This is a genomic window from bacterium, from assembly GCA_028820935.1.
GTDB lineage: Bacteria > Actinomycetota > Acidimicrobiia > Spongiisociales > Spongiisociaceae > Spongiisocius.
Genome location: JAPPHZ010000009.1, coordinates 172,066 through 229,736 on the forward strand (window position 1 = coordinate 172,066; position 57,671 = coordinate 229,736).

The window sequence follows — 57,671 nt, forward strand, 5'->3', positions numbered from 1 at the left end:
GGACCAGGGTCTGAAGGTCGATCACCTCCGCCGACCATGGTGCTCCTTCGGCGGCCTGCAGAGCGGCGGGGACCATAGCTCCGAGAGCCACCAGGGTGACATCGGACCCTTCCCTGGCGGTGGCCGCCCGACCGAGCGGGATGATGCCATCCTCGCCGGTCTGTACCGGCTCCCGTTTGGCGTACAGAACCCGGGGCTCCAGGAAGACGACCGGGTTGTCGTCACGGATGGCCGCCCGGAGAAGCCCGTAAGCGTTGTGGGCGCCCGAGGCAACTGCCAGCTTGAGCCCCGGCGTGCCGTACATCCACGATTCCAGCGTCTGGGAATGCTGGCACCCGAAACCGAGCCCCGCCCCGATCGAACCCCGCACGGTGAGCGGCACCGAGACCGTCCCGCGTGACAGGTAGTGGAACTTGGCCGCCTCGGTGACCAGTTGGTCGAGCGCCACTCCGATGAACTCGATGAACATGATCTCCGCCACCGGACGGAGCCCGGTCGAAGCGGCGCCCACGGCGGCGCCCATAAAGCCCATCTCCGAGATCGGCGTGTCCCGCACCCGCGAGGGCCCGAACTCGTTGAGAAGGCCCGCCGACGTCTTGAAGGGCCCTTCGGCCACCGCGACGTCCTCGCCAAACACCACCACATCGGGGTTGATGCGCATCTCGTCGGCCAGCGCCGTGGCGATCGCTTGGTTCATCCGCATCCTGCGCATACCGCTCCCTCCGACGTGTTACGACCAGCAGGGTACTCAAAATGTCCAGTTGGCCCGACAGCCGGCATTGATACGCCGAGTCGAGGTGGTGGGCCAACCCATCGCCGTCCTTTCAAGAACCCTCCTGTACAGTGACCCGCCGCGCCCTCCGACACCGATGGATTTCTGGCGAAGGGGACCGGTCAGACCGAGGTGGCCCGCCACAGCCGGTGGGCCTCGACTGCGAACATGACGGGGAGGACGGTGTCGATCACGTGCCACACGATGGGCTTCGAATTCCAACCCCATGCGTACTCGAACCAGTTGGGGACGAAGGCCAGCGCGACCAGGACCGTTCCGTAGAACATCGCGTTGGATCGGAGCCACGGGCGAAGGTCCCCCGAACTGTCGCCTTCGTACCTGCGCTTCTCCCGCCAGGTGGTCACCATCATCAGTACCAGACCGGCGGCCATGAACACGTCGAGCACGTGCCACACGTTGAGCGCGGAGCCGATGGTCTCCCCATCGGAGTCGTAGGCGTACAGCGGGAACACCATGAAGTGCACCGCCACCGCGATGGCAACGATGAGTAGGTACGCGCTCATCAATCTGTGTAGAGCCATCATTAACTCCGCATCATCCGTCGGTTACTGCTTCGGTGCGGGTGATTCCTCAGTGATCGTGCGCCTCTCGGTCACCCATGACGCTTCCGGTGCTCTCTTCTTAGCCCGTAGGTTGAGAAAGCCCGAGCCACCTCGGTCATTCTGAATGGTCTTGTGTGTTGCTGCAACTACCACCACACTCTTAGTCTGGTCTGGCTAAGCTATGTCCATGGCTACCACGATAGTGAACACTCATGAAGCCAAGTCGCGACTTTCGGAGTTGATCCGCAGAGTCCAGGAAGGCGGCGAGGTCGTCGTCGCCCGGAATGGACAACCTGTCGCCAAGATCATCGCGTGGCCACCGCCACGCCCCGAACGCCGCCCGGGCACGTGGGCAGGCAGGGTGAAGTACCACGGCGACATCGTCGGACCCGATGAGGATGTCATTGCGATGTTCTCCGAATCGGCCGAAAGCGGAAAGGCTTGAGACTGCTGGTCGACAGTCACGTAGCGCTCTGGTGGCTGGAAGGGAGCCCATCGTTGGGACCGGCGTGCCGGAACTCCATCGAGCGCGCCGATCAGGTGTTCTTCTCAGCCGTTACCCCGTGGGAACTCGGGATCAAGAAGGCTCTCGGCAAGGTCTCCTTCCCGGACGGATTGACGGACAGGCTCGAGGCCGAGGGGTTCGAAGCTCTTTCGATTTCACCGCGGCATGCCGAACAGGCGGCCGCCCTTCCGCCGCACCACCGTGACCCCTTCGACCGGATGCTGGTTGCCCAGGCACAACTCGAAGCCCTGGCGCTGGTGACCGCCGACCGCGTCCTCCATCCCTATGACGTGTCGATGATCGAAGCCTTGGAGTGATCGCGCGCCGCCACCTCTCCACCGCGGCGAGAGTCCGAATTCATGACTCCATTACACCGATATCCTCCTGACGCCATGGGAGGGCGATCGGGAGCAACTCGGGTTCGTATGCCGGGCAGGTGTTGAATCCCTCGGCTGCGATAGGGCGGCTGCGCGCGCTGGGATCGCGCCGGCCCCTGCTCCTGCTCAGCGTTTCGGCGGTGGCCTTCAGCACCGCACCTATTTTCGTCCAGGCCTCATCGACCAGCGGCCCGGTGTTCGCGTTCTGGCGGTCATGGATCGGGATCGTGGCGATCTTCGCCTCGGTCACGCTGGCCGGCCGCATCCGCATAGCCTTCCCGCGGGGCCGCGATTGGAGGATTCCCTTCTGGGCCGGCTTCTTCAACGCCGTCTCGATGGTCTGTTTCATGACCGCTGTCAAGTTCACCTCGGTGGTGGACATCTCGTTGCTGACGATGCTCAACCCGGTCCTGATCGCGTTGTGGGCGATCCCGATGTTCGGGGAACGTCCCGGGCTGCGCTTCCGCCTCTGGACGTTCGTGGCGATCCTCGGGTCCGGGGTGGTCATCCTCGGAGGATCGACGGGTCCGGACGGCGACCCGCTGGGAATCGCCCTGGGCATCATGTCGGTCCTGTGCTGGTCTTTCCAGTTCGTGAGCATGAAGCGGGCCCGCGCAACCATGGACACCATCCCCTTGATGGTGGGCATGCTGGTGGTCAGCACGCTGTTCGTGTCGTTGTTCTGCTTCGCCACCCGCGCCGCCGTCTGGAACCTGTCCGGCGCGGACATGCTCAACGTGGTGGGAGTGGTGGTCGTGCCCGGAGGGATGGGCGCCATGCTGCTCTCGTGGAGCCTGCGTTGGGTACCGGCGAACGTCCCCCCGCTCATGTACCTGCCGGCGCCTTTCCTGGCAGGCGCCATGGCCTGGTTCTTCCTCGGGGAAGGCGTGACCCTGGTCCATGTGGGGGGCGGGGCGATGACGCTGGCGGGGGTGGCGGCCGCTCTGGTCAGCCGTTCGGGCAAGGCGCTGCTGGCGACCGCCTACACCCGCCCCACGGCCTCCCCGCCCCCGGTCTGAAGGCGACCATCAGCGTGCTTGCCAGAGTCTCCAGACCTGCTTGGCGGCCTCTTTGCGGGTCTTCCCGTCCATGGAGATGCTGATGTGGGCGGCCTCCTCGTACAAGTGCTTGCGGGCCTCCCAGATCTCGGTGTAGCGCGCGGCCAGGTCGTCATGGCCCAGCAGCAGGGGGCGGTTCTTGGTCTTGCCCTTGGCGATCAGGGAGGCGATCGAGGGTTTGAGCCACACCACCAGTCCGGTATCCCGCATCAGGGAGCGGTTCGCCTCGTCGAGGATGGCGCCGCCGCCGGTGGCCACCACCAGCCGCTCCGAACGCCCGGCGATCCACGCCACCTCCTCGCACTCCATCGTCCGGAAGGCGGGCTCGCCGTGTGTGGCGAAGATCTCGGGGATGGTCATCCCGGCCCGCTCCTTGATCCGATCGTCAGTATCCACCAGGGGAAACCCGCTACGTGCGGAGAGCCGCCGGCCCACCTTGGTCTTCCCGGAACTCATCATCCCGATCAGCCACAGCTTGGAAGTCATGCCTCCACCCTATCCGAACCGGGCAGCGCCACGCTTCCCGACTACCGGCCGCGCTCACAACCTCTCGGCGCCACCGGAGCCTGTCGGTTGCGACCCGGGCGACCCGCAAACGGGAAGCTCAACCGGGTTCGCCGACCCGGTATCCCGGGGGCGGCTTCTCTCCCAGCAGGTGCTCCACCAAGTAGTCCCAGCGCCGGCGGGTGAAGTACGGATCCTCGTTCCAGGTGCCCCATGTGGCGGCGTAGTCATGGTTCCGGTTGGGAAGCACCAGCAGGTCGAAATCCCGGTTCGCTTCGATCAGGGCATCGACCAGCTGCAAGGTTGACGCAGGGTTGACGTTGTCGTCCAGGTCCCCTGTGACCAGGAGGAGCTTGCCTCGAAGGTTCTCCGCCAGCGTCCGGTTGGCCTGTGCGTCCCAGCCTGGTCCCGGAGTCGGCCCGACCCAGCGTTCGCCCCATGTGACGTTGGTGAGCGCCTGGTCGTGGTTGCCGGACGACGCCACCCCCACCCGGTACAGGTCGGGGAACTCCAGCATCGCCCGGACCGCGGCATACCCGCCCGCCGAGTGGCCGTAGATTCCGACCCGGCCGAGATCGAGATACGGTCTGGTCTCGGCCAGCTGCGCCAGGACTGCGGCGTGATCGGCCAGGCCTCCCGCCTCTCCCTGCCCACCGTACGGCGCGTCGAGGAAGGCCCTGGACCTACCCGGTGTCCCCGACCCGTCGACGGTGAACACCACGAATCCGAGATCGGCCAGGCACCGGGTGCTCTCGCCCACCAGGTCGGTGAAACCGCGGGGAGTTCGCGTGGCCTGCGGGCCGGGATAGATGCTCTCGATGACCGGATATTTCGCAGCCGGGTCGAAGTCGTGGGGCAGGACGATCATCCCGTAGAGGTCGGTCTCGCCGTCGCTCGCCTTGGCGGAGAACCGTTCGGGGTACCGCCACCCCGATGCCAGGAGGGCCGAGACGTCGGCTTCGACTATCCGCGCCACCAGCTCGCCCGAGGACTTCCTCAGGACCGTCCTGGGCGGTTGGTCGATCCGCGAGAAACGGTCCACGAAGTAGCGTCCATCCGGTGAGAAGTCCACCCACGGGGGCCACTCCCCGTGGGTGGCGTCCTCCGGCGTCAGCAGGCGCGGCGCCCCACCGTCAAGGCTCACCGCATAGAGGTGGTGGTAGTAGGGATCCCTGGAGGCTTCCCGCCCCGTAGCCATGAAGTAGGCGGTCCGCGTCTCCTCGTCGACCCTCAACAGGTCGGTGACCAGCCATTCGCCGCTCGTCAGCTGCCTGACGGGATGACCGCCACCGTCGAGCAGGTACAGGTGGCCCCAGCCGCTCCTGGCCGAGTACCAGATGATCTCCTGGCGATCCCCGCTGACCCAGACATTGGGACGGCCGTAGTAGAGGGCGTTGAGGTCGATCGGAGTCTCGCTCTCCTCCTCCACGAGTACCGAACATCCCCCGGTCGCCGGATCGCCCGAGACCAGCCGGACCGAGCGCCGGTCGCGATCCCAATGCACGAAGTACACCGCGTCGCCTTCGGCGGACCACCAGGCGTGACCCAGCTCGATGGGGGTCAGGAACGGCGACTCCAGCGGGACCCACGACAGGTCGGCGCGCCGACCGGTCCCAGTCTCGAACACGACCAGATGTGCGAGCGGCAACTCGGGATCGCCCGGAAGGGCCTGGCGGTAGGAGTGGATGCGGGGTCGCAGCGACCCGCCCGGCGGGGCCGGCTGCCACAGGTGCATCGTCCCGACCCGCCGCTCGTCGAGTCTATGAGTCAAGATGTAGCGCTCGTCAGGAGACCACATGACCCTCGGGGTGACGGTCCGGTGCCTGAGACGGTCGGTGACCGCCGAGTTGCGACCCTCCGGAGAGGACCCGTAGCCGAAGGCGGCCTCCGCATCATCGGTGAGAGTTGCCGACCCACCTTCGACGTGATCGACCAGCACCAGGTCTCCCCCGGTCACCGTCACCTCGTGTCTCCCGGAGGGCGACACGTTCCCCCGCCGGGTCCCTCCCGGGACGGACCGTTCCCGCAACGAGGAGCCATCCAGCCGGCATTCCCACCGGCCGTCGTCGACGGTGAAACCTATCCGGGAGCCACCGGCCACGTACTCGAATGCCTCGAACGGGAGCCGCCGGGGCTCGACCTCCCTCCCGAGGGCCGCCGAGAGAGCACGGGCAACCCGCCGGTGGTCGAACGCTTCTCGCTGGTGGCCGTTCTCGACGTCAACCAGCATGAAGCGGTGACCCGAGGCCGATTCGGAGCGGTACCAGAAAGCGGTGGAATCCGGTAGCCATCGCACCTCTGTCTCGAGGTTGAACACCAGGGACTTGACATTCCGATAGAGCATCGCTTCCGCGCGCCGGTACCGCTCCCACATGGCCGGTTGCTGCTCAGAGCTCATCCGGCTCGATCCTGCGACCGGCCTGGATGGTCACGCCTCGCATGCCGAACCCGGTCCGGCGCCGCACCAACTACGGCTAGCCCGTCGAACGAGGGGACCCTTCCGCGGATCAAACGAGTCCCCGGAGGAGTTCCTGTCTGACACCTGCGACGTAGGTGACCGTCGGGTTCACCACCTGGGTGGCGCGCGCCTCGAGGACCTGGCTCAGTAGCAGGACGGCTTCTCGGGGTCCGAGCCCGTAGTCGGCATGGAGCCAGCGGATCAGCTCGGTCACCGCCACCCGGAGGGCGCTCTCCGCAGGCCGGTCGGCTGCGACCGTGAAGATACGGTCGGAGGTGACGATCCGGGGCCAGGTCATCTCGGCCGGACGTTGCATGAGTTGGACCCTCAGCCGCAGGAGAGCACTCGTCTCGATACCGGTACCCGAGACCTCGCCGTCGCCCTGCACGGCGTGAACATCGCCGATATGCAGCAGGGCCCCGGGGACATTGACCACCAGACGCACCCTGGCGCCCGGCCCGACCTCCTGCACGTCCATGTTCCCGCCCCAGTTGCCGACCCGCACCGTCGACTGCGCTTCGTGGGCGGGGGCAACGGCCACCATCCCCACCATCGGTCGGGTGGGGATGGCCAACCCTCGACTCCAGATCACGTGGTCGCCACGAATCCGGACGACACGCGCCGCGGCGAGGTCTCCGACCGGAACGGGTGATCTCGGAAAGAGCCGGTTGCTCCCCGCGAACGTGGTGTACCCGACCGGCGCCAGCTTCATGTCCTCGATCACGACCTCGACCGCCATTCCCGGCTCGGCTCCGTCCACCCAGATTGCGCCCGAGGACGGGTTGGCGCCCTCAACCTCGTAGGAGTGGTGTTCCGACCACTCCTCCCGAAGGTCGTCAGGCACGGCGGAGATGTCAGGACCCCGGTTCATCTGGGTGACCACCTCGAACACCTCGCCCGGCTCAACCCGAAGGGTGGGAGGGTTGTTCGGGCTCGCTTCGTAGTAGAGGGGAGAAGGCCCCTGGCGCCGGATCACCTGCCGATCATCCTCCCAGGATCTCCGCCAACCTGTCGGCGATGACCTTCTCCTGGCCGGCCTGCAAGGTGGAGACGCGAACGTCGAGATAGTCCCGCTCCGGGTCAACCCACTGGTAGTGAGGGCGAAGGATGATGCACGGCTCCCCGTCGTATAGCTCCCTGACCACGTCCGCCAGGGTCCTGGGTGAGCGGGAGCGGTCGAACGTGACCCGCAGGGAGTCCGGCGGTTTCGGATCGGCGGTAACGGAGCCGTCCTCGTAGGAGAAGCTCAGGAACGGGAACGCCTGGAGGCGAGACCGCATGTTCTCCATAAGCCGCCGGTAGTGCCGGAAGCGCCGGCCGTGGTCCATCTCCGTCCAGTTCTTGAGAGCTGCGTAGGCCGCCATTATCTCGGCGCGACCGACCTTCATGTGCCTTCCGAATGCCTGCGCGTCAGGCCCCTCGAAGGCCAGGTAGCTGTTCCTGCGAGCAGCCGCGATGCCGGCGGCTGATCCGGTGAGAATGCCCGCCATCGAACCGGCGCCGAAGAACTTCCCGCTGTAGGTGGCGAAGTCGGCGCCGGCGCGAACGTACTTGCTGAAGTTCTCGAGTGGGTAGACCTGCTCGGCCGCGTCGACTATCACCGCCAGGCGATGGCGCCCGGCTATCTCGAGAACCCGGTCGAACGGAACCACGTTGGGCGCGCCGGGAGCGTAGAAGAAGATCCCGGCCGTCCGCTCGCCGATGACCTTCTCGATGTCTTCCTCCGTGGTGGAACGCTCGTCGCCGGCCGGCACGATCCTGCCGCCGGCGCCCTCGAGACACCGATCGTAGAAAGTGCGCCTTCCGGCCTGGACCACGAACTCGTTGCGGAGCCCGGTTGTATCGGGGATCCGCGCCACCAGGTCCTTCCTTCCGTCGGTCATGCAGGCCGCCGTGGCCAGGACTGCCGCGGCCGCGGCTCCAGGGGTCACCATTGCTGCCTCGATCCCGAGCATCCCGGCGATCGCCTCGCCGGCCGCGTCGGAGAGGCTTTCCACTTCCAGGAAGGACTCGTTGGCGACCGACACGGCTTCAAGCACCGGTCCCCGGGGGAGGCTGCCGCCCAGCCCCGTCAGGTCGTTGTGCGCGTTGATAACAGGGCGAACACGCAACTCAGAAAGAAGCCTGTGCCCGGTCCACCCACCACTCATAGGGCGGACTTACCCCCGATCATCGACACGATCCGGCACCGATCATCCCTCGGCCGGGGTCGTGAGTATCTCCGCCAGGCGGTCGGCGCCGATGCTCCCGCCGCTCACGATGCAGGCGACGGGGCCATCCCTCAGCTCGCCGAGCGCGGCGGCCAGGGACATGGCGCCGGAACCCTCCGCCACCAGCTTGTTCCCCAACGCCAGGCGAGCGATGGCGGTACGAACGTCGTCCTCCGAGACCACGACCACCCTGTCCACCACCGAACTCACCAGCGGGTACATCTCGTCTACCACCACCGGCACGCTCGTGCCGTCGCAGATGGTCTCCCCTGCCTGAACCCATGTGGGCCTGCCGGCCTCCAGGGCCGCTCCCAGCGAGGGACAGGCCGAGCTCTGCACCCCCACCACCTCCACGGCCGGCCGGAGTTCCTTGATCACGCTGCCAATCGCCGCCACCAGACCGCCGCCACCGACAGGTATGTAGACGGCCGCCAGTTCGGGCAGCTCGTCGAGTATCTCCATTCCGATCGTTCCCGAACCCGCCAGCATCGAGGGGTCACCCCACGGGTTGAGGTAGCTGTACGGTTCCCGCTCCCACCCCCGGTCGAAGACGTAGTCCATCAGTGCCGAGAACGGCACCGGCACCGGCGTGACACCGTAGGAGCGGACACCGTCGACCTTCACTCTTGGGGCACTGTCCGGCAGGAGGCTCCTGGCCGGGACCCCTAGAAGGCGGGCCACGTATCCGAGGGCCTGGGCGGTATTGCCGGCGCTCTGAGTGCTCAGCCCCCTCTCCCGTTCGGCACCGGACAGCGATCGGGCCCAGTTCAGCACGCCCCGGAGCTTGAACGATCCGGCCGGCTGGAGGCACTCCGCCTTGAGCCAGACCGGTTCGCCGTCCTCCATGGTCTTGTACCGCAACAGCGGTGTCCGCAACGCAACTCCCTCGATGCGCTGAGCCGCCTCCTCCACGTCACCGATTGATGGCGGGGGAATCGGAGGGCCGCCCGATCCGGTTCTCATCTGGCTCATTCGTTCAACTCCCGTCATCGCTGCCGGCATGGACCGGAGCGTAGGGTATGCACATCGGAGACCCGGTCCTCGGGTCGGTAACCACGGCGGCCTCGACCCCGAAGCAATCCCGTAGCAGTCCCGGCGTCAGCACCTCGTCGGGAGCCCCGTCCGCGACCACTTCACCGCGGGACATGGCGATCATTCGATCTGAGAACCTGGCCGCATGGTTGAGGTCGTGGAGCACCATGACGACGGTCACCCCGCGGTCTCGATTCAGGCTTGACACCAGCTCCAGCAGATCCAGTTGATGACCGACATCCAGGAAGGTGGTGGGCTCGTCCAGGAGGAGGATCTCGGTCTGCTGGGCGAGGGCGAGCGCCATCCAGGCCCTCTGGCGCTCGCCCCCGGACAGCGTGTCGATGGGACGGTGGACGAAATCCTCGAGGCGGGTCAGCCGGAGGGCTTCTTCGATGGCATCATCGTCCTGGCGGCGCAGCATCCCGAGCGCTCCGACATGGGGGAACCGGCCTTGCTCGACCAACTCCAGCACGGTGAGTTCGGCCGGGACCTCGTGCACCTGCGGGAGGATCGCCATCTGGCGAGCCACATGCCGGGTCGGCAGGCCGTTTATGTCCTGGCCGTTGAGGTGCACGGCGCCCGCCAGCGGAGCGAGCAGGCGCGCCAGAGTCTTGAGGGTGGTGCTCTTCCCCGATCCGTTCGGACCCACCAGCGACGTCCGGCTCCCCCTCTCCACGCTAAGGCTGAGGCGCTGTGATACCACGAGCCTTCCGTATCCGGTGGAGATCCCCTCGGTCAGGATGGCGGGGCCTCTGATCATCGACTCCTTCCCGGTCATCGCGTGCGTTCCCGCATGAGGTAGAGGAAGAACGGTGCTCCCACCAGGGCGGTGAAGGCGCCAACCGGGACACGGCTACCGCTTTCGGTGCGGATGTCGACGAACGGAATCCAGTCGAGCGAGAAGACGCGAGCGAGAAGGTCGGCGGCCACGAGAATGACGGCGCCCACCAGCGCGGAGCAGGCCAGCAGCCTCCGCAGGTCCGAGCCCACCAGGGTGCGAGCCAGGTGAGGACCTATGAGGCCCAGGAACGCGATCCCGCCGACCACGGAGACCGATCCGGCCGCCAGCACGACCGCGGTCATGAGGATGAACGCACGGGCCAACTCGGAACGCAGTCCGAGGCTCACCGACGTGCTGTCTCCCAGTTGGAGCGCATTGGCCAGTGGTATGACCAGCACCACCAGAGGAGTGGCCAGTGCCGCAACGGGCACCAGGAAGACCAAGTGGTCCCACGTCCGCGTGCTGAGCGATCCCACCAGCCACCTGACGATCGAGTCGATGTGGCTACCCGAGATCAGGACCATGAACGACGTGACCGACGAGAGCGCGGCGGCAACGACCACCCCGGTGAGGATGAGCCGGATGGGATCGGTGCCGGCGCGGCGGTAGCTGAGCACGTAGACGATGGCTCCTGCTGCCAGACCACCCGCGATCGCCGCCAGGGGCACCAGGGCGTTCAAATCGTTCAGCGCCCCCTCCGACCCGAAGGTGATCACTAGGGCCAAGACCGCACCCAGGACGGCGCCCTGCGTCACCCCGACGGTCGCGGGAGCGGCCAGGGGATTCCGGAGAACCGATTGGAGCAGCGCCCCGGACGAGGACAGCATGGCCCCGGCCAGCGCGGCGATCAGGACACGGGGGACCCGCACTTCCCACACCGAGATACGGTGGTGAAGCTCCTCCGCTTGATCGATCAGGGCTTTGAGGACGAGATCGGGACCGAAGATGACCGGGCCCAGCATCACGTAGGCGAACATCACGGCCAGCAGCAATGCGCTGAGCGCCACTAGTACCTGCCGGGACCGGACCTCCGGAGTGACGCCGGTTTTCCGGCGCCGGTCGACGGTGGCGGTGACGGTCAAGGAATGGCCCTTCGCCGCACCAGCCCTCTTTGCATGAGCACCAGTAATGCTGGGGCGCCGAACACGACCGTCCACAGACCGACCGCGATCTCGTGCGGATGGAGGGCGAGCCGGGCAGCCATGTCGGCACTGACAACGAGGATCGCCCCCACTGCGGCGGAAACGGGGAGGACGATCCGGGCGTCCGAAGTCCGCAGCAACCTGCGGACGACGTGGGGCGAGACGAGCGCCACGAATCCGATCGGGCCCGCAATGGCGATCACCGGCGCCACCAGCAGGACCGCCGCGGCGAAGAGGAGCGCCCTGGTACGCCGGACGCCGACACCGAGGCCTTCGGCCATCTGGTCACCCAAGGCCAGGATGTTCAAGGGCCTTCCGGCGAGGAGGAAGACAACCGGGAGAGCAATGGTCCAGGGGGCCACCAAGCGCACCTCCTCCCATTGAACGTCGGAGAGGCTCCCGACCAGGAAACGGTAGATGATCGAGACACCTCCGAAGTTGGGAGCAAGCGTTATAACCGCTATCAGCAGCGCGTTCAGCAGGGCCGTGAACGCTGCTCCGACCAGCAGCATGCGCATGGGGTTGCTCTTGAGGCTCACCAACGACAGGATCAACGTGCCCGTCGCCAGCCCGGCCGCGAGAGCGGCCAGCGGCAGGGCGATACCCGGAAACGGGAGCCGGAAGGCGACGATGGTGGCGACTGCCAGCGAGGCTCCTGCGGACACGCCGATCAGCTCAGGACCGGCGAGGGGGTTCCGGAGCGTGTCCTGCATCACCGCGCCCGAAACGCCGAGCATCCCACCGGCCACCAGTCCGCCGATCACTCTCGGAAGCCGGAGGTTCTGGACGATGAACCGCTGGTTTCCCTCGGACGTGCCCGATCCGGACAGTGCGTTCAGTACCTGCCCGACCGACAGATCGGGGGTTCCCTGCATGAGTGACACCACGGCCACCGCTGTGCACAGGCAGGCGATGAGGAGCACCACGATGGCAGCCCGGGCCGACCTGCCGCGGAACAGGGAACGCCTCCTCAGTAAGCCCCGATCATTCATGGATGGGGGTTTGTGGGGGTGACGGGAATAGGTGCTCCTCGCTCCTGACCTGGGGTTATAGGCATTTTGGCAGCCCTATCTCCCGGCCGGTGTGAAGTCAGCCGCAGGGTGAGGGGTGGCTAATTCGCAGATTATGTGCTCGACGTGGCCTGATCCGCGTCGGTGTGCTGGGAACAGGAATGATCGGGGCTAGGGGAGGGTCGTGAGACCGGACGACCCTCCCCTAACAGGCTTACCCCCGCGGTGATCCCACCTAGGCAGCAGGCAACCACACCGATAGGTCTCCCGGATGGTCGTAGATGGCGGGCCAGCCGGCATTCAGGTAGCACTGGTAAGCCCACTGGAGCATCAGCAGCCCGTGACCGAAGGAGCCCGCCGAGTCCTCTTCGCACACCCTGCCCTCTCGGTGGGCGGTGGTGTTGAGCCACACTTCCTGGGTGACGGTGTCGTAGCGGGCGCTTCCCGGCCAGGTGATCATGACCCAAACCTCGGGATCCGTCTCCACGATGAACTCCCAGGAGAACTCGCTGTCCGGGGATCCGTACTCGGATTCGCCCTGGTCCGGGAAGGCGCAGGTCCCGGCCCCCTCGGAACGGAGGAACTTGCAGAAGGAGGAGGAGTCCCAGATCATCCAATTGGTATCCCCGAATCCGACGGCCACCCTGGTGTCCACGGCGCCAGCGGGAAGATCTGCCGCAAGAGATGCCACATTGGATTCGAACCTGGCGATGGCCGCGGCCGCCTCTTCTTCCCTGCCCGTCAGGATGCCCACACCGATCCATCCCTCCTTGAGAGTCTCGACGCCGCCGATATCGACCAGATACACCGGGGCGACGACTTCGAGCGCATCCCGGACCTCTTCCTCACCGACCCGTCCGATGATCAGGTCGGGTTCGAACTGGGCGACTTCCTCCACGGACATACGATCACCGAGCACCGGAATGTCAGCAGCTCCGTCGCCGTAGTAGGCGGCGGCACTACCCCAACCATCGCCTCGATGCTGGGCGACAGGCACGATCCCCAGGTCGGAGGTCAGGTCGGTGCAGTTGTCCTGCACGCACAGGACCCGCTCGGCAGGACTGTCGAGTGTGATCTCGCGCCCGCTCCCGTCCGTGACTGTCAGGGTCATGGGCTCGTCTTCGTGCTCGTGGTCGTCGTCGTGTTCGTCCTCGTGGTCGTCGTGGTCCTCTTCGTGGTCGTCTTCGTGCTCGTCGTGCTCGTGGTCGTGGTCGTCGTGGTCCTCTTCGTCGTCCTCTTCGTGCTCGTGCTCGTCGTGCTCGTCGTGGACCTCTTCGTCGTCCTCTTCGTGCTCGTGGTCGTCGTGCTCGTGGTCGTCAGTTGCAGGGGGCGCGGAGGTGGTGGTTGTGGCCGAGGTGGTGGTTGTGGTCTCGGCCATCACCGTGGTGGCCGGCGTGGTGTCGCTCGCGTCCTCGCCACCGCATGCGGTCGCTACCAGAAACAATGCGGCAACCACGACGCAGACCCGGATGCTCCGTGGGGACAGGGACTCGAAGACTCTCAGATTGACCATGGTGAAGTTGTTCCCTTTCAGAAGTCAGGATGTAATGATAATGATTCTCATTCTCATGTCAATGGCAGGTGGCCCCCTTCGGACCCGCGCACGCGTGAACTCGCCGGAGCGATCGGATGGGCATACTGAGACCCCCGGTGACATCGACAGGTATGGGGCGGACCATGACGCACCTCGGAGATCCTGCTCTCGAAGCCCAAGGCCGCTATCGCAATGCCAAACCCGGCAACACCGGGGAGCCTGCGGCGGGAGGCTGCAGGCCGGGTTGTGGCCCGCTACGTCGATCCTGCAGACGGCTCGACTATCCGAGTTGCCGCTATCGGCTGGGCCGGATGGCCTCGCGTAGCCAGGCGATGCTCTCGGTGACCATGCGGTCCTCGTCGCTTCCGGGCGGAAGCGTGGCCAGTTCGACACACATCAGGCCGTCGAACTGCACCGACCGGAGTTCGGCCAGCACGCCTTGAAGGTCTAGATCGCCCGCCCCGAGCGACGTGCACGGCCACCATCCTCCCGGGTCGCCGAACCCGGCCTCAGAGAGATCCAGGTCCTTCATATGAACCATGTCGGTCAGGGGCGCCAGCAAGCGGGTGGCCTCCAGCAGATCGCTGCCTACCCGGACCACGTTGGCCGTGTCGAGCACCACGCCGAGGTTGGGGGCTTCGACCCGGCACACGAGATCGGACAGGGCATCGACCGGAAGGGCGGTGTGGGTCTCGATCGACAACCGGACTCCGACCTCTGCGGCGTGCCGACACGCTGCCTGCACCCTGGGTACGAGTCTTTCGACCGAGACATGGGGTGGCTCTCTTCCCCAGTGGGTGAAGGTACCGACCACCAGCCGCACCAGGGTCACCCCCATGGCAGCCGCGTGGTCGATGACCTGGATAAGGTCGTCAAGCCTCTTGGCGGACATTCCCATCTCCAAGCCTCCGGGATGTCCCCAGGCCAGGACGGCTTCGAGACCGGCCTCGTGGAGGGTCAGTGCCAGACGATCCCGGAAGGCCGGATCGTCGAGGTCCAGGAAACAGGTCTCCAGGCTTACCCCGTCGACCCCGAGTTCGACCGCGCGGTCAAGGAAGTCCCAGGTCGTCCAGCGGGTTCCCGGGTCCTCCTCACCTTCCCTTATCTCGCCGAAGAAGCGATGGTACGAGTAGGTGTCGATCCCGACCCTCATGGCAGGGTCTGTGGAAGACCGCTACTCGACGCCGGAGACCCTGGCCAGTCCTCCCGTGCGGATGCTGTCGTAGGCTGCCGCCACCACCTCGACGGACCTGGCGCCGACCTCTCCCGGGGACCGGTTGGGCACGTCCTTACCCTGGGTGAGGTCGATCAGCGTGTTAGGCGGGCCGTCGCACTGGTACAGCCCGGCGTGGGGCGGTAGGTCGGGCTTGTTGTCCACCCCGTCCTCGCGGAAGTGCCAGAGGAAGTCCCGCTCCAGATCCACGATCAGCTGGCCTTCGGAACCGTAGTAGCGGACCTGGAGTTGGTGACGCGGCCAGGGCTCGTCGGGTATGTCGCCGATACCTGCCTGGCTGGGACAGCTCGCACCGCTCAGGACCCCGGTGGCGCCGGACTGGTAGCGGATGCTGATGGCGTCGTGCAGGTCGACCCTGGCGCCCACGTTGTTCATCAGGGCGAACACATCCTTAGCCCTCTCGCCGCTCAGCCAGAGGGCCAGGCCCATGGCGTGGCTCAGCTGGGCGGGGCCGTAGCCGCCCCCGGACATAGCGGGGTCGGTCCACGTGTCCCAGTCGGGCATGAAGTCGGAGGCCGAACCCTCGTAGGCGCCGGTGGCCTGCAGCAGCTCCCTGGTGCCGGAGGCCATCGCCACGAGGATATGCTCGATCTCCCCTACCCCGCCGTCCTCGGTCATGATCCGCTTGGCCTCGATGACGGTGGGCCGGTAGTGCCAGCCGAAGGAGATGACCAGATGCCGGCCCAGCGCCTTGGCCGTGGCGTCGAGATCCCAGGCTTCGGCGGGATCGATGGTGACCGGCTTCTCGCACAGGACGTTGGCGCCGGCCTCCATAGCCGCCTTGGCGTGCTCGTGGTGGAAAACCGACGGACTCCCGACCACCACCGCGTCCAGATCATGTTCGAGAGCCTCCCGGTAGTCCTCGGTGATGTGCTCGAACCCGAAGCTGTCCTTCAGCATCTCGAGCGCATCCCAGCCCTTGCGGACGGCCACCACCAGCTCCACGTCGTCCCGCGCCTTGAGCACGGGGATGTGGTTGCTCGCCGCCCAAGAACCGGCGCCGATCACACCTACCCGCACCCGATCGTTCGCGCCCATGAACCCTCCCATCCGCTGTCGACACCGAGCCGTCCGAACAATAATCGCGGCTCCCGGCCGGTCACATTCCCGCAGCACCGGGCCATATGACCTTCAGCAATACAGTGCTAGATTCGAGCGGGCACCCAGACGGTTTGGAGGAGGCTTCCATGGAACGAGCGTGCTTCACGTTCGAGATCTATCCGGACAAGGCCGACGAGTACAAAAAGCGCCATGATGAGATCTGGCCGGAGTTGGTCGAGGAGATCCAGAAGGCCGGGCTCAAGAACTACAGCCTGTTCCGCCGCGGTACCCAGATCATCGCCTACGTGGAGGCCCACCCCGACGTCGCCACCGCCTTCGGCAAGATCGGACCCACCGAAGTGAACGCCCGCTGGTCGGAGTGGTTCGAGGATGTGATCCTCAGCCTCGTCGACGAGAACGGCAACCTCTACTGGGCCGACGAGGTCTGGCACCTCGACTGAAAAATTGCGCCACCCCTCGGCCGTGCGAGCATCATGGCGTGGCCGGGGGTCGGTGGCCGGCCAGCCACGGCGGGTTGGGAAGCAGGCGTCCCGGCGGATAGAAACCGGGCCGGGCCGCCAGGACGCCGGGAACCGCATTGACGAGCAGGGCCGCCGTGGTGGACACGGCCGGCATACCCGGTTCCATCGTGAGTTCCAGTTCGTTCTCCCCGCAGATCCGGATGCGGTCGCGGGTCTCCCAATCGACCTCGCCCGGAGCCACGTGCAGGGAGAGTTCGAACCGGAGCCACTCACGTCCCCCAACCAGCGCAGTGGCCAGCTGGACGACGCCCGCGGTCTCGGGCGGTTCGATCGTGTAACCAGCCAGGACATGGGCGCGATCTGCGAGTACCGGTTCGATCTCCTCTTCGAACCGCTCGATCTCCCACCCCATCCCGTCGGCGATGACACGGGCGCTCTCGGCGAAGCCGATGTGTCCCCGGACCCGGCGGGACCGGACGGCGTCCCTGAAACCGGCCTCCGTGTAGCCGATGCCCAGCGAGCGGTGCACGTCGCGGCCGAACACCGAGGCGTCAAGGGTGCGCTGGACCACGATCTTCGAGACATCCCAGGCGGCCGCAGCCAGGACGAGCGGGAGGGCGTCGAAGGCGAAGCCGGGATTGATGCCGGCGGCGGCGATCACCACTCCGGCTTCCTCGGCGGCCCGTTGCAGCGAGGCACCGGCTCCGGGCTGTTCGACATCCGGCCAGGCGAGTTCCTCGCTGGTGCTCACGACGTGAACACCCTCCCGGGCACACAGCCGGATCAGGGGCAGGACGGAGTCGAGTTCGGACCTGGTCGCTATGAGCGCGACTTCGGGGCGCGCCTCATCGAGCATGGCTTCCGGGTCCGTCCAGATCCGCACCCCGGCCCAGGCGCCGCCGGTCAGCCGGCCGGCAACCGACGAAGGGCTACGGACAGCAGCGACAAGGTCCATCCAGGAGCGTTGGCGGCACAGGTTCAACGCCGCGGTCGCGACGCTGCCCACACCGAAGAAAGCGATCCTCACCCGCTCTGATGTGTCGAGGTTCGCCTCCGATGACTCCATCAGACCTCCTGAGACGCCTGAGCGACCGCTCCGGTGCTCGCGCTCTCGTAGGCGGCGCTCAGCAACTCGACGGTCCTGGCTCCCACGTCAGCGGGAGATCGGTTCTCCGCCGCCTTTCCCAGGGCCAGATCGATCAGCACATCGGGTGGGTCCTCGCAACCGTAGAGACCGGCGTGGAGTGGCAGGTCGACCTTGACATCCCTGCCATCGTCGCGGAAGAGCCACAGGAAGTCCCGCTCCAGGTCGGCCACGAGATGGCCCTCCGTCCCGTACACCCGGACCTGGAGTTGGTGACGCGGCCACGGGGCGTCCTCCTGATCGACCGCACTCCCCCCGGGTGGCGACGACGCTCCTGATACAGAACCAGTAGCGCCCGAGCGGAAACGCACGCTGATCGCGTCGTGGAGGTCGACGGCGGCGCCCTCGCGGTTCATGAAGGCGAAGACCTCGGAGGCGCGCTGGCCGGTGAGCCACAACGCCAGCCCGAGGGCGTGGCTCAGCGCTGCCGGGGCGTACCCCCCTCCGGACAGCCGGGGATCGATCCAGGTCTCGACGGCGGGCTGGAAGAAGGAGTCCTGGCCCCGGTAGCTCCCCGTGCCGTGGAGGAGTCCGCGCAGGCCGGACGCCATAGCCACCAAGACGTGCTGGACGTCCCCGACACCGGGATCCTCCATCAGGCGCTTGGCCTCGATGGCGGTGGGACGGTAGTTCCATCCGAGGGCGAGGACCAGGTGGCGGCCGAGTTCCGACGCCATCCCGTGGAGCTCCCAGGCGTGCCCGGGCTCAGTGGTGAAGGGCTTCTCGCACAACACGTGGGCGCCCGCCTCCAGCGCCGCTCTCACATGGTCGTAATGGAGCCCCGCCGGGCTGGCCACGACAACCGCGTCTAGGTCGAGCGCCAGCGCCTCCCGGTAGTCGTGGCTGACGTGTTCGAAGCCGAACCTGTCGCGCAGCATGGCCAGCGCCTCGCGGTTGGTACGGACGGCGCTCACCAGCTCGACATCGTCCCGGGCGGCCAGGATCGGGATGTGGTTGGCGATCGCCCAGGAGCCGGCGCCGATCACGCCCACCCGGACCCGGCGACCCGATCCCATGTGCCTATCCGTAAGGGTTGACGAACGGACTCTCGACCTCGAACGGCCTTCCCCCGTCGGCGAACTGGATCAGCTCGATCGAGATGTCGTCCGGGTCGCGCAGGTAGCAGGTGAGGGCGCCCTCGTACCTGCCCCAGGCACAGCGGACCGGCTCGGCGGATACGAACACCGCGTGGTCACGCATCCGTTCGTAGTCCCGGTAGATGTCCTCGGTCTCCAGGCAGAGATGGGTGTTCCCGGCGTTGTAGGTGGCCATGTCCACGCTGCCGGGCGGAGGGTTGTGGTACTGCAGCATCTCGAGCACCGAACCGCCCGGCAGCGCCCAAAAGGCGCCCGACATGTCACAGTTGGGATACCCGACGATCTTGCCTACGTAGTCCTCCACGTCGGCGGCTATCCAGGTGCCCTGCATGAACGGCTCCTCTTCGAGGAACCTGGTCCACCAGGGAACCGATACCCCCAGGTCGGTCACCGCCACCCCGACGTGGTCGATCGAAAGAAAACTCACCGGTCTACCTCCCTGGCCGTCCCATCCATCACCTCGGAGCGATGGCCCGCTGTCTACTGTCCATGAACAAGTTAGTAATGCTCGACAGCCGCTGCATGGTCCGGCGTACCATCCGACCGGATCCGGTCTCGATCCGCAACGACACAGGGCCACAACCGAGGAGGTCTACGGATGCCCAGCTTCGACCGCTCAGACGTACCCCAGGCCGCCCTGGAGTTCGTGGTCATCGCCGACACCCATCACCTGGTCGATCCGGGCATGTACTCGACCAAGGGCGATTCGGTCACTCCGGAGATCGTGCGCGAGTGGTCGGACCGAGGTGACTGGGCGCTGGCTCTTACCAAGGCGACCGAAACCGAGCTGGTCTTCCATGTGGGGGATCTTGCCCAGGAGTACCCGGGATCCCGGTTCTTCGACACCGGGAGGCGAGCCGCCGTAGCCCAGTTCGAGGAGTCGGGCCTAGAGGTCAACTTCGCGGCCGGCAACATGGACATCGGGGACAAGCCGGATCCCACGGTGCCCGCCGGCTGGGTGGAACCGGGATACCTGAAACGCTGGGACGAGGACTTCGGCAAGTCGTTCTACAGCCGGACCGAAGGCGATACGCACTTCGTCGTCCTCAACTCCCAGATCATGAACACCACCCTGCCCGAGGGGATAGAGCAGCGCGAGTGGGTGGAGGCCGACCTCGCCGCCCATGCCTCGCACCGGATCTTCCTGTTCATGCACCTTCCGCCATATCTCGTCGACGAGGACGAGCCCGGCCTGGGCAGCTACGACGTGCTCGGCAACCCGGACCGGACCTGGCTGCTGGACCTGTGCAGGCGCTACGACGTCGAGGCCTTGTTCAGCGGTCACACCCATTTCCAGGTCTTCAACCGAGCCGGCGGCACCCGCTTGTACACGCTTCCATCGACGACCACCACCAGGCCGGGCTTCTACGAGGCCTTCAACGTGTGTCCGCCCGACCGGGGATGGCTCGACACCACCAAGCTCGGTTTCTTCCTGGTCCGGGTCACCGATGACGCGACCTCGGTACATCTCATCCGCACCAGCGGGGAGACCCACGCCAACCACCCGGCCGGGTCCCGGATCCTGACCGGCACGACCGTCGATGTGCCCCACTCCCCCGCAGCCACCTACCTGCGACTGCCCATCACCAACCAGAGCGACGGGGCGATCTCCTATCCCAACCACGTGAGGCACCGGATCCGCGACGACTACCCGCTGCTCTCCTGCGTCGAGGCGGGTATCCGCCATGTGCGGTTCCCGATCCACGACCTCGATGTGGCCCTGCAGGCCGGACAGCTCGCCGCGTTGCGGAGTGAAGGGGTGCAGCTGACGGCCACCGTCCTGTGTCCGAGGCCCGGCGACATAGCCGCTGCGGCTCGGAAGGCCTCCGAAGCCGACTTCATCGAGGTCCAGCTGACCAACCGCTTCCTCCCGGAAGGCGAGGACCTGGAGGCCCTGGCGGCGCTGCGGGAAGCGGGAGTGGGCGTCGCGATGGCCCCGCTGGCGCTGGAGGACACCGGCAAGGTGCACCTGCGAAGCCGGACCGGCTTCCGGCCCCGGGAACTGCCGGACCTCGATGACATGCTGAGCGAACGTGGTGTCTACCTGGACCGGGCGGTCTGCACTGTCGACGACTTGGGATCGGTGTGGAACGAGGTCCTGGCCTTCGACACCCGGCTCGGCTCCGTGGGAGGTCTCGACTTCCTGGTTCCGCTGGGCGCCGACGATGAACGCAACGCCCTCGCGGCTGCCGAGGCGCTGTTCGCAGCCGCCACGATGCCCGGTTGCCGCGTCTATCTCGATCCGCTGCAGGATCTCGACCGGGTGACCAAAGTAGTAAACGGGCTGCTCGACCGGTTGTCGAACCCGCGCCCGGCCTTCCACGTGACGAGGGTGCTGAACACGGTGCTGTTCGGGAATGGTCGCAGACCGGGCAGCTACAAACCCGTGGATCCCGGCGGGCTAACCGGTGACACAGACGTACGGGTAATCAAGGATCGGAGGGCCGAGTTCTGGCTCGTGCCCGACCACGAGAAGTCCAGGGCTGCCGCGGCGCTACGGCAGAGGAAGAACGGCCATGAGCCGATCAGGCTGATCGACCCGGTCGCAGGAGTGTCATGGCGGAGGTCGCCCGAACTCGCGGCTGACCTAGTGGCCTCCCCCACAAGCGGCCCGATCCAGGTGGTCCAGGTTCCTGTGTAGTGACCTAAGTTGTCACATATTCCTTACTCTAGTCTCTATAGTAAGGAGATACTCACAGATCAAGGCAACAGATAGGACTGTAGTGATCGAGTCCACTATCACCGCGAGAGGGCAAACCACGTTGCCCAAAGCCGTGCGACAAGCCCTCTCGATCCGGGCAGGTGACCGTGTGCGCTACGTCATCCAGGATGATCAGGTTCGCCTGCTCGGAGTGCGTCCGATAAACCGCTTGTACGGGGTGCTGCAGCATCATGGCCCGGTGGCGACGCTTGCGGACATGGATGACGCCATCGCGGAGGGGGCATCCGGGGCGTGACAGCTATCGACACGAACGTACTAGTGCGCTACCTCGTACGAGACGACGCAAAGCAGGCGGAAGCAGCCCGAGAACTGCTGGAAGGATTGTCGAGGCAAGACCCCGGCTTCGTTTGTCGAGAGGTTGCGATCGAACTCGTATGGGTGTTAGAACGAGCCTATCGGTTCGGACGGGCCGAGATCGCGGATGTGCTGCTGGAACTGCTGGCGACAGATTGCCTGGTATTCGAGTCCGCCGACTATGTCATCAGCTCCGTGCTGCGCTATCGACAGGGCGGACCGGGTTTCTCGGATCTGATGATTCTCGCTGCGGCCCAACGGGCGGAAGCGCTACCACTGCACACTTTCGACGGTCGCCTCGCCGGAGTGGATGGGACCGCCCTGGTTCACACCTCACGGTCTTGATCGAAAGTCAGGTCGGATGGGTCGGACGGAGACACCTCAACCCGACGCGCTTCAGTACATGAGGGCGCCGCCCGTGACGCTGATGGCAGCGCCGCTTATGTAGCTCGCGTGATCCGAGGCTAGGAAGACAACCACCGAAGCGACCTCGGACGGTTGGCCCAGCCGCCCCAGCGGGCAGGCGGCTACTCCGGCCGCCACGACCTCCTCGGTGTTGTCGGTGTGCTGCATGGGGGTGTCGATCGGTCCGGGAAGGAGGGAATTGACGGTGATCCCGTGCGGCCCGTACCACCGGGCGAAGTCGCGGCTCATCGACACCATGCCGCCCTTGGCCGCCACGTAGGCGTGGGCACCCAGCCTGGTACCCCGGATGAAGCCAGGTGACGAGAAGTTGATGATCCTCCCACCCCGGCCCCCGGCGACCAGAGCTTGACCGAATGCCCTGCACAGGAAGAACCCCGCCTTCAGGTCCACGTCCAGCTGCAGGTCCCACTCCTCCTCGCCCACCTCGTCCAAGGGCTGGCGCCGCAGGACACCGGCCACGTGGGCGAGGGTCCACAGGTCCCCCAGGAATTCGGATGCCTCCTCCACCAGGCCGCCGAGCCCGGCTATGTCGCGGAGGTCGTAACGCCTCGCCCGGTGACGGGAGGGCCATGCCAACCCGGCGACCGTCTCGGCGACCGCATCCCCCTGAATGTCGACCGCGAACACCCGCGCCCCTGCCTCGGCGAAGGCTTCCGCGGTCGCCTTGCCGATCCCCTGGGCGGCGCCTGTGACCATGACCCCCCTACCGTCCAGCCCGGCGCCCACGTTCCAGACGATGATGTTGCCCCTTGTCTCAGGCGGTGGCGCCGGTGATGTGGGCCACCACTTCCTGTCGGGTTGTCTCCGACTTGGGCAGGTCCGCCACCAGCCGCCCCTGGCGGAGTATGAGCAGGCGGGTGCAGATCGACCACACGTGCTCCATGTTGTGGGAGATGACGATCATCGCCATGTCCGTCTCGGCCGATGACACCATCGCCCCGATCATCTCCAGCACGGCGGCCGCTTCCTTGACACCCAGCGCGGCTGTGGGTTCGTCCAGCAGCAGGAGCCTGCCGCCCCAGAACCCGGCACGGGAAATGGCCACCACCTGGCGTTGTCCGCCCGACATGGTCTCGATATCTGCGTCGAGGTTCGGGAACCGGGCGGGGAGGGCCTCGACCGCGGCCCGGGCTCTCTTCCGCATCAACCTGCGGTTGAGTATTCCCAGCTTCCCGCGCCACCCGCCCCTGACCACTTCGCGGCCCAGATAGAAGTTGGCCGGGATGTCGAAGATGTCGACCAGCGCGAGCTGCTGGTAGACGGTCTCGATTCCCTCGTCGCGAGCCTCCGCGGGCGTGGAGAACACCTTGCGGTCGCCGTGCAGGTAGACCTCGCCGGCGGTCGGGATGACGGCGCCGGCCAGGCATTTGACCAGGGTCGACTTGCCCGCCCCGTTGTCGCCGAGGAGGCCCACGATCTCGTCCCGGTCGAGGGTGAAGCTCACGTCGTCCAGGGCGCGTATGGTCCCGTAGTGCTTGGACAGACCCCTGATGTCCAGCAGTGGCGCACCCGCCACGGTGACGTAGCTCATGGCGCCGCTACCCCAGGCCGTCGCGGACGTACCTCTCCCCCGAACATCACACATCCATCCTGACTTCCGCCTCCCGCCGTCCCAACTGGTCGAACACGACCGCACCCAGCAGCAGGACGCCCCTCGACACCTCCTGCCAGAAGGACTGGACCTGTAGGAGGACGAGACCGTTGTCCAGCACCGCCAGGATGAGAATCGCCACCAGGGTTCCGATCACCGAACCCCTCCCCCCGTACAGGCTGGCGCCGCCCACGATCACACCGGTCAGGGCCAAGAACTCCATCCTCTCCCCGGTCGTGGGGGACACCGCACCCACCTGGGACACGACGATCATGGCGGCCAGGGCGACGGTCGCTCCGGTGAGGACGAACGCGATACCCACCTGCCTCTCGAGCGGGATCCCCGCCAGCCGTGCCGCCTGGGGGTTGGCGCCGATGGCATACATCTGCTGGCCGTACTTGGTGAGGCGCATGACCACGTAGAAGATCGCCACCACCAGCAGCAGCACGATCACGGCTACGGGTATCTCGATTCCCCACACCTCGAAGCGGGTCCGCCCCAGGAACCTGAACCCTTCGACACGGACGGCCCGCCCGTCCATCACGAGCTTGGAGGCCCCGCGGAAGGCGACGAGGGTGGCGAGCGTGGTGAGGATCGAGTTGACCCGGAACTTGATGATCGCCACCGCGTTGATGCCTGCGATCGCCATGGCGGCTGCTATCGCCGCGACGACTCCCCAAGCCATGCCGTAGTCCCTGGCGAACACCGCGAACACCGCTCCGGCGAACCCGATGGCGGATCCCACCGACACGTCGACCTGCCGGGCCACGAGCAGCAGGGTCATGGCGCTTCCGATGATGCCGATGACGGCCCCGTTGACCAACACGTTCACCAGGTTGGTGGAGGTGAAGAAGAAGGGGGACCGGATGGTGAAGAAGACACACAGCAGGATCAGGACGCCGACCCGCGCCTGCATGGCCGTGAACCGCACGCGCGACGTCAGCTTCGCCATCACCCCACCGGCCGGGGTGGCGCGGACTCGGTCCCCGTCGCCCCGGCCCCGGTCAGAACGTGCCTTGGCCACTGCCTAGAGCGATGCCTCGCCGGTCACTACCCGGCTGCTTCGGGGTAGGCGTCGGTCAGGTTGGAAGCGTCGAGGAACTGGTGATCGATGAAGATCTCCCGGCCCGGGTCATCACCCTTCGCCAACGCTATCGCCGCCGGCACCGCCAGGCTCCCGTACCGATCCGGGAAATACGCCACATCACCGATCCATTGCGGATTGTTCAAAATGTCCGGCCACGCCGAAGCGTCCGCCCCATGACCCACGATGAACACATGCTCACCCCGGCCCTGAGTCTCAGCCGCCGCGAACGCAGAAGCCGCATCCGGATCACCGAAACTCGACATCACCAGGATCACCGTCGCGTCCGGCACCGTCGTCAGAATGTCAGTGAACTGGCGCCGCACGTTCTCCAACGCATCCGAACCGCCCTGACGCTTGTCCACAATCCGGAACTTCGAATCCGGAACAGCCCCGCAAACACCCTCGAAACCCTCACGCGAGCCACCGGCCCGCTGAGCATTGATATCAGGCGAAGACAGGTTCTCGATCGACACGTACAGATCGAAATCGCAACCGAACTCCGACTGGGCGTAATCACCCAAACCAGCCCCGGCCACCAAACCGGCCTCGTAACCGTTCGACCCCACGAACACCCGCTCACACGGACCCTGCGGCACGTCCATCGTCACCGTCGGCAGATCACCATACGCCTCGCAAACCGCCTCAGCAGCATCAGGGAAGAACTGCCAGTTGATCACCGCGTCCAAACCCTGAGCATCCAAAGTCCGAGCACACTGGATCGCCGTATCCGTAGAGAAATTCGCATCACACTCGAACAACTCCACACCAGCCGCCGCAGCCGCATCACGAATACTCTCAGTCACGATGAACACGAACGGATCCGCATCACCACCCGAGATATAACCCAACTTGATCGGCTCATCAGCCATCATCGCCGGTTCCTCGGCCATGCCGGCTGCTTCGGGGTAGGCGTCGGTCAGGTTGGAAGCGTCGAGGAACTGGTGATCGATGAAGATCTCCCGGCCCGGGTCATCACCCTTCGCCAACGCTATCGCCGCCGGCACCGCCAGGCTCCCGTACCGATCCGGGAAATACGCCACATCACCGATCCATTGCGGATTGTTCAAAATGTCCGGCCACGCCGAAGCGTCCGCCCCATGACCCACGATGAACACATGCTCACCCCGGCCCTGAGTCTCAGCCGCCGCGAACGCAGAAGCCGCATCCGGATCACCGAAACTCGACATCACCAGGATCACCGTCGCGTCCGGCACCGTCGTCAGAATGTCAGTGAACTGGCGCCGCACGTTCTCCAACGCATCCGAACCGCCCTGACGCTTGTCCACAATCCGGAACTTCGAATCCGGAACAGCCCCGCAAACACCCTCGAAACCCTCACGCGAGCCACCGGCCCGCTGAGCATTGATATCAGGCGAAGACAGGTTCTCGATCGACACGTACAGATCGAAATCGCAACCGAACTCCGACTGGGCGTAATCACCCAAACCAGCCCCGGCCACCAAACCGGCCTCGTAACCGTTCGACCCCACGAACACCCGCTCACACGGACCCTGCGGCACGTCCATCGTCACCGTCGGCAGATCACCATACGCCTCGCAAACCGCCTCAGCAGCATCAGGGAAGAACTGCCAGTTGATCACCGCGTCCAAACCCTGAGCATCCAAAGTCCGAGCACACTGGATCGCCGTATCCGTAGAGAAATTCGCATCACACTCGAACAACTCCACACCAGCCGCCGCAGCCGCATCACGAATACTCTCAGTCACGATGAACACGAACGGATCCGCATCACCACCCGAGATATAACCCAACTTGATCGGCTCATCAGCCATCGCAGTAGTTTCCGGCGCCGCCGCCTCGGTAGTGGCGGGGGCTTGGGTCGCCACCGGCTCGGCGGTCTCGTCGTCGTCACCGCAAGCCGCGGCGAGGAGGAAGAAGACCGAGACGATCACCAACCCGGGTCTGAACCGATACCACGTCCCTCCGAGCATCTTCTACCTCCCATAGCGCTGGCGCAAGGCATCGCCAAGCCGCCTCAGACGACCAATTGACCGTAGCAGGGGCCTTCGGAACGGGGCCGTCCAGAAGCGTTCTAATCTTCCGGGCGTCGACCCACAGGGATTCAGCGGCGACGACCGCGGTGGTAGAGGTCGACGAAGTCGCTGACGGGATAACGGGCGATGGCCTCCCCTATGACCTCGAGAGGCAGGTCTTCGAGGCGGCGGAAGCGGACGCAACTCTTGCCCATGTCCATACGCTTGCCCGTAGCCCGGTACGCCTGCTCGAAGTCCTCACGGGCGGCCGGATCGGCGTAGACGCCCGACAGGTAGACGGCCATGTGCTGCTTCTGCGACGCAAGCGCCGCGTACATGAGCGGCTTCCCGTTGTAGGTGTCGGGCTGGATCGCGAGCGGCACCTCGTAGGAGACCATCCCCCAGCGCATCTCCTCCTCGTACCCCGCGGGAAGGTGGCCGAGGATGACCGACCGCACCGCCGAGATCGCCTCCCGCCGACCCTCAGGAAGGCTCGCCAGGTACTCCTCCACGGTCACGGCGTCCGATCTCATCGAGCAAGATCATAGAACCACTGCCGCTCTAGACCGGATGGCGGTATCTGGCGAGGTGCCGGGTAGGGGGAATGGCATCGGCCTTACTGGGAACGACCGGTTGTTGCCGATTCCGCGCAGATTTACAGTTTGCAGATACGCTGTCCCGCTAACGGCGCCGGTTCCCCTCCGTTCAACAGTCGCAACCGAACGGGGTCGCCGTAGCCGAGCCTGTCGGACACGAACTTCCAGGACCAACCCCCCGACGCCGAAACGCAGTTGACGGCGTCAAGGGGCCTGACGGCAGCCTCCCCGACCGTCAAGGCGGCGTTGATGTGGCGGGCAATAGCTTCGACAAGTTCAATTCCTAACGCTTCGTTGGGATTCAGATCGGTTAGCACAGTCAAGGCGTACGCCCCGCCGGCGGGCGTGTACACCACTCCCGTAGTTCCTGCACGCCACCCCCAAGTGCCACGTGCCGGATAGAAGCCGTTTTTCAATGCTGCCCTGTGGTTGGCAGGCAAGCCGGCGGAAACGCCCCAGCTTTGTATCATGCCGACGGAGGACATCCACTCCCACGCTGTCTCCCTGGAAGAGCGGTTCAGCGGCCCACCCCCTATCAATGTTTGACCGACAAGTCGGGTGCGATCGGCTGCGGTGGTGACCGTGGCGCCGTAACGAGCAGAGTGAACGGTGTCGGTCAAGCCAAACCGGGTATCCAACTGCTCCATGCCGTTGGCGCCGCCAACAGCGGTGTAGAGCTCGGACGCCGGCGGGGAATTATGGCTGTGATGCATCATCAACCTGACGTTGTTCCGTTCCCTGATGGTCAACTCCCGTCCGGTCTCCTGCGTCAACAACAGGAGCCCCGCCAGAATCTGGGCCTTCATGACACTCGCGGCGGTCAGTCGCAGTTCAGGGTTCAAGCTATACACACATCCGGTGCGGTAATCGCGCACGGAAGCCGTGAAGCGGCTGGTCGGATACGATGCAGTTAGTTCGTTTACGAACCCACTCTCGAAAACGCTGCTGCAACGATTGAACAGCACATCACAGTTGACCGGTACCCAACGGCTAGGTCCTGTCGGGCTACCCGCATCTACGGGACCACTCGACACCAAAGCGTCTTTGCGACCCCGGAGAGAGTGACTCGGAACCTCGTGGCGGGATCTTGGAACGAGAAAACCGGTGTCAACTGCTCTGACCGGTTCGTTGCTGCCGACATCCCAAGCTTGCCCGATGGGTTCACTCGGCTCAAACGAAGACTTGGCCATGACAGTCAGAAAACAAGATGGTTCGGGGTCAGCCTGGGGTCCTGCTCCGGTTGCGTCTGCCGGAACAGCGACAAACAACATCAACAAGGCTCCCACAAACACGCACCACACCACAGGCTTGGTCACGACGCCCCTGTCACCCACTTGCCGGCAACCGCTGGCGCCCACAGTACCGGCCGCTCCGGAGTGAAGCCGGCGGTCCGGGCGCCGACCTTCCTTACGGCTCGAGGCCCAGGAGTTTCTCGGGATTGGCCCTGACCATCTTGCGGATTTCCTCGGCCGCTAGGCCCAGGTCCAGGAGGCAGGCGATGAACTCGCGCGGGCCTTCGACCGGCGCCGGCAACGTGTAGCCACCGAAGTTCGATCTCATCGAGACACATCTATAAGAGCTGCACCGGAGTGTTACCGAAGGCTCGGCACCACGGGATGCTATGCCGTATACGAATTCCGAGTCGAAGTAGCCCGCCTAGCCGCGGAGCCGAGTAGGGACGACAGTCACGGTCTCAGCGCGGTCAGGGGCACCACCGCCACGCCGTCGTCCGTCTGGTAGCCGGGTCCGAACGCCGTCAGCACGATCAGCCGGGCCGGCTCGCCGCGCCGGGCCGTGTCCACCCGGGAACGCATGGCTCGCAGTGAGTCCATGGCCCTCCTGATGGCCGCCGCCCCTCCGAGCTTGATCTCCACCGCAGCCCAACGACCGTCAAGACCGTCGATAACGGCATCAGCTTCCAGGTTGCTCTCATCCCTGTAGTAGTACAGATGCGCTCCCATCGCCTGCGCGTAAACCCGAAGGTCGCGTACCGCCATCGACTCGAACAGCAGGCCCATCATCTCCAGATCGCGCTCCAGAAACACCGGGGAGCCTCGCAGCGCGGCAACTGCAAGCGCCGGGTCGGCGAAGTACCGCTTGGGGGTCTTCCTCAGGCGGGACGCTGATCTGAGATGAGCGAACCAGGCCGGCAGTGGCTCTATCACGAATAGGCGGACGAGTTCGTCCAGGTAGGCCCCGATGGTTGAACGAGCCGGTTCTCCTGCACCCGCTTCCGCTAGATCGGCCCGCAGAGTGGCGATGGAGGCTGTGGTGGCCTCGTTACGAGCGAGAGACGCGAGCAGGTCCATCACCATCCGCGGGTTGCGCCTAACGCCCGCGACACGGGAGATGTCGATGCGGGCAATGTCGCTCAGGTAGTCACGGAGACGAGCCTGCGCGGTGCTCGCGGGCATCCCAATCATGCGAGGCCACCCGCCGCGACAGATGAGGGATGCCACATCGCTGATCGTCCGCTCCGTGTCCGGCACCCGGCATCGACCACCCGCCAAGAGCGAAGACAGCGACACGTCGCCCGTGGAGTCACCGGATTCCCACAACGCCATGGGTCGCATACGTACTCGGGCAACCCGCCCCGCGCCGGAGTGCTCGGTGAGATCGTCCGGGGGGTTCTGAGAGCCCGTGAGTAGGAAGTGTCCGAACCCTCCCCGCCGGTCGCAGGCGCGACGCATCGGATTCCAGATGCCGCGAACCAGTTGCCACTCATCCAACAAGCGCGGTTCCTCGCCCGCCAGAATCGAGTCAGGATCCACTTCTGCGGCCATGCGAAGGGCCTCGGATCCGTCTAAGAAAATCTCGCTGCGGGCGAACCTCTGCCCGGTCCAGGTCTTGCCGCAGCCTCGCGGGCCCTCTATGAGCACCGCGGGTGACGAGGCCAGAGCTGTGGCTACCTCGGCGTCCACCGCTCGATCCAGGTAATCGGGATTGCCGGGACGGACCACGATTCCTCCACAGGCGTGATTGGCAAACTACATCTTGGGATAACCCTACACTTCACTTTGCGGGCTATCTGCAATTCAATTTGCGGAGTTCTTGGACTCCACTTTGCGTGACTGGTGGTCGTTCGAGCGGAGTAAGAGCGGAAGGAGCGGGCCAACCTCTAAGGATCGAGGCCTAGGAGCCTCTCGGGATTGGTCCGAACCATCTTGCGGATGTCCTCGGCGGGAAGGCCCAGGTCAAGGAGGCAGGCGATGAACTCGCGCAGACCTTCGACCGGCGCCGGCAACGTGTACCCGCCGAAATCCGTCGCCAGGATGCAGTGATCCGTACCCACCTGCCGGATCTGCTCGGCGGCCTTCCGGATACCACCGCTCGCCTCCCCCGTCATCTCCTCGTCCGCCGCGTACTCCAACTCGACGTAGTAGTGGGTCTTGGGAATCGACGTGGTGTGCGTGTAGGCGCCCAGGGTGTACTCGATGAAAGCGCCCCTCCGGGCCATGTACCGGAGCTGGTCGGTCGAAGCGACCTGGGTGACGGCGGTGGCTACCAGCACGTTGCCGATGCCGTACTCGTGGGCGAGTTCGACCAGGCGGATGGCCTCCTCGGGCGAGACATGGCCCGTGTTCAGGAAGACACGGGGATGGTCCGAGATCACGCTCAGTATCTCGTCCAGTTCGGGCCCGACCGGCCCCTTCACGGGGATGCGGATGGCCCGATCCACCTCCTCCCGCCTGAACTCCGGGTACAGGTCCTGCAAGGGCGTGAACTTCCCGTCCACGATCCGGCCCTCCCGGGAGGCCTGGTAGTAGGTGGAATGGGCACCGAGGCTGACAAACCTGGCGCCATCGCCGTACCCGATCGCCGTCTTGACGGCCCGAGGGTTCAGGCCGCCGTACGCGGTGTTGAGGATCAGACCGCCGTAGACGGTGAAGTCGGGAACGGCCCGGTTCACGATCCAGGCGATCCCGTTGGTCATCTGGAAGACATCCATCAGGACGATGGCCCCCATGCCGGCGTCCCGGGCCTCGATGGCCGCCTCGATGGGGTCCAGCCGTCTCGGGCTGCTGGGCAGGTGCGGCGTGGCGTGGACGTGGATGTCGATGGCGCCCTCGAGAAGCTGCCGGGACAATTCGAAGGAACGGTTCTCGGGCAACATCGTGCGGCAGTCCTGTCCGGGTCAGCCGCCGGGCTGGTTCACCAGGTGGGTGGCGGCGTTATCGAAGTGGTCGAACATGGCTGCCCGGATCTCGTCAGGGAGCGGGCGTCCGGTGCCGTCGGCCAGGGTTGCCACATCGAGAGAAGCCGTCATATGAACCATCCATGCGTCACGCTCGGCCGGACCGATGGCGAAGGGCATGTGGCGCATCCGCAGGCGGGGATGGCCCCGCTCCTCGCTGTAACGCGGCGGTCCTCCCCAGTACTGGGCCAGGAACCCGGCCAGGCGCTCGCGGGATCTCCGCAGGTCCCGCGGATACATAGGCCTGAGCAGCCGGTCTCCCTCCACGGCGTCGTAGAAACGGTCGACGAGATCGTCGAAGAATCGCTGGCCTCCCACCGTCTTGTAGACGGTGGGAGGAGCCTCGGTCGCCTCTCGTAGTGATCCGCGCAGGATCACCCTCGTCGGCTGACCAAAGTCGCCTTCCACGTTGCCCGGCTCGCTCACCTGCCCAGCCTAATTAATCGGTGCTCATCGGCCCTATGCAGCTGCCGCGGGATGGGACACCGGTGTCGAACGCGCGACTTACGGAAGGGTGCCGAGGGCGCCGGCTCAGATGGGGAAGAAGACCGGTACGAGAGCGACCACTATGCCCAGGACGACAACGGTCAGGGGGGTACCGACCCGGGCATAGTCGATTGCCCGGTAACCACCCGCGCCCATGACGAGGAGGTTGGCCTTGTGGCTGAATGGAGTCATGAAGGCGGCCGACGCGGCCAGGCTCACCCCCATCATGGCCGCGTAGGGGTTCATTCCCAGCTGAGCAGCCGTTTCGAGTGCGACCGGCGCCAGGAGGACCACCGCCGGTGCGCCGTCAAGGGCCTGGCTGAGAAGGCTGGCCAGCACCACCAGGGCGATGAGGATGGCGAGATGGCCCATCGGCCCCAGCCATTCCCTGACCCTGCTGACGAGGAGCAACGCCGCGCCGGTGCTCTCCATGGCGATCCCCACCGGCAGGACCGCCGCCACCAGGAAGATGGTGCGCCACTCGATGGCCCGGTATGCCTCCTCCATCGTGACGGTGCCGAACAGCAGCACCAGGCTGGCCGCGACGAAGGCCGCCACGTGGATCGGCTGGATGCCCAGCACCACCATCGCGACCATCAGCAGCAACGCACCCAGGGCGATCGGGGCCTTCTTGGGACGGCGAGGCCGCATCCCCGCCGGTGAGAGCACTACGAAGTTGGCGTCGGAGCCGAGAAGACGGATCCGTTCCCATGGACCCTGCACCAGTAATCCATCACCGAAACGGAACGCCAGATCGGCGAGGTCCTCGTAGATGGAGCGGCCGTCCCTCCAGACCGCCAGCAACTGGAGGCCGTAACGATCCCGGAACTGCAGCTCGCGTGAGGTCTTGCCCTCGATCGCCGAGCGGGGCGCCAGCGCCACCTCGACGATGCCGAATTCCTCCGATTGGAGCTCTCCCTCACCCACCCGGGAATCCACCTCTACGTCGCCCAGGCGGACCAACCGCTCGAACCGGGCCGGCTCGCACGCCACCAGCAGACCATCGCCGGCCTCGAGCACATCGTCGGGACGCACATCGAGACGGGTGACATCATCGCGAATGATCCCTCCGACCGTGACTCCCACCAGTTCGCTCAGCCGGCTCGACCCCACCGTCGATCCCGCCAGCGAGGAGCCCTCCGGGACCCGGAGCACCGAGAGATGGCCCTCGAAGGCCTGCATCGCCGACAACCCCAGGTCCTTCACCAGGAAGTTCGGGTCGGGTTGCATCTCCAGCAACTGGGAGCGGGGTCCGATGGCGATCACATGATCCCCGGCGTGGATGGTCCGGGATGCCAGGTTCTCCCGCATGACCTCCCCGTCCCGCTCCACCCCCACGATCACCGCCTCGTAACTATCCCTGAAGCGCGCCTCCCGCGGGCTCTTTCCTGCCAGGACGGACAAGGCGGGAACCTCGAACCTGATGGCCGTGAATCCCCGTATCGGCCTCGGGAGCTGGCGGGTCGAGGTCGGCTGGAGCTCCACTTCCCCGACCCGCAGCAGGTCCTCGAGGTCCCGCAGCCTTCCCTCCACGAGGAGAACGTCACCGCCCCTGAGAAGGGTGTCGGCCGTAGGGGAGAGGTGCTTGGCGCCCCGGTGTATGGCTACCACCTTGATGCCGAGGGCGCCGGATAAGTGGGCGTCGGCCAGGGTGACGCCGTCCATGGCGGACGGCTGGGGAATGCGGATCGTGAACAGGCGTTCCTCGAGTTGGTAAATGTGGGTCAACTCATCCGCCTCCGACTCGGTGGGACCGGCCTGACGGTCGGGAAGGAGCCTCCGGCCGACCGTGATCATGAACAGGATCCCGGCGGCGAGGAGGACCAATCCGATGGGTGTGAAGTCGAACAGACCGAACGGCGCCAGGTTACGTTCGGCGATGATCGAGGCGGCAACGATGTTGGGCGGGGTGCCCACCATGGTGGTGGTACCGCCCAGGATCGACCCGAACGCGAGCGGCATCATGAGACGGGAGGCCGGTAGCCCCGCCCTCCGGGCGATTCCGGCCACGGCCGGCATCAGGACCGCGGTGGCGGCGATGTTGTTCATGAACCCCGAGAGGATGCCCGACACCAGCATGAGCGTGATGATCAGCGGGACCTCCCTGCTACCTACCAGGGTGTAGACCTTGGACGCCACGATGTCGGCGACACCCGTGTAGAGCAGCGCGGCGCTGATGATGAAGATGGCCAGCATCGTGATCACAGCCGGCGAGGCGAAGCCGCTGAAAGCCTCCGTAGGCCCGACGTACCCCCCCAGGATCAGCACCCCCAGCCCTAGGAACGCAGTCAGATCCACCGGAAGCCTGGCGGTCAGGAAAAGGTAGGCCATCGCCACCAGCAGCAGGATCAGGAATCCGATCTCCCAGGTCACGAGGTAACTCCCGCCGCACTCGCCGGGTCGTCAGGTCTGGATGCGAAGTGCTCCATCGTCCAGCCTCCGGTGTTTCCGCCGCTCCGGTTCATCCGTCCGATCAGAACGACCAGAGCCGGGGGATGAAGATCACCGACAGGATCCAGAAGATGATGCTGAGGGGCACACCGGTCCGCAGGAAGTCCGTGTACCTGTAGCCACCCGCGTTGTAGATCATCGTGTTCGTCTGGTAGCCCACCGGCGTGGAGAACCCGGTCGAGGCGGCGAAGGTGATCGCCATCAGGAAGGGCCGCGGGTCGACGCCGATCTGCTCCGCAGTGGAGATGGCTATGGGCGCGAGGAGAACCGCGGCCGCCGCGTTGCTCATCGTGTCGGTCATCACCGAGGTCATCAGGTAGATCACCGCGAGCACGGCCACCGGCCCCATGCCGCCTACCACCCCTACGGCCCGTTCCGCTATGAACCCGGCCGCGCCGCTGGTCTGCATGGCTATTCCGAGCGGAAGGATTCCGGCGAGAAGGAAGATGACCTGCCAGTTGATGGCCTGGTACGCCTCGTCCAGTCTCAGCACGCGGGTCAGCAGCATGGCCAGGCAGCCGAGCAACGCCGTTACGAGAATCGGGAACACATTGAAAGCCGCCAGCCCGACGACAGCCACGAGGATCGCGATCACCAACGGGGCGCGGTGCCGCAGGACCGTCCCCGGAACCTCGTCGAGCACGATGAAGTCGCTGTTGCGTCGCAGCGCCCTGATCTGCGCCTCGTGTGCCTGGATCAGGATCACGTCGCCGAGGCTTAGGCTGACCGAGCTGAGCTGGTCGTGAATCGTCTCGCCCCGGCGCTGCATCGCCAGTACCAGCGACTTGTAGCGGTTCCGGAAGTCCAGTTCCTTGAGTGTATGGCCGATGAGCTCGGACCCCGGAGCGACCAGGGCCTGCACCAGACGCAGGTCCTCGGTCTGCAACGTCTCATCCCGCAGTTCGAAATCGACATTGAGTTCCAGGCCCATGGAATCGCGCAGGCGGATCAACTCGTTGATCTCGCCGCGCACGAGGAGCACCTGATCCGGTTGGAGAACCTGCCGGAGCGGCGCCCATCCGGCATCCCCGATGTGCAGAACGCGTAGCACGGTGACGTCGTGTTCCTCGCCGAGGCGGCTCTCGAGCACGGTCTGGCCGACCAGCGGCGAGTTCTGCCGGACCCGCATCTCGGTGACGTACTCGCCCAGGTTGTACGTGCTGGCGAGCTCGCTCACCTGGCGATCAGGAAGAAGCCAGCGGCCGGCCACCAGGAAGAAAGCGACTCCGGCCACGAAGAGGATCAGGCCCATCCGGCTGAACTCGAACATGCTGAACGACCCGTACCCGGCCTGCTCCGATATAGAGCTGACCAGCAAGTTGGTGGAAGTACCGATCAGCGTGCAGACGCCCCCGAACTGCGATGCGTATGAGAGCGGGATCAGCAGCTTGGAGGCGGAGATCCTGCGCCGGTTGGCGAGGATCGTGACCAGCGGGATGAACACGGCCACCGCCGCCGTGTTGTTGACGAAGGCCGACATCACCGTGATTGTGCCCATCACGACCACCAGCGCGGTGTAGTGGTCCTTGCCGAAACGGACCATGATCCGGCCTACCGCCGCCGTGGCCCCGGTTTTCTGGAGGCCCGCACTCAGGATGAACATGGCAGCCACCGTGAGGGTCGCGGGATTGCTGAATCCGGAGAATCCCTCCTGAGGCGTGACCAGACCCAGGCCGAGCAGGGCGCCCAGACCGAGCAGAGCCACCATGTCGAGCGGGTACTTCTCGGCAACGAACAGGGCGACCGTTCCGGCGAGAATGGCAAGAACCAGAACCGCGTCCAGCGACATATCCGGTGCTTACTCGGGAGATCGATCGGATGGGAGCGGGGTCATGACTCCTCCCCTGCAGGTTCCAGCCCACGCGATACCGGGCCGGCGGCTCGCTTCGGCGCCTGGAATCCGACTCCGGATACCTTATCACGGGCTCGTCGTCGCCGAACGCGCCCGCCGGTGTGTCAGAATCGGACTGAGCCACGGCGAGGACAGGTATGCCCAGTGACAACGCTCCCACACTCAGGATCGGCTTGCTGGCCGTCTACTTCGGGTTGTTCGATGCGGCCATGCCGCCCGAGTTCCGGCAGGAGCGAACGGCATTCGCCGAGGCCTTGCGGACCCGGCTCGAGCAGTTCGGATCGGTCATCTACCCGGGGGTGGTGGACAATGACGAAGCGGGGCGGGAGGCCGGCGTGCTGTTCGCCCGCTCCGACGTCGACGTGATCGTCTTCGCGCCCACTATGGCCGCCCCGCCCAGCTACGGATGGGAGGCGATCCGGAATCTCCCCCGGGTGCCGGTGGTGGCGGTCGGGGCGCAGGAACTCATCGAGGTGCCGGACGACTACGCCACCGAGGAGGCCACCCGCAGGAGCCTGACGGTCGGTCTGGTCATGTTCACGAACGTGCTGGTCAGGATGGGCCGGCAGTTCACCACGCTGGTCTCTTCGGTCATCGGGGACGAGCTCGACACCGTCCTCGGCGAGACGCTGAGAGCAGCGGATGCCGCCGCCACGGTCACCAAGTCCCGGCTGCTCGCCATCGGCAAGCCAATCCCGGGCTACATGGACGTCGAGGTCACTGGCGAGCAGCTGGTCGGTCTGGGAGTCGAGGTCATCGACGTCGACCCGCCGGGGATCGCGGCGGCGTTCGGTGCGGTGGCCGAAGGCGAGGTGTCCGCTCTCGTCAGCGAGCTGCGGGACCGGTTCGAGGCCGGCCGGGTCGACGACCAGGTCCTTGCCCGCTCCGCCCGGCTCGCTCTGGCCATGAAGGAGCTGTGCCACCAGAACGACGCCAACGCCGGGGCGGTCAACTGCCACGGCGACGCGCTCCGCTGGAATCCGGAAGTGGGTGTGACCGCCTGCCTGGGAGTGGCCTTGTGCGCCGAGGCCGGGTTGCCCTTCGCCTGCACCGGCGACATTCCTACCGCGATCGCTCTGGCCATCGGGAAGCGCCTGGCCGGATCGGCCCTCTACTGCGAGCTTTACCAGGTCGACTTCCCGGGGAACTGGATACTGGTGGCCAACGGCGGAGAGGGCGACCTCACCATCCGGGCGGCGTCGTCCGGCGTGACGCTGCTCCCCGAGGACCACTACATGGGCGACCACGGACCGGGGACCGCGGTGGCGTTCGAGCTCCCGGAAGGGCCGGCCACGCTGATCAGCCTGAGCCCGGTCGATCACAGCGACGGATGGGTCCTAGTGGGCGCCGAGGGCCGGATCCTCGACTCGAAGCACCACGCCATGGAGGGGCCCAACGGGATGTTCCGGTTCGACTCGGGAGAAGTGGCCGGGGCCTACGCCCGATGGTGCGAAGCGGGCGCCACCCACCACGCCGCCGTGCTGCCGGGCCACCAGGGCGATGTGCTACGCCGGACCGCCGGGATGCTGCGGATGACCTATACCGCCGTGTAGGAAAGCACCCGGAAGCGATGGACCGATTGATCAATCGGCACCCAGTGGTCCGTCCGTGTGATGGCGGTGTGGTATGGCCGCCAGAGCACCCGGTTGTTTCGCAGACAGACCACTAGCCGGGAACGGATCATCCGCAGGCTTGCTCCCGGCACTCCTATACAATGTCGGGGCCAACCAGAGGGTTGAGGAGGCAGACGTGTGTTTCGACCAGGACTCCGCTCCTCCCATACCCAGGGGCGACCGGGAGGCACATGGCCGCGATCTGGTGCTGACCGCTCGGGACGGCAACCGGTTCTCCGCATTCGAGGCCACCGGAGCCACGCCCTCGACGTCCGCGGTGGTGGTCCTGCCCGACGTGCGGGGCCTGTTCCGGTTCTACAAGCAACTGGCCCTTCTGCTCGCCCACGCCGGCCACGATGCCGTCGCCATCGACTACTTCGGGCGCACCGCCGGGCTCGGCGAGCGACCCGACGACTGGGACTTCTGGCCCCATGTCCACGACACCACTTTCGCCGGTATCCGGGACGATGTGGCCGCAGCCGTCTCCCATCTCCGGGCACCCGATCCTGACCGGACGGTCTTCACCCTGGGGTTCTGCTTCGGCGGATCCGCTTCCTGGCACCAGGCCGCCAACGGGCTCGGGCTCGCCGGCGCCATCGGCTTCTACGGCAAACCCCGCCGCCCGGAGGAGACCGCCGGGGCCATAGATCGGGTGGCCGGCATGGCCTGCCCGATACTGGCGCTAATGGGCGGAGACGATCCCAGCATCCCGCTCGAAGATGTCTGGAGGTTGGAGAATGCCCTGGCTGGAGCCGAAGTTCCCCACGAAGTCGTGGTGTACCCCGGCGCTCCGCACTCGTTCTTCGACCGAAGGCACCGCGAGTTCGAGAAAGACTCGATCGACGCCTGGGAGCGGGTGCTGGCCTTCATCGCCGCCAATTCGTCCCGGGGAAGGTAGGAGGGTATGTCAGACGTGATCGAGACCCGAGGTCTCACGAAGTATTACGGGGACACCGCCGGCATCGTCGACCTGGATCTTGCCGTCGAGGTGGGAGAGGTATTCGGCTTCATAGGCCCCAACGGCGCTGGCAAGACCACCACCATCCGCCTGCTCCTCAATTTCCTGCAGCCGACCAGGGGGTCGGGAACCGTGTTCGGCATGGACATGACGTCCGACTCGGTGGCCATCAGGAGCCGCGTCGGGTACCTGCCGGGGGATCTGGCTCTCTACCCGTCGATGACCGGGCGGGAGTTCCTCCTCTACTTCAGCCGGCTCCGGGGTGTCGACACCGCCGCAGCCACGACCCGGCTGGCCGAGCGGTTCGAACTGGACCTGGACAGGCGCATCAAGGAGTACTCGAAGGGCAACCGCCAGAAGGTGGGACTCGTCAACGCGTTCATGCACGAGCCGGAACTGTTGATCCTCGACGAGCCGACCGGCGGCCTCGATCCCCTCATGCAACAGGAGTTCGCGACCCTTCTCGGCGAGGTTCGGTCCGAGGGCCGCACCGTGTTCCTTTCCTCCCATTACCTGCCCGAGGTGGAACGGATCGCCGATCGGGTGGGCATCGTCCGCCAGGGTCATCTGATCGCGGTGGACACCCTCGACGGGTTCCGAACCAGGATCCAGTCCAACCTGTCGATCGAGTTCGCCCGCCCAGCCGACCCGGCCGGCTTCACTGGCCTCCGGGGCGTCACCGCGGTCGAGGCCCACGATGGCGGCACGCTGTTGCGCCTGAGTGTTTCTGGAGCTCAGGACGCGGTGATCCGGGCGGCTGCGGACGCCGGAGCGATCGCCATCCACACCGATGAAGCCGACCTCGACGACGTCTTCCTCTCCTACTACGGGCAAGAAGATCCCGAATCCGGACGGGGAGGAAGCGCCCATTGACCACCGCCATCCTGGCCAAGAGCCTGCGGGACCGGCGCCGGGCCCTGATCGGCAACAGCCTCGGCCTGGTGGCTCTGGTCGTCTGGCTGGGAGCGTTGTTCCCGATCCTGCGGGACAACCAGGGCTTCAACGACATCATGGAGCAGGTCCCACCGGAAATGTTCGCTGCTGTCGGAACCGACCTGGCCACGTTCCTGACGGCGGCCGGGTTCCTGTCGGCAGAGTTCTTCGCGCTGTTCGCACCGCTCCTGATCCTCATCTTCGTGATCAGCGCGATGGTTGCCGAGACCTCCACCGAAGAACGGGAAGGTCTGATGGACATGGTGCTGTCCAATCCGGTATCCCGGCGGCGGGTCTTCCTCGAGAAGGCGGGCGGCGTGGCGGCGGCCACGCTGCTGATGGTGACAGTGATAACCGCGGCCCTCCTAGCCGTGAATCCCGTATTCGGACTGGACCTGCCCGTCGTGGGTGTGGTGGCGGCCGGCCTGTCGCTCTGGCTGCTCGGTACATCCTTCGGCGCGGCAGCCCTGCTGGTAGGGGCGTTTACGGGTCGGTCGGCCACCGCCGGCGGGATGGCCGGGTTGCTGGCACTCCTGGCGTGGTTCGTGACCAGCTTCTCCGGCCTGTTCCCCTGGCTGGAGGGTGCGGGAGGGCTAAGCCCGTTCACCTGGTACCGGGAGCCCAACCCGCTGGTCACAGGTTTCGGCGCCGGTCACCTGTGGCTGCTTATAACCACCGCCATCCTGCTGGTGGTCGCGGTGCTGCTGTTCGACCGGAGGGACATCGCCACGGAGCGGGCAGCCCTGCCTGATGTCAAGGTCCGGCGGCGAGCGCGGCGCCGGGCTCGGCAACCACGGGCGGCGTGGCTCCTCACCGATCCGTTCCGCAAGGTCATCTGGGATCGTCGCCGGTCCGTCTGGGGGTGGGGAGGGGGCCTCGGCCTCCTGTCCCTCGCCATGTTTTCGGCGTGGCCGGCCCTCGCTCAGGATGCCGAAGCGCTGGCAGCGCTGATCACCTCCATGCCCCGGGAAGTGTTCGTCATGTTCGGCATGACCAATCCGGATGCGATCGTCACCCCGGCCGGGTTCGTCTCATCGCGCAGCTACCAATCGATCGGCCCGATAGTGGTGATCTTCTTCTGCGTGCGCGGCGTGTCGATGGCCTTGGTCCGCCAGGAGGGCTCCGGGGTGCTCGACCTGGTGCTGGCCCACCCCGCCTCCCGGAGTCGCACCGTTGCCTCCAAGCTGGCGGCCGTCGCCTTCTCGGCGGGGCTGGTGGTGCTGATCCCAACCGTCGTGGCTCTGCTGGCTGACCGCCGGTGGGAGACCGGACTCGGAGTCGGATCGATCCTGGCGGCCGGCGCCGGGCTGTACCTGCTCGGCCTGTTCTTCGCCGGACTGGCGCTCCTGCTGTGGGGGTTCAAGGGCACGTCTTTGCCGGCCGTCCGGATCGCCGGCATCGCAGCCCTGGCAACCTTCCTGATGAACGGCTTGGGCGCCCTGGCGGATGGCCTCCGACCGATCCGGTTGGTCTCGCCCTTCTACTGGTACTTCGGAGACGATCCACCGCTCGCCAAGGGGTTCGAACCGTCCTACTTCCTGTTGCTGGCCGGGACGGTTGCCATGGCGTGGCTGGCCATAGCCCGCTTCCGGCGGCGGGACACCAGCGTCTGATTGCCGCTCAGATACCTCTCTGGAGCAGGGCCTCGAGCCTGGCGAGCCTCTCGCCGTGATCTTTAAGGGTCGCGACCACCTCGGACACGTCAGACCGGAGCGCCTTGATGTCGGATCGCAACCATAAGAACATGAGTCCCAACAGGACCCCGACAACACTTATGACCGACGAGAGCAGTGCTTCCATATAGGGTAATAGATCACAACATCATTCCAAGTGTCAATACCTGGTTTTCGCGTTCTCTTCGTTTCCTACTCGGACGTGATCCGTCGGGCCCGGGCCGCGAGATGAATGATCAGGACACCCGGGTGAAGCCGATCCCGAGGAAGCGGGCGACGACACCTACCTCAGCAGCCAGGGATCCCGGGGCGGCCGCGCTGTGATGGTTGGCGCCGGCCAGCGCCCAGCGACGCCATGCCTCGCCCACCGGCTGCCCGCCCGCGAAGCGGAAAGCGCCTCCCACCGTGGGGCTGTCCGGGAACGACCTGCCGGTGATCTCTCCCTCGGCGGCGATGAGCCGGAAGCCGCTCGGCTCGTCGTGGTGGGGGGTGAACCCCACCAGGGTGGCCGGGCCGGGCGGCAACTCGAACCAGGCGCTGAGGCCTGTCATAGGGTCCGACCGGAACCACGGGTTCGGCTGCAGCCGGGGACGGGTGCCGTCACCGCACCAGCCGAGATCGTGCTCCCCTGAGTTGGCGATGGCCGCCTCGCCTGTCTCGAAGTCGATCGCCTCGATCTCGTGGTACAGGGCCGCGCCACCCAGCCGCTTGGCGACCAGCATTGCCACCGCGGTGAGCACGTCGCCGGCGCAGGCCCACGGCACGCCCCTCGTCGTCTCCCGGCCGATGCCGAAGCAGGGGGTGACCCCCGGCTCCTCGCCGAACCTGATCTCCGCCACGTGGCAGTTCATGGCCCCGGCATCGAAGTTGCGGGCCCTATCCAGTTCCTCCACCGCCGCCGCCAGCCGCAGAGAGCGCGTCCTGCCCTCCCGGTCTTCCGTCGCGTCCTCGTACGTGCTCGCCAGCTCGGCCTCCAGTCCCGACACATCGGAAACTCCCAGGTAGAGAGTCCGGATCTCGGCCGGATCGACGGGGATGAGCTCGATGCCGGTGGCGGCCCTCAGGACCTCATCATCGATATCAACGCAGTCGTATCCGTCGATGGGACGACCCACCCGGGCGATCCGCGCCGATGCCAATGAGCGGGCCACCGCAGCCGCGCCTGCCGTTCTCGCCAGCTTCTCGACGGCCGGCTCGTCGCGTATCCCGCCCACCACCAGCTCGAACGGCCTTCCCGATCGGACCAGCAGGTTGGTCAGCATGGGCGTGCCCACCGTCGCGCCCATCGTGGTGATATCCGACTGGTCGAACCCCGCCCGGAGCCTCCGGTTCTGCTGCACCGCCCACACCACCACCGGCAGGTCGCCCAACCGATCCAGCGCCGCCATGGCGTACGTGGGAGGGACTGCCATCGACTGCGCCACCACGAGCACCTGCGCGCCGGCAGCCCCGATCTCTTCCGCTGCCGTGGTCCCCGCCTCCGGCGAGTCGACCATGCCCGACCACACCACATCGACGCCCGCCCCCTGCAACCGCTCGACCACTTCGTCAAGCAGGCCCCGCCGTTCGGAGCGGAAGGATGCCCCCCCGGCACTGGACTCCCAGAACTCCCAGTACGGAAGCATCACCGCACCCGAGACCCTGGCTCTCATGGTGTCCTCCATGGCATGGCGGACAGGGTAGGGCATGGAAGGCATCCGTGACCGACCCCTACCCTCGACCGTCGTGCCGGAACGCGTGATCGGGGCGCCTTGCAGTACGGTGACCCGCAACCTCGCCACCGAGGTCGTACTCGAACCAGACGATGACCCGGTGCCGCTCCCGAGCGTCGTGCAGCTGGATTCGACTTTCAACGTCTCGGTATCCCGTCTCGGTCGGCTCAGCGGCGAGCGGATGCGCCAGGTCTGCACCGCTTTGGCCACAGCCGTAGGAGGGTGCTGAAAAAGGCGGGGATCGGTTGGCCCGCGATGCTTCTACCTGCGGGTTTCGTTTCGGGCCAACGGGACGTTTTTCAGTACCCTCCTAGACTGCCGATAGCGTCGATTCCACGCGGCCACGGGACCGACGGATCCCCAAGGCCATACTGCAAGGAGGCAAGCATGACGACCGAGACCCGTATCGAGTTCTCTGAGGCGGTCGGCAGAAGGATCCGCCTCGGCAGTTGGGAAGACCAGAAGATCTCCACCTACCGGAAGATCCGGGAGGCTGTGGCCGAGGAGCGCTGGGACCATGCCGCAGATCTGGCCGACTACTTCATCGACGAGGCCAGCGTCTGCTTCATCCTCTACCGCCAGTGGATCAACGACCTGAGCAACTTCCTGCAGAAGAACGGCGTGTCTCCTGAAGAAGTGGCCGCCATCAACGCCGACATCGTCACCAAGATCACCCTCCCGGACGGCTCGTCCTGGAACGCCCACCGCCACTGGGACCGTTTCAAGCGGGAGCAGAGAAAGCTGCTCTCCCACCTCTTCCGGGCCGAGCCCGATCAAGCGCTTGCCGCTCTCGACTCCATGAAGGAAACGTGGCGGCAGACCCACGACCGGGACGTCGATCACACCTACGGCCTCATGTCGGAGATACAGGAGCGTTTCGGCGGGCAGGGCATCGTGGATATGTACAAGGTCGTGCTGGAGCCCCTGTTCGCCTGGCGCTACGAGAAGTTCGACATCGATAAGCACCCCTGGGACGAAGCCCTCGAGACGCTGATGAACGTGGCGTGCGAGTCCATGCGAGGCCACCTGGTAGGGCCGGAACGCACCGGTGACTTCGAGCTGATCGAGACCGACGATCGCTTCATCCTGCGGTTCGACCCCTGCGCATCCGGCCAGCGCACCATCCGGGGAGACTGGATTGAGGGGACCCCGGCCCGGATGGAGCCCCCGTACAACTGGGGCGTTAGCCAGGAGGAGGCCTCCTGGAATCATTACCAGAAGGGCGTCTGCCTCTACTGCGCCCACTGCATCATCCTGATGGAGGAGATGCCGATGGACCGGTTCGGCTACCCGGTCCGTACCGTGGACCCGCCCATCTACCCGGACACCGATCCCGACCCCGATGTGCGGCAGAAGTGCCAGTGGGAGATGTTCAAGGATCCCACCCAGGTCCCCGAGGAGTACTACACCAGGGTGGGACGCAAGAAGCCGGATGTCTTCGGCTCGTCGAACTTCGATGCTCCTCCCATGCCGGACGCCGGCTCGCTGGGACTACCCGGCACGGGATAGCCGGTGCGCGCCGCGGTCCTCAGGGAATACGGTGGGCCGCTCGAACTGACCGAGATACCCGATCCGGTCCCGGGGCCCGGACAGGTCGTGGTCGACATCCGGGCGTGCGGCGTCTGCGGGAGCGACCTGTTCCTTCAGAAGGGCGGCTTCGATTCAACCCTGCCGGTCATCCCCGGGCACGAGGCGGCCGGAGTGGTGTCGTCCCTGGGGCCCGGAGTCGATGCGGTTGGCACGGGCCAGCCGGTGGCTCTCTACTACATCGACTACTGCGGGACGTGCCGCATATGTCGGTCCGGCCGGGTCAACATGTGCCTGGGCGTGCGCCGCATGGGCGTGGAGTTCAACGGCGCCTTTGCCGAGCGGGTGGTCATCCCCGCCCGGTCGGTCATTCCGGTGAGCGAACGTGACGATCCCGCCGCCGTCGCGGTGCTCACCGATGCGGTGGCCACGCCCTACCACGCTCTGGTTCAGCGGGCCGGCGCCCGGCCCGGCGAGACGGTGGTGGTGTTCGGGATCGGAGGCATCGGGGCCAACGCCGTCCAGCTGGCCGCCTACCTGGGCTGCCGCGTGATCGCGGTGAGCCGCTCCGACACCAGCCTCGAGTTGGGCCTGCGGATGGGGGCCGAGGTCGCTATCAGGACGGGCCCCAACATCGCCGAGCGGGTCCGGGAGGCAGCCGGACCGGGAGGACCCGACATCATCATCCAGACGGTGGGGTCGGCCGAGGTCTTCGCTCAAGCGGTGGCGTCTGCCGGCATCGGCTGCCGGGTGATCGCGGTCGGCGCCACCCTGGACCCCTTCCCCGTAAACGCCATGGACCTGATCTGGAGGGAGGCCGCCCTGTCGGGCTCCCGGGGCTTCACCCCCCAGGACATCCGGGAGGTGCTTGACCTCCACCGTGAGGGCGCCATCACCACCGACCACCTGGTCGGGAATCGGCGGCCCCTCGATCAGGTCAACGAGGCGCTGGACGATCTCCGGACCGGGCGGGTGGTCCGCTCGGTGATCGGCTTCGGATCGGGTTGGTGAGCGCCATTCCGGGGTCGGATGAACGCGCTCGGGCGATGACAGTTCGGGGACCGGTTCCGGTCTCCGAACTGGGTCCCACCCACGTCCACGAACACCTGTACATGGACTGCCGGCCGATCCTCCGCATCCACGGCTACCCGGCGGTATCGGAAGCGCCGCTGACCCTGGAGACCGCCGCCGAGGCGCGGTGGAACCCGGGCGGCTTCCCCGACAACTACCACCAGACCGATCCCGATCAGGTCGTGGCCGAGTTGGAGCCGTTCCGTGCCGCGGGCGGTCGCACCATCGTGGACGTGACCCCCAGCCACCTGTCACGAGACCCCGGCATCCTGGGGCGGATCGCGGAGCGGAGCGGCGTCCAGGTGATCATGGGAGGCGGCTACTACCTGGCCGGAAGCCACCCACCCGGCACCGCCGAGCGGGCCACGGAAGCCATAGCCGGCGAACTGATCGACGAGTGGTGCCACGGCGTGGGCGACACCGGTGTCCGTCCCGGGATCATCGGCGAGATCGGAACCGGCAACCCGGTGCACCCGGAGGAGGAACGTGTAGTCCGGGCCGCGGCGTGGGCCCATCTCGAGACGGGCCTGCCGATCAGTATCCATGTCCACCCGTGGGGCTTCGAGGGCGGATACGTGCTCGACGTCCTCGAGGCAGAGGGGGTCGACCCCTGCCGGGTGATCCTGGGCCACATGAACACGGCGGTCGGCCATCCGCCCTATCTGGTTGATCTGCTGGGTCGGGGAGCCAACCTCGGCTTCGATCTGATGGGCTTCGACCACTCGCTGATCGGCCTGGGCAAGTACCCGCCCAGCGACTTCGACGTGGTGGCGCGGATTTCCGACCTGGCCGAGCAAGGCTTCGCCGACCAGCTGTTCGTCTCGCAGGACATGGGCGGGGTGAAGACCCGCCTGCTGGCCTACGGGGGCTGGGGATACGCCCATATCCTCGATCACATCGTCCCGCTACTCCGGAGCGCGGGCTGGGGCGATGCGGAGGTGGAAACCCTGATGGTCGCCAACCCGGCCCGGCTGCTGGAGATTCCCGGCCTGGCCTCGGATACCACGAACGATCGGCCTACGTGATCGGTAAGGCCGGGATCGTCGCCATGACCCGGGGCCTGGCCCGCTCGTTCGGTCCGCACGGAATCCTGGTCAACACCATCTCGCCCGGCCAGATCAACACCCCGATGCAACACCTGGACAACCCTCCGGAGATGTCCGGACGCACGGCCGCCCAGTGCCCCTTGGGCCGGACGGGCCGCCCGGAGGAGGTGGCGGCGGTGGCGCTGTTCCTCGCCTCCCGGCACGCCAGCTTCGTGAACGGCGCCACCATCAACGTCAGCGGCGGCCTGGTGATGTACTAGCCCTGACAATCATGGACCGTGGAACGCCCCGGCCCATCGCCGCCGAGCGTCACGCCTTATGTCGTCGATGTCGCGAGATGACTCAGACCGGAACGTACCCGCGGCGCCGCTCAGCCGACCGTTACGCCCGCTCCGCGTAGATGCTCGACCGCCGCATCCCCGTCACCGGGGTCCAGGTTGACCGCGGCGGTGGCGGCGAGGAGCACGGTCGTATCGAACCCTTCCCCGGCCGAGTCGAGGGCCGTGTCCTTCACGCAATAGTCGAGGGCCAGCCCCACCACCACGACGCGCCCGCAGCCCGCAGCCCTGATCATGGAAGCCAGGGCGGTGGGAATCTCCTCGCCCGACACCGGATCCCGCATCGTGAATCCCGAGTACCCGTCCTCCCCGCCGGCGCCCTTGTGGACGCTGGGACCTTCGATCCGGAGGTCGGGGTGGAAGTCGGCTCCGGCCGTCCCGGCCACGCAGTGGACCGGCCAGATGCCCCCGTCGATGGCGAAGTGCGGGGTGCGCGCCGGGTGCCAGTCCTGCGTGTAGAAAACGGATGCGCCCGCCTCCAACGCCAGGGAGATCTGGTGGTTCACCGCCGGAACCACCTCCGTGTCCCCGCCCGGAACGTACAGGCTTCCCCCCGGATCGGAGAAGTCGTTCTGGACGTCCACCACGATCAGCGCGGTGTCCGGTGCATAAATGGTCACATCGTCAGGGTACCTGCTCGGTTAACGTGGCGGCGTGCTCACCGAGGGCATCCTGTCCACCGATCATTACCAGCTGACCATGGCTCAGCTCTACCACAGCCATGGTCTGGCCGACCGGACCGCCCAGTTCGACTACCACTTCCGTCACTATCCCGACTACGGCGACCACCAGGCCGGATACTGCATCACCGCCGGCCTAGGACCGCTGGTCGACTGGATGGAGCACACCTGGTTCGGACCCGCTGAGGCGGACGCCCTGCGCACCGTGCGAACCAGTTCCGGGAAGCGTCTCTTCGGGGAGCCCTTCATCGAATGGCTGGCCCGATCGGACGGGTTCGCGTCCCTCTCGATGTGGGCGATTCCCGAAGGCCGGGTGGTGCATCCCAAGACGCCGGTCGTGACCGTCGAGGCGCCGCTGGCCGTGGCCCAACTACTGGAGACCCCCCTGCTGAACCGGCTCAACTACGCCACGCTGGTGGCCACCAAGACCTCCCGGGCGGTGGAGGCGGCCGGAGGGACTGCGGTGCTGGAGTTCGGGATGCGACGGGCGCCCGGTCCGGCGGCCGATTCGGCGACCCGAGCGGCTCTCATCGGCGGCGCCGCCGGGTCGTCCAACTTCGCCACCTCCCACCGGCTGGGCTTCGTCTCGCGCGGCACCCATGCCCATTCGCTGGTCCAGGTGTTCATCGCCGAATCGGGAAGCGAGTTGGAGGCCTTCAGAGCCTACGCCGACCTGTACCCGGATGACTGCCTGCTACTGGTCGACACCATCAACACCCTTGAGTCGGGTCTTCCCAACGCCATCACCGTGTTCGAGGAGTTGAGGAGAAAGGGCCATCGACCCGTAGGGATCCGGCTCGATTCGGGCGACCTGGCCTACCTGGCGGTGCGGTCTGCGGCCATGCTCGACGGGGCCGGCTTCGAGGACGTGGCGATCGTGCTCTCCTCCGACCTGGACGAACTCACCATCTGGCAGATACGCAACCAGATCCTGGAGGAGGCCGGGCACTACCGGATGGATGCTGCACGCCTGCTGGACCGGCTCGTCTACGGAGTGGGTACCCGCCTGGTCACCTCGGACGGTTGCCCGAGCCCCAACGGCGTGTTCAAGCTGGTAGCGGTCAAGGACTCGGGCAGCGAGTGGACCGCGGCGATCAAGATCTCCGAGACGCCCGCCAAGGTGCTGGAGCCGGGCCGTAAACGGCTGTGGAGGATCTATGACCATCGAGGAACGGCCACCGCCGATCTGATCACCCTCGAAGGCTTCGACCCGAGCGCCCGGCCTATCCACCTGGTCCACCCCAACCATCCCGAGGTGGGCCGGGCCCTGACCGCCCGCCAGGTATCGGAGGTGGAACCGCTCCGCATGAAGGTGCTGGAGGCCGGCAGGCGGGTTGCCGGTGACGTCGGCGATCTCGAAGCGGCCAGAGCACGGCGGTCAGCGGATCTCTCCCGTCTGGATCCCGGAGTACGGCGGCTGGTCAACCCCCACACCTACCACGTGTCGCTGAGCCCGGAGCTGTCCAATCTCAAGCAGGAACTGATCGCCGGCCTCCAGATGTGACCCTCGTCCGCCGCGGTTGGTAGCCAGGTCGAGACAGAGCTACGAGAGATCGCAGCTGTGCGGAGGCCTGCCCCGGTTCCTCCCCCATCGTCCCAGCGAACCAACGTAGCCGGGTCAGGTCCCCGGCGCAGCCGGATGCATCCGACCGGCCCGCGAGCTCACAGGACGCACCCGACCAAATGGCGTACCGACCAAGGCTGCGAAAGTCGTGCCTCCGGCCCAGGGCCCGCCCCCACCACCACCGTTCCGGTTTGTAGCATGGCCGGCCATGCCTTGCCTGCGGCCGGACCGGCCTTCGCTCCATGAATCTCTGTTCCCTTCGGCTGACCGTTCCGATCGGCTTTCGTGCTAACGGCCAGTGTCGGTGCTTGGCACTAATCAACATATACCGGAGTTGTGACAAGTCAACCCCATTTCGAGAGAACGCGAAATTATTTGCGAGCCGGGACGAGTCACTGCGAGTGGGTACTTCGTCACGGGTAGTGATCGGGCAGATCGTTCTCATACAGGACGGCATCACCGGGGCCCAGGTGCTTCCGAACCCAACGCACTGCCTGCTCCCGGTTGTCGACCAGGACCACCTCGACCGGGCCCTCGCGGGCGCCACGGAGCAGTGCTCGACGGTTGGCCCTGCCCACAATCACCAGATGATCCACCACCTTGGACGCGGCTGCGGCGAACCGGAGGTTGGCGTCATGCTGCCGGGGCCCGAGTTCCACCATTCCCGGAGTCACCACCGCCCGGCGGCCGGTCGGGTCGCCCGCGCTCATCAAGACGTCGAGGGCTCGGGCAGCACCGGCAGGATTGGAGTTGAAAGTGTCGTCGATGATCTCGAACCCGGCCTCCGACCGACCGGATGTCTGGCGATGGTCCGTGGGGGCTAGACGGCGTGCTCGGTCGGACACGGCGCCGGGAGGAACTCCCAGCTCCAGAGCCACAGCAACCGCACAGGCCAGGTTGGCGGGGAACGGGCCCGTCGGGATCGGCTCGCCGAGCGCCCGGCCGTTCGCCTCGATCGTCAGAAGGTCACCATCCCGGCGGACCCGCACGTCCGTGGCCCCTTCGGAGGTTCCGCATCGCCACACCTTCCGCTCACCCAAGCGCCCGGCTACTTCCGCCAGCGCCGGATGGTCGACGTTGATGATCGCCACCTCGGCCCGCTCGAAGATTTCGGACTTCGCCTCGACGATGCGCTCCTCCGACTTGAACCGTTGCAGGTGTACCGGTCCTATGGCGGTCAGGACAGCGATACTCGGGGGGATCCACGAGCAAGTGTCGGCGATCTCCCCGGGCTGGTAGGCGCCCATCTCCGCCACGAACACCTCGGCGTCATCGGTCAGGGTCTCGTTGATCGCCCTGGCGAGGCCAAGGCGATTGTTGAAGCTGGCCGGGCTGGCCACCACCCGCCTGGTCCCGGATACCAGGTCCCGGACGTACCACTTGGTGCTGGTCTTGCCGTAGCTTCCGGTGATACCTACCACCACCGGAGCCACCCGGCCGAGCGTGCCGGCCGCCCTGACCACGAACTTCTGCGAGAGGCGCCGCTCGATCGGGGCCGCCAACCACAGCACGAGGTCCGGGATGGCATACCACGAGAGGACGGCGGCTATCGAGAGAGCGCCCGGCCATCCCCCGCCGAGCCCGAGGGTGCTCATCCGGCCGAGCAGGACGGTTACCACGCCGAGGAGGATCGCCCCCACGATGGCGGTGCGCCTGAGCCGGGCGGTCCAGTTGAGCGGGGACGTCCGGCCGCGGTAGCCGAGGCCGATCGGGAAGATCACCATCCCCAAGCAGCCCAGCAAGGGCCAGAACGAATCCGGTGCCAGGGCATAGCCGGCCAGGGCGCCGGCCAGCATCACCTCCTCGAGGACGTTCACGGGCCGGGCGGCGATCCACACCCGGCGCATGAAGATGATCGAGCCGGCCAGGTAGTGCTCCCGCTGGGCCACCCGGAGCCATTTGATGGCCGCGATGGCGATACTCGCCAGGCTCAGCACCGGCACCAGCCAGGAGGTCCAGCTCATATCAGGGTCTCGATTGCCGCCCGGACCCGGTCCGGAGCCTCTCGGGGAAGGTCATGGCCGCAACCCTCCACCACCTCCAAGTCCGCCTCCTGGAGAAGCGCCCCGGCCCGGTGCGCCACCTCCGGCGGAACCTCCGAATCGGCCGCACCCCAAACCAGCCGCACCGGACAGGCCACCTCGGGCAGGCGGTCCTCGTAGCTCTCGTTCACCACCCTCACCAGGGTGTCACGCATCACCCCCGTCGCCGCCCGGTAGTCCGCCGAACCCCGCCGCCGCTTCTCGCGCTCGAGACGCTCGTCGCTGATCAGGCGGGCCCGGTTGGCCAGACGCACCAGGCGGTAGGCAACCGAAGGCCGGCGGGCGGTGCGATCCATACGGTGGAGCAAGGGCACCCCGATCAGGACCATGCCGGCCACCAACTCGGGCCGGGTCGCCGCCAGCACCACCGCCACCCGGCCCCCGAAGGAGTGCCCCACCAGGACCTGGGGCGCGGGGAGCTGCTCCAGCCACGCGGCCACCATCCGGGCGTATCCGGCCGCGCCGGTGGCTTCGGTCGGTGGAGGCGTGGCGCCGAACCCGGGCAGGTCGACCGCCACCCCATCGAAGCCCTCCAGGACGCGCCGGAAGTCACGCCGGTCCCGACCCCAGCCATGGAGGGCCACCACCCGGATCGGGCCCGATCCGTAACGCTCTCCGAACAACAAGCCGTCAGCAAGGCTGGTCAGGGCCATCGGGGGTGTCTCCTCGGTCGAGTCCCGGTTCGTTCTGCACGGAACGCGCACCGGGTTCTCACGGCAGGTTACCGAGGGAGCCATCCGGCATGGTCGCTTACGTTCGCAGCGAACTCCCAGCCTTCCTCTGTGCAGAACTTGATATATATACGCTTAGATTTTCTGGGCATAATCCACGCGCCACTGACGTTGGAACTAGTGGAGGTCATCCGGTCCCGGAGAGGCGGAAGAACGATGGACGCACGACGTTTCACGCAGAAGGCGCAGGCGGCCCTGGCAGCGGCCCGCGAAGACGCTGCCGCTCGGCATCATCAGGCGGTCGAGCCCGCCCATCTGCTCGTGGCGCTCCTCGGACAGCCCGATACGGTCACCCTTCCCCTGCTGGCCCGCCTCGATGCGGCGCCGGCCCTCCTCCGGCAGGGCGCCGCGGCTCTCGTGGAGTCCCTCCCGCAGGTGTACGGCGGCGCCGAGACAGGCTTCGCCCGGGCCACCATCCGCATCCTGGAGGAGGCCCAGACGGCGATGGCGGAGGCCGGCGACAGCTACACCTCCGTCGAGCATCTGCTGGCGGCCCTGGCCGGGTCCGACACCCGGGCGGGACGCCTCCTCCGGGATGCCGGCGTCACCCGCCAGGCCATCGCCGACGTGCTGGCGGAGGTGCGTGGCGCCCGGCGGATCACCACCGACAACCCCGAGGACACGATGGCCGCCCTGGAACGGTACGGGCGCGACCTGGTTGCCGACGCCGGAGCGGGCAAGCTCGATCCGGTGATCGGCCGCGACGACGAGATCCGCCGGATCATCCAGGTGCTGAGCCGGCGCACCAAGAACAACCCGGTTCTCATCGGTGAGCCCGGCGTGGGCAAGACCGCCATCGCCGAGGGTCTGGCCCTGCGCATCCTCGACGGCGACGTCCCCGAGGGTCTGAAGAACAAGCGGATCGTGGCGCTCGATCTGGGCGCCATGGTGGCGGGCGCCAAGTACCGCGGGGAGTTCGAGGAGCGCCTCAAGGCCACGCTCGACGAGATCAAGGCTGCCGAGGGCCGGATCATCACCTTCATCGACGAGATGCACACGCTGGTGGGAGCCGGCGCCGCCGAGGGTGCGATGGACGCCTCCAACATGCTCAAGCCGCTGCTCGCCCGGGGCGAGCTCCGCATGATCGGCGCCACCACCCTGGACGAGTACCGCAAGCACGTGGAGAAGGACGCCGCCCTGGAACGGCGCTTCCAGCCGGTGATGGTGGCGCCTCCCACCACCGACGAGACGGTGGGGATCCTGCGGGGTCTGAAGGAACGCTACGAGGTCCACCACGGGGTCCGGATCACCGACGGCGCCCTGATCGCCGCGGCCGTGCTGTCCGACCGCTACATCACCTCCCGACACCTGCCCGACAAGGCCATCGACCTGATGGACGAAGCCGCCTCCCGGCTCCGCATCGAGATCGACTCCATGCCCGAGGAGATCGACACCCTGACCCGCCGCCTGCGCCAGCTGGAGATCGAGGCGAGCGCTCTGGGCAAGGAGTCCGACGCGGGTTCGAAGGCTCGGATGGAGGCTGTCGGACAGGAGATGGCCGAGATTACCGAGGAACTGGACCGTCTGACCACCCACTGGCAGCACGAGAAGGACGAGATCGAGGCGATCAGGTCGGTCAAGCAGCAGATAGAGGATTCCCGTATGGAGTCCGACCGGGCCACCAGGGTCGGTGACCTGCAGCGGGCCGCAGAGCTGCAGTACGGGGAACTCCCGCGCCTGGGCAGGGAGCTGGCAACCCGCGAGGAGGCCCTCGCCGCTCTGCAGGCCGACATGTCCATGCTCAGCGAGGAGGTCACCGAAGAGGACGTGGCCGCGGTGGTGAGCCGCTGGACCGGGATCCCCGTCTCGCGCCTCATGGAGAGCGAGATGGCCAAGCTGGTCCATCTCGAGGATCACCTCCACGGGCGGGTGATAGGCCAGGACGCCGGGGTGTCGGCGGTGGCGGGTGCCATCCGCCGGAGCCGCACCGGTCTGGCCGATCCCAACCGCCCGATCGGTTCCTTCCTGTTCCTCGGTCCGTCCGGGGTGGGCAAGACCGAACTGGCGAAGACGCTGGCCGCGTTCATGTTCGACGACGAGCGTGCCATGGTGCGGATCGACATGTCCGAGTACATGGAGAAGCACTCGGTGAGCCGGCTGGTGGGCGCGCCGCCCGGCTACGTGGGTTACGAGGAGGGAGGCCAGCTGACCGAGGCGGTCCGGCGTCGCCCCTACTCGGTGGTCCTGCTGGACGAGGTGGAGAAGGCCCATCCCGAAGTGTTCGGGGCCCTCCTCCAGGTGCTCGACGACGGGCGGCTCACCGACGGCCAGGGCCGGACAGTGGACTTCACCAATGCGGTCCTGATCATGACGTCGAACCTCGGCTCGGAGCTGATCACGCCGGACCTGCCCTGGGAGGCGGTGCGCAGCCGGGTGATGGAACGGGTGCGGGGCCACTTCCGCCCCGAGTTCCTCAACCGGATCGACGACATCGTGGTGTTCTCTCGGCTATCCGAGAAGGACCTGCGCCAGATCGTGGATCTCCAGTTCATCCGGCTCGGCGAGCGCATCAAGTCCCGGGACATCAGCGTCAAGCTGTCCGACGAGGCGGGCGCCTGGTTGGCCGACGAGGGTTACGACCCCGCCTACGGCGCCCGGCCGCTCAAGCGCCTCCTCCAGACCGCCCTGGTCGACCCGCTCGCCCTTGGCCTGCTGGAGGGACGCTTCCGTCCCGGCGACACCGTGTCGGTGACCGTCGACGGGGAGGGCTTGGTCCTGTCGGTCGACGACCCGCCGCCCGTCGGCGGTTCGGGCGGGCGGGTCTAGGTCCTCTGTCGGCGCCGTACCAAGACGCGGCCGCGGAGCATTACCACTAGCGTGAGCCGGATTGCGATGCGATGGAAACGTGTCCCCGGCAGCACGGTGACAGGCGTGAGGCGCTGGTCTCTGTTCCTGATAGTGGCCGTGCTTGTCGGCACCTCCTGCGGCGAGAAACAACCCCGGGATGATCTCGACTACCTGGTCTGGGAAGTCTGCCGTCAGGTGAGGATCGAGGGGATGACGGCCGATGAGGTGAGCGGGATCCTGATAGACGCGACTCGCCACGGCGCGGTCATGGACCGGATCGAGGTGGAGTGCGGAGCCGAGATCGCCGCCGTGTACCGCGACAGCGGGTAGGGCGGATACCGGCTAGACCGGGTGCGGAGCGGTTGCCAGCCGGCTCCTGATCCAGTCCAGATCGGCGTTGTGCTCGGCGATGCCGCCCGGGGTTTCGATGAGGGTGGGCGCATCCGCTTGGCGGACGATCTCCTCCAGCAGCTCTCCCGGGATGTATCCCTTGCCCAGGTTGGCGTGGCGGTCCCGCCGGGAGTCGAACCCGTCGCGCGAGTCGTTCAGGTGGACCAGGTCGATGCGGCCGGTGGCGTCGAGCACCCGGTCGACCACCCCTTCCAGAGGCTCTCCCCCGGCCCAGACATGGCAGGTATCCAGGCAGAACCCCGGTCCGAGGTCGCCGATCACCTCCCACAGCCGGGCCAGGTCATCGATACGCCGGGCCTGGGCGTTGTCGCCCGAGGCCGTATTCTCGATGAGAATGGGAAGGTCGGTCTCGAGGCTCTCCAGAGCCTTGCGCCAGCGCGGGAACCCGTCCTCGACAGCATCGCCACCGGTCACATGCCCGCCGTGCACTACGACGCCGGCCGCACCGATCTGCTCGGCGGCATCGACGATGTTGGCGAGGGTCTTGCGGCTCGGGATGCGGATCCGGTTGTTGGGGCTGGCCAGGTTGAGCCGGTAAGGGGCATGGACGTAGATGTCCACCGGCGAGTCCTTCAGTTCCTGAGCGTCAGGCCGCGGCGGGGGCTTCTTCCACGATTGCGGCGGGCCGAGGAATACCTGTACCAGGTCCACGCCCCTTGCCACGGCCTCGTTGACCGGATCCTCTCCGGGCACGTGGGCACCGACGGCGATCATGCGTCCCCATCGTCGGAAGGCACGTCGGCAACCGGATCGCCGGTCACGTCCGGAGGCGACGGGTCGGGTCCGACCTCTTCGGGCGGAGGGCGGGTGCCGATTGCTCCAACCTCCCGCAGCCGGTCTACGACGCTCTGGGGATGCCGTTTCCAGTCCGGAGCGTTCACGGAGAGTGTGGAGGGCTCCATCCATCTGGCGCCCCAGGGGTTGGATCCGATCCGGCTCGGGTCCGCCAGGCGGATCAGCAAGGCCGGGACGTCTCCGTAGCCGTCCGACACCGTCGTCGCCGACACGCTGTCCACCTCGCTCCATGGGACGGTGACCGTCCGCCGGAAGGGTCCTCTCACCGCCAGCCCCAGGCCGTCCCGGTCGGCCCGGAGGACCGGTCTCCGGCTGACGAGCCGGACCGACGTCCATACGACCAGCAGTACACCCACGATCAGGAACATCGCCGCCCATCCCATGTCACGCGTTTCGAGCCCGGGAAGGTCGTCCTCGTTCGGGTAGATCAGACCGAGCAGCGTGCTGGTGGGCAACCATCCGAACAGCAGACCGCCGCCATGAAGGATCAGGAGCGCCCCGACCAGCCCGAGGGACCACCTCCCGCCCAGCCTCCTCCTTACCGCCAGAACCGCGTGCCAGCCCGGTTCGGTCTCAAAGGGGGCCGCGGGAGCTTCGGACATGGACACCCGGTCAGGTTACCGGTTCCGGATGTGCAGATGAATGAGCGACCATCGGGACGGCCCCGGCGGCTCGGTGCGGAGCCGAGTTTTGGCGACCTGCCGAATCCTCGGGATTCTTCGGACTTGAGGAGTTCACATTTGACGCCCTGCACCCGAGGTTGCAGCCGACTGGGAACTTCTAGTGGTCTGTCTGTGTAATGGCGGTGTGGTATGGCGTCGGCAGCGGTGTTCCTCGCAAGGCCCGCTGACGAAGGCGTACCCGCAGGGTACGTTGAGGAAGCGGAACGCAGCGACGGGGCGCCGATGGCCGCCAGAGCACCCGGTTGTTTCGCAGACAGACCACTAGGTCTTAACCTGCCCCCAGGGCACTGTTGGTGAGATCGAAGCTGCTCACGCCTTGGGGATCGGTCGAGTAGCCGGTGTACGTGATCCGTCCGTAGAAGCCGGCATCCAGAGCCTCCTCGAATACCGCCGGCGTCACCGACCGACCTTCCAGCAGGAACCGGTCCCTACCGGTGTAGCTGATGACCCTCGGCGTGGGATGGCCTAC

The 57,671-nt window shown here is 66.4% G+C and carries 54 protein-coding genes (2 of these 54 only partly in view); 19 read left to right on the top strand and 35 right to left on the bottom strand.

The annotated features are described in order from the left end of the window. Positions 1-697: the 5' portion of an alpha-ketoacid dehydrogenase subunit beta gene (locus tag OXM57_01605; GenBank protein ID MDE0351377.1), read on the bottom strand. It extends 305 nt beyond the left edge of the window; only the first 697 of its 1,002 coding nucleotides appear in the window; it begins with the start codon at positions 695-697; its stop codon lies beyond the left edge, outside the window. 197 nt (positions 698-894) lie between these two features. After that, entirely contained in the window at positions 895-1,296 is a 402-nt protein-coding gene (locus OXM57_01610) for a hypothetical protein (protein MDE0351378.1), read from the bottom strand. A 226-nt stretch (positions 1,297-1,522) separates the two neighbouring features. Between OXM57_01610 and OXM57_01615 the strand changes: the two genes are divergently transcribed. From OXM57_01615 to OXM57_01625, 3 genes are all read left to right on the top strand, one after another. Continuing rightward, complete coding sequence (locus OXM57_01615; GenBank protein ID MDE0351379.1) at positions 1,523-1,780, top strand: type II toxin-antitoxin system prevent-host-death family antitoxin; 258 nt, start codon at positions 1,523-1,525, stop codon at positions 1,778-1,780. Next, entirely contained in the window at positions 1,777-2,157 is a 381-nt protein-coding gene (locus tag OXM57_01620; protein MDE0351380.1) for a type II toxin-antitoxin system VapC family toxin, read from the top strand. The genes OXM57_01615 and OXM57_01620 overlap by 4 nt, the downstream gene beginning before the upstream one ends. A gap of 119 nt (positions 2,158-2,276) precedes the next feature. Next, a complete protein-coding gene (locus OXM57_01625) occupies positions 2,277-3,236 on the top strand; it encodes a DMT family transporter (GenBank protein ID MDE0351381.1) in 960 nt (319 codons plus the stop codon). Between the two features lie 9 nt (positions 3,237-3,245). On the opposite strand, the gene OXM57_01630 is transcribed toward OXM57_01625, so the two are convergent. The 11 genes from OXM57_01630 to OXM57_01680 form a co-directional block, all read right to left on the bottom strand. Further along, complete coding sequence (locus OXM57_01630; GenBank protein ID MDE0351382.1) at positions 3,246-3,761, bottom strand: shikimate kinase; 516 nt, start codon at positions 3,759-3,761, stop codon at positions 3,246-3,248. 118 nt (positions 3,762-3,879) lie between these two features. After that, positions 3,880-6,177 carry a DPP IV N-terminal domain-containing protein gene (locus OXM57_01635; protein MDE0351383.1) on the bottom strand — a complete coding sequence of 766 codons (2,298 nt, stop codon included), beginning with the start codon at positions 6,175-6,177 and terminating at the stop codon, positions 3,880-3,882. Positions 6,178-6,286: 109 nt separating this feature from the next. Then, positions 6,287-7,213 carry an acetamidase/formamidase family protein gene (locus OXM57_01640; protein ID MDE0351384.1) on the bottom strand — a complete coding sequence of 309 codons (927 nt, stop codon included), beginning with the start codon at positions 7,211-7,213 and terminating at the stop codon, positions 6,287-6,289. A gap of 7 nt (positions 7,214-7,220) precedes the next feature. Beyond that, positions 7,221-8,348 carry a hypothetical protein gene (locus tag OXM57_01645; protein ID MDE0351385.1) on the bottom strand — a complete coding sequence of 376 codons (1,128 nt, stop codon included), beginning with the start codon at positions 8,346-8,348 and terminating at the stop codon, positions 7,221-7,223. A gap of 81 nt (positions 8,349-8,429) precedes the next feature. Then, a complete protein-coding gene (locus OXM57_01650) occupies positions 8,430-9,410 on the bottom strand; it encodes a pyridoxal-phosphate dependent enzyme (GenBank protein ID MDE0351386.1) in 981 nt (326 codons plus the stop codon). A 13-nt stretch (positions 9,411-9,423) separates the two neighbouring features. Next, on the bottom strand, positions 9,424-10,239 hold the full coding sequence (locus OXM57_01655; protein MDE0351387.1) for an ABC transporter ATP-binding protein: 816 nt from the start codon (positions 10,237-10,239) through the stop codon (positions 9,424-9,426). Between the two features lie 14 nt (positions 10,240-10,253). Then, a complete protein-coding gene (locus tag OXM57_01660; protein MDE0351388.1) occupies positions 10,254-11,342 on the bottom strand; it encodes an iron ABC transporter permease in 1,089 nt (362 codons plus the stop codon). Beyond that, entirely contained in the window at positions 11,339-12,394 is a 1,056-nt protein-coding gene (locus OXM57_01665; GenBank protein MDE0351389.1) for an iron ABC transporter permease, read from the bottom strand. Before OXM57_01665 ends, OXM57_01660 begins: the two co-directional genes overlap by 4 nt. A gap of 253 nt (positions 12,395-12,647) precedes the next feature. Continuing rightward, the gene (locus OXM57_01670) at positions 12,648-13,925 is read right to left on the bottom strand and encodes an ABC transporter substrate-binding protein (protein ID MDE0351390.1); all 1,278 of its coding nucleotides are present in this window, start codon (positions 13,923-13,925) and stop codon (positions 12,648-12,650) included. Between the two features lie 316 nt (positions 13,926-14,241). Beyond that, positions 14,242-15,099 carry a sugar phosphate isomerase/epimerase gene (locus OXM57_01675; GenBank protein ID MDE0351391.1) on the bottom strand — a complete coding sequence of 286 codons (858 nt, stop codon included), beginning with the start codon at positions 15,097-15,099 and terminating at the stop codon, positions 14,242-14,244. 21 nt (positions 15,100-15,120) lie between these two features. After that, positions 15,121-16,218, bottom strand: coding sequence for a Gfo/Idh/MocA family oxidoreductase (locus tag OXM57_01680; GenBank protein ID MDE0351392.1), 1,098 nt, complete (start codon positions 16,216-16,218; stop codon positions 15,121-15,123). A 149-nt stretch (positions 16,219-16,367) separates the two neighbouring features. Between OXM57_01680 and OXM57_01685 the strand changes: the two genes are divergently transcribed. Then, entirely contained in the window at positions 16,368-16,682 is a 315-nt protein-coding gene (locus tag OXM57_01685) for an L-rhamnose mutarotase (GenBank protein MDE0351393.1), read from the top strand. A 31-nt stretch (positions 16,683-16,713) separates the two neighbouring features. Here the strand turns inward: OXM57_01685 and OXM57_01690 are convergent, their stop codons facing one another. Genes OXM57_01690 through OXM57_01700 form a run of 3 tightly spaced genes read right to left on the bottom strand, consistent with a single transcriptional unit; the run spans position 16,714 to position 19,371 of the window. Then, positions 16,714-17,769 (bottom strand): hypothetical protein, encoded by a 1,056-nt coding sequence (locus OXM57_01690; GenBank protein ID MDE0351394.1) that lies wholly within the window; start codon positions 17,767-17,769, stop codon positions 16,714-16,716. Next, complete coding sequence (locus tag OXM57_01695; GenBank protein ID MDE0351395.1) at positions 17,769-18,863, bottom strand: Gfo/Idh/MocA family oxidoreductase; 1,095 nt, start codon at positions 18,861-18,863, stop codon at positions 17,769-17,771. The genes OXM57_01690 and OXM57_01695 overlap by 1 nt, the downstream gene beginning before the upstream one ends. 4 nt (positions 18,864-18,867) lie before the next feature. Continuing rightward, the gene (locus OXM57_01700) at positions 18,868-19,371 is read right to left on the bottom strand and encodes a VOC family protein (GenBank protein MDE0351396.1); all 504 of its coding nucleotides are present in this window, start codon (positions 19,369-19,371) and stop codon (positions 18,868-18,870) included. A 171-nt stretch (positions 19,372-19,542) separates the two neighbouring features. Between OXM57_01700 and OXM57_01705 the strand changes: the two genes are divergently transcribed. The 3 genes from OXM57_01705 to OXM57_01715 all read left to right on the top strand — a co-directional run bounded on the left by OXM57_01705 (position 19,543) and on the right by OXM57_01715 (position 22,305). Beyond that, on the top strand, positions 19,543-21,585 hold the full coding sequence (locus OXM57_01705; protein MDE0351397.1) for a metallophosphoesterase: 2,043 nt from the start codon (positions 19,543-19,545) through the stop codon (positions 21,583-21,585). A gap of 82 nt (positions 21,586-21,667) precedes the next feature. Further along, entirely contained in the window at positions 21,668-21,901 is a 234-nt protein-coding gene (locus tag OXM57_01710; protein ID MDE0351398.1) for a type II toxin-antitoxin system PrlF family antitoxin, read from the top strand. Beyond that, positions 21,898-22,305 (top strand): type II toxin-antitoxin system VapC family toxin, encoded by a 408-nt coding sequence (locus OXM57_01715; protein MDE0351399.1) that lies wholly within the window; start codon positions 21,898-21,900, stop codon positions 22,303-22,305. The genes OXM57_01710 and OXM57_01715 overlap by 4 nt, the downstream gene beginning before the upstream one ends. A 51-nt stretch (positions 22,306-22,356) precedes the next feature. Here OXM57_01715 and OXM57_01720 read toward each other — a convergent pair whose 3' ends face one another. From OXM57_01720 to OXM57_01775, 12 genes are all read right to left on the bottom strand, one after another. Continuing rightward, a complete protein-coding gene (locus OXM57_01720) occupies positions 22,357-23,082 on the bottom strand; it encodes an SDR family NAD(P)-dependent oxidoreductase (GenBank protein ID MDE0351400.1) in 726 nt (241 codons plus the stop codon). Between the two features lie 58 nt (positions 23,083-23,140). Beyond that, complete coding sequence (locus OXM57_01725) at positions 23,141-23,917, bottom strand: ATP-binding cassette domain-containing protein (GenBank protein MDE0351401.1); 777 nt, start codon at positions 23,915-23,917, stop codon at positions 23,141-23,143. 46 nt (positions 23,918-23,963) lie between these two features. After that, on the bottom strand, positions 23,964-24,929 hold the full coding sequence (locus OXM57_01730; protein MDE0351402.1) for an ABC transporter permease: 966 nt from the start codon (positions 24,927-24,929) through the stop codon (positions 23,964-23,966). A gap of 98 nt (positions 24,930-25,027) precedes the next feature. Next, positions 25,028-26,977 (bottom strand): sugar ABC transporter substrate-binding protein, encoded by a 1,950-nt coding sequence (locus OXM57_01735; GenBank protein MDE0351403.1) that lies wholly within the window; start codon positions 26,975-26,977, stop codon positions 25,028-25,030. 170 nt (positions 26,978-27,147) lie between these two features. Beyond that, positions 27,148-27,591: a DUF1801 domain-containing protein gene (locus tag OXM57_01740; GenBank protein MDE0351404.1), complete on the bottom strand. Its 444-nt coding sequence runs from the start codon at positions 27,589-27,591 to the stop codon at positions 27,148-27,150. 122 nt (positions 27,592-27,713) lie between these two features. Beyond that, positions 27,714-28,496 (bottom strand): hypothetical protein, encoded by a 783-nt coding sequence (locus tag OXM57_01745; protein ID MDE0351405.1) that lies wholly within the window; start codon positions 28,494-28,496, stop codon positions 27,714-27,716. Between the two features lie 565 nt (positions 28,497-29,061). Continuing rightward, positions 29,062-29,214 carry a hypothetical protein gene (locus OXM57_01750; GenBank protein ID MDE0351406.1) on the bottom strand — a complete coding sequence of 51 codons (153 nt, stop codon included), beginning with the start codon at positions 29,212-29,214 and terminating at the stop codon, positions 29,062-29,064. A gap of 125 nt (positions 29,215-29,339) precedes the next feature. Next, complete coding sequence (locus tag OXM57_01755) at positions 29,340-30,614, bottom strand: DUF4143 domain-containing protein (protein ID MDE0351407.1); 1,275 nt, start codon at positions 30,612-30,614, stop codon at positions 29,340-29,342. A gap of 158 nt (positions 30,615-30,772) precedes the next feature. Further along, the gene (locus OXM57_01760) at positions 30,773-31,768 is read right to left on the bottom strand and encodes a DUF6282 family protein (GenBank protein MDE0351408.1); all 996 of its coding nucleotides are present in this window, start codon (positions 31,766-31,768) and stop codon (positions 30,773-30,775) included. A gap of 21 nt (positions 31,769-31,789) precedes the next feature. Continuing rightward, positions 31,790-32,221 carry a globin gene (locus OXM57_01765; GenBank protein ID MDE0351409.1) on the bottom strand — a complete coding sequence of 144 codons (432 nt, stop codon included), beginning with the start codon at positions 32,219-32,221 and terminating at the stop codon, positions 31,790-31,792. A gap of 159 nt (positions 32,222-32,380) precedes the next feature. After that, complete coding sequence (locus tag OXM57_01770) at positions 32,381-34,708, bottom strand: SLC13 family permease (protein ID MDE0351410.1); 2,328 nt, start codon at positions 34,706-34,708, stop codon at positions 32,381-32,383. Positions 34,709-34,808: 100 nt separating this feature from the next. Then, on the bottom strand, positions 34,809-36,575 hold the full coding sequence (locus tag OXM57_01775) for an SLC13 family permease (GenBank protein MDE0351411.1): 1,767 nt from the start codon (positions 36,573-36,575) through the stop codon (positions 34,809-34,811). A gap of 200 nt (positions 36,576-36,775) precedes the next feature. Between OXM57_01775 and OXM57_01780 the strand changes: the two genes are divergently transcribed. From OXM57_01780 to OXM57_01795, 4 genes are all read left to right on the top strand, one after another. Beyond that, positions 36,776-38,191: a hypothetical protein gene (locus OXM57_01780; GenBank protein MDE0351412.1), complete on the top strand. Its 1,416-nt coding sequence runs from the start codon at positions 36,776-36,778 to the stop codon at positions 38,189-38,191. Positions 38,192-38,387: 196 nt separating this feature from the next. Beyond that, positions 38,388-39,149 carry a dienelactone hydrolase family protein gene (locus tag OXM57_01785; GenBank protein MDE0351413.1) on the top strand — a complete coding sequence of 254 codons (762 nt, stop codon included), beginning with the start codon at positions 38,388-38,390 and terminating at the stop codon, positions 39,147-39,149. A 6-nt stretch (positions 39,150-39,155) separates the two neighbouring features. Continuing rightward, on the top strand, positions 39,156-40,082 hold the full coding sequence (locus OXM57_01790; protein ID MDE0351414.1) for an ABC transporter ATP-binding protein: 927 nt from the start codon (positions 39,156-39,158) through the stop codon (positions 40,080-40,082). Further along, complete coding sequence (locus tag OXM57_01795; GenBank protein MDE0351415.1) at positions 40,079-41,755, top strand: ABC transporter permease subunit; 1,677 nt, start codon at positions 40,079-40,081, stop codon at positions 41,753-41,755. The genes OXM57_01790 and OXM57_01795 overlap by 4 nt, the downstream gene beginning before the upstream one ends. Positions 41,756-42,051: 296 nt before the next feature. On the opposite strand, the gene OXM57_01800 is transcribed toward OXM57_01795, so the two are convergent. Next, positions 42,052-43,503 carry a hypothetical protein gene (locus OXM57_01800; protein MDE0351416.1) on the bottom strand — a complete coding sequence of 484 codons (1,452 nt, stop codon included), beginning with the start codon at positions 43,501-43,503 and terminating at the stop codon, positions 42,052-42,054. Between OXM57_01800 and OXM57_01805 the strand changes: the two genes are divergently transcribed. The 5 genes from OXM57_01805 to OXM57_01825 all read left to right on the top strand — a co-directional run bounded on the left by OXM57_01805 (position 43,502) and on the right by OXM57_01825 (position 47,431). After that, on the top strand, positions 43,502-43,756 hold the full coding sequence (locus tag OXM57_01805; protein ID MDE0351417.1) for a type II toxin-antitoxin system PemK/MazF family toxin: 255 nt from the start codon (positions 43,502-43,504) through the stop codon (positions 43,754-43,756). The two genes, OXM57_01800 and OXM57_01805, sit on opposite strands and share 2 nt — an antisense overlap. 158 nt (positions 43,757-43,914) lie before the next feature. Next, positions 43,915-45,036, top strand: coding sequence for a hypothetical protein (locus OXM57_01810; GenBank protein ID MDE0351418.1), 1,122 nt, complete (start codon positions 43,915-43,917; stop codon positions 45,034-45,036). 3 nt (positions 45,037-45,039) lie between these two features. Further along, on the top strand, positions 45,040-46,065 hold the full coding sequence (locus OXM57_01815; GenBank protein MDE0351419.1) for an alcohol dehydrogenase catalytic domain-containing protein: 1,026 nt from the start codon (positions 45,040-45,042) through the stop codon (positions 46,063-46,065). Next, positions 46,062-47,150, top strand: coding sequence for a phosphotriesterase-related protein (locus tag OXM57_01820; protein ID MDE0351420.1), 1,089 nt, complete (start codon positions 46,062-46,064; stop codon positions 47,148-47,150). The genes OXM57_01815 and OXM57_01820 overlap by 4 nt, the downstream gene beginning before the upstream one ends. Continuing rightward, positions 47,147-47,431, top strand: a complete 285-nt coding sequence (locus OXM57_01825) for an SDR family oxidoreductase (GenBank protein MDE0351421.1) — start codon at positions 47,147-47,149, stop codon at positions 47,429-47,431. Before OXM57_01820 ends, OXM57_01825 begins: the two co-directional genes overlap by 4 nt. 110 nt (positions 47,432-47,541) lie before the next feature. Here the strand turns inward: OXM57_01825 and OXM57_01830 are convergent, their stop codons facing one another. Beyond that, positions 47,542-48,129: an isochorismatase family protein gene (locus OXM57_01830; GenBank protein ID MDE0351422.1), complete on the bottom strand. Its 588-nt coding sequence runs from the start codon at positions 48,127-48,129 to the stop codon at positions 47,542-47,544. A gap of 34 nt (positions 48,130-48,163) precedes the next feature. On the opposite strand from OXM57_01830, the gene OXM57_01835 reads away from it, so the two are divergent. Continuing rightward, on the top strand, positions 48,164-49,693 hold the full coding sequence (locus tag OXM57_01835; protein ID MDE0351423.1) for a nicotinate phosphoribosyltransferase: 1,530 nt from the start codon (positions 48,164-48,166) through the stop codon (positions 49,691-49,693). 473 nt (positions 49,694-50,166) lie between these two features. Here OXM57_01835 and OXM57_01840 read toward each other — a convergent pair whose 3' ends face one another. Both OXM57_01840 and OXM57_01845 read right to left on the bottom strand, forming a co-directional pair. Next, on the bottom strand, positions 50,167-51,717 hold the full coding sequence (locus tag OXM57_01840) for a UDP-N-acetylmuramoyl-tripeptide--D-alanyl-D-alanine ligase (protein ID MDE0351424.1): 1,551 nt from the start codon (positions 51,715-51,717) through the stop codon (positions 50,167-50,169). Continuing rightward, entirely contained in the window at positions 51,714-52,448 is a 735-nt protein-coding gene (locus tag OXM57_01845) for an alpha/beta hydrolase (protein MDE0351425.1), read from the bottom strand. Before OXM57_01845 ends, OXM57_01840 begins: the two co-directional genes overlap by 4 nt. A gap of 234 nt (positions 52,449-52,682) precedes the next feature. Here OXM57_01845 and clpB point away from each other — a divergent pair, with 234 nt between their 5' ends. Together clpB and OXM57_01855 are read left to right on the top strand one after the other, a co-directional pair. Then, positions 52,683-55,292 carry an ATP-dependent chaperone ClpB gene (clpB, locus tag OXM57_01850; GenBank protein MDE0351426.1) on the top strand — a complete coding sequence of 870 codons (2,610 nt, stop codon included), beginning with the start codon at positions 52,683-52,685 and terminating at the stop codon, positions 55,290-55,292. A 105-nt stretch (positions 55,293-55,397) separates the two neighbouring features. Further along, the gene (locus OXM57_01855; GenBank protein MDE0351427.1) at positions 55,398-55,643 is read left to right on the top strand and encodes a hypothetical protein; all 246 of its coding nucleotides are present in this window, start codon (positions 55,398-55,400) and stop codon (positions 55,641-55,643) included. A gap of 12 nt (positions 55,644-55,655) precedes the next feature. Here the strand turns inward: OXM57_01855 and OXM57_01860 are convergent, their stop codons facing one another. The 3 genes from OXM57_01860 to OXM57_01870 form a co-directional block, all read right to left on the bottom strand. After that, positions 55,656-56,435: a deoxyribonuclease IV gene (locus OXM57_01860; GenBank protein ID MDE0351428.1), complete on the bottom strand. Its 780-nt coding sequence runs from the start codon at positions 56,433-56,435 to the stop codon at positions 55,656-55,658. Beyond that, entirely contained in the window at positions 56,435-57,121 is a 687-nt protein-coding gene (locus tag OXM57_01865; protein ID MDE0351429.1) for a hypothetical protein, read from the bottom strand. The genes OXM57_01860 and OXM57_01865 overlap by 1 nt, the downstream gene beginning before the upstream one ends. A 349-nt stretch (positions 57,122-57,470) precedes the next feature. Further along, positions 57,471-57,671: the 3' portion of an S-layer homology domain-containing protein gene (locus OXM57_01870; protein MDE0351430.1), read on the bottom strand. The gene runs 1,929 nt beyond the window's last position; only the last 201 of its 2,130 coding nucleotides appear in the window; its start codon lies beyond the right edge, outside the window; it ends in the stop codon at positions 57,471-57,473.

Coding starts and splice junctions, on each gene's coding strand:
- OXM57_01610 (MDE0351378.1), bottom strand. CDS start 1,296: ATGAGCGCGTACCTACTCATCGTTGCCATCGCGGTGGCGGTGCACTTC.
- OXM57_01615 (MDE0351379.1), top strand. CDS start 1,523: ATGGCTACCACGATAGTGAACACTCATGAAGCCAAGTCGCGACTTTCG.
- OXM57_01630 (MDE0351382.1), bottom strand. CDS start 3,761: ATGACTTCCAAGCTGTGGCTGATCGGGATGATGAGTTCCGGGAAGACC.
- OXM57_01635 (MDE0351383.1), bottom strand. CDS start 6,177: ATGAGCTCTGAGCAGCAACCGGCCATGTGGGAGCGGTACCGGCGCGCG.
- OXM57_01650 (MDE0351386.1), bottom strand. CDS start 9,410: ATGAGAACCGGATCGGGCGGCCCTCCGATTCCCCCGCCATCAATCGGT.
- OXM57_01655 (MDE0351387.1), bottom strand. CDS start 10,239: ATGATCAGAGGCCCCGCCATCCTGACCGAGGGGATCTCCACCGGATAC.
- OXM57_01665 (MDE0351389.1), bottom strand. CDS start 12,394: ATGAATGATCGGGGCTTACTGAGGAGGCGTTCCCTGTTCCGCGGCAGG.
- OXM57_01670 (MDE0351390.1), bottom strand. CDS start 13,925: ATGGTCAATCTGAGAGTCTTCGAGTCCCTGTCCCCACGGAGCATCCGG.
- OXM57_01675 (MDE0351391.1), bottom strand. CDS start 15,099: ATGAGGGTCGGGATCGACACCTACTCGTACCATCGCTTCTTCGGCGAG.
- OXM57_01680 (MDE0351392.1), bottom strand. CDS start 16,218: ATGGGCGCGAACGATCGGGTGCGGGTAGGTGTGATCGGCGCCGGTTCT.
- OXM57_01685 (MDE0351393.1), top strand. CDS start 16,368: ATGGAACGAGCGTGCTTCACGTTCGAGATCTATCCGGACAAGGCCGAC.
- OXM57_01690 (MDE0351394.1), bottom strand. CDS start 17,769: ATGGAGTCATCGGAGGCGAACCTCGACACATCAGAGCGGGTGAGGATC.
- OXM57_01695 (MDE0351395.1), bottom strand. CDS start 18,863: ATGGGATCGGGTCGCCGGGTCCGGGTGGGCGTGATCGGCGCCGGCTCC.
- OXM57_01705 (MDE0351397.1), top strand. CDS start 19,543: ATGCCCAGCTTCGACCGCTCAGACGTACCCCAGGCCGCCCTGGAGTTC.
- OXM57_01720 (MDE0351400.1), bottom strand. CDS start 23,082: ATGGTCACAGGCGCCGCCCAGGGGATCGGCAAGGCGACCGCGGAAGCC.
- OXM57_01725 (MDE0351401.1), bottom strand. CDS start 23,917: ATGAGCTACGTCACCGTGGCGGGTGCGCCACTGCTGGACATCAGGGGT.
- OXM57_01730 (MDE0351402.1), bottom strand. CDS start 24,929: ATGGCGAAGCTGACGTCGCGCGTGCGGTTCACGGCCATGCAGGCGCGG.
- OXM57_01740 (MDE0351404.1), bottom strand. CDS start 27,591: ATGAGATCGGACGCCGTGACCGTGGAGGAGTACCTGGCGAGCCTTCCT.
- OXM57_01750 (MDE0351406.1), bottom strand. CDS start 29,214: ATGAGATCGAACTTCGGTGGCTACACGTTGCCGGCGCCGGTCGAAGGC.
- OXM57_01760 (MDE0351408.1), bottom strand. CDS start 31,768: ATGTTGCCCGAGAACCGTTCCTTCGAATTGTCCCGGCAGCTTCTCGAG.
- OXM57_01775 (MDE0351411.1), bottom strand. CDS start 36,575: ATGTCGCTGGACGCGGTTCTGGTTCTTGCCATTCTCGCCGGAACGGTC.
- OXM57_01780 (MDE0351412.1), top strand. CDS start 36,776: ATGCCCAGTGACAACGCTCCCACACTCAGGATCGGCTTGCTGGCCGTC.
- OXM57_01790 (MDE0351414.1), top strand. CDS start 39,156: ATGTCAGACGTGATCGAGACCCGAGGTCTCACGAAGTATTACGGGGAC.
- OXM57_01805 (MDE0351417.1), top strand. CDS start 43,502: ATGGAAGGCATCCGTGACCGACCCCTACCCTCGACCGTCGTGCCGGAA.
- OXM57_01800 (MDE0351416.1), bottom strand. CDS start 43,503: ATGCCCTACCCTGTCCGCCATGCCATGGAGGACACCATGAGAGCCAGG.
- OXM57_01810 (MDE0351418.1), top strand. CDS start 43,915: ATGACGACCGAGACCCGTATCGAGTTCTCTGAGGCGGTCGGCAGAAGG.
- OXM57_01840 (MDE0351424.1), bottom strand. CDS start 51,717: ATGAGCTGGACCTCCTGGCTGGTGCCGGTGCTGAGCCTGGCGAGTATC.
- OXM57_01845 (MDE0351425.1), bottom strand. CDS start 52,448: ATGGCCCTGACCAGCCTTGCTGACGGCTTGTTGTTCGGAGAGCGTTAC.
- clpB (MDE0351426.1), top strand. CDS start 52,683: ATGGACGCACGACGTTTCACGCAGAAGGCGCAGGCGGCCCTGGCAGCG.
- OXM57_01865 (MDE0351429.1), bottom strand. CDS start 57,121: ATGTCCGAAGCTCCCGCGGCCCCCTTTGAGACCGAACCGGGCTGGCAC.